Origin of the sequence: Clostridium sp. D33t1_170424_F3, assembly GCF_015667585.1 — a bacterium.
GTDB lineage: Bacteria > Bacillota > Clostridia > Oscillospirales > Acutalibacteraceae > Anaeromassilibacillus.
On the sequence record NZ_JADPEG010000008.1, the window covers coordinates 114,159 to 155,533 of the forward strand.

Annotated in this window: 41 protein-coding genes and 1 rRNA gene (1 of these 42 only partly in view); 7 read left to right on the forward strand and 35 right to left on the reverse strand. The window is 51.7% G+C overall.

Going from position 1 to position 41,375, the window contains the following annotated elements; translation table 11 throughout:
- Both I4V53_RS07145 and I4V53_RS07150 read right to left on the reverse strand, forming a co-directional pair.
- Positions 1-1,948, reverse strand: partial view of a leucine-rich repeat domain-containing protein gene (locus I4V53_RS07145; protein WP_195984940.1) — the 5' portion only. It extends 2,483 nt beyond the left edge of the window; the window shows 1,948 of its 4,431 coding nt (coding positions 1-1,948); its start codon is at positions 1,946-1,948; its stop codon lies beyond the left edge, outside the window.
- Positions 1,949-2,241: 293 nt separating this feature from the next.
- Entirely contained in the window at positions 2,242-2,781 is a 540-nt protein-coding gene (locus I4V53_RS07150; protein ID WP_207747857.1) for a stage V sporulation T C-terminal domain-containing protein, read from the reverse strand.
- A gap of 407 nt (positions 2,782-3,188) precedes the next feature.
- Here I4V53_RS07150 and I4V53_RS07155 point away from each other — a divergent pair, with 407 nt between their 5' ends.
- Entirely contained in the window at positions 3,189-3,644 is a 456-nt protein-coding gene (locus I4V53_RS07155) for a hypothetical protein (RefSeq protein WP_195984942.1), read from the forward strand.
- A gap of 148 nt (positions 3,645-3,792) precedes the next feature.
- Here I4V53_RS07155 and I4V53_RS07160 read toward each other — a convergent pair whose 3' ends face one another.
- The 9 genes from I4V53_RS07160 to I4V53_RS07200 form a co-directional block, all read right to left on the reverse strand.
- Positions 3,793-6,165, reverse strand: a complete 2,373-nt coding sequence (locus I4V53_RS07160; protein WP_195984944.1) for a TasA family protein — start codon at positions 6,163-6,165, stop codon at positions 3,793-3,795.
- Positions 6,166-6,434: 269 nt separating this feature from the next.
- Entirely contained in the window at positions 6,435-7,025 is a 591-nt protein-coding gene (locus tag I4V53_RS07165) for an Rnf-Nqr domain containing protein (protein ID WP_195984946.1), read from the reverse strand.
- Positions 7,022-7,684, reverse strand: a complete 663-nt coding sequence (locus I4V53_RS07170; protein ID WP_195984948.1) for an Rnf-Nqr domain containing protein — start codon at positions 7,682-7,684, stop codon at positions 7,022-7,024. The genes I4V53_RS07165 and I4V53_RS07170 overlap by 4 nt, the downstream gene beginning before the upstream one ends.
- Positions 7,674-8,636, reverse strand: coding sequence for an RnfABCDGE type electron transport complex subunit D (locus I4V53_RS07175; protein ID WP_195984950.1), 963 nt, complete (start codon positions 8,634-8,636; stop codon positions 7,674-7,676). The genes I4V53_RS07170 and I4V53_RS07175 overlap by 11 nt, the downstream gene beginning before the upstream one ends.
- Before the next feature lies 1 nt (position 8,637).
- Positions 8,638-9,864, reverse strand: a complete 1,227-nt coding sequence (locus tag I4V53_RS07180) for a 4Fe-4S dicluster domain-containing protein (RefSeq protein ID WP_195984952.1) — start codon at positions 9,862-9,864, stop codon at positions 8,638-8,640.
- Positions 9,861-10,502 carry a ribulose-phosphate 3-epimerase gene (gene rpe, locus I4V53_RS07185; RefSeq protein WP_195984954.1) on the reverse strand — a complete coding sequence of 214 codons (642 nt, stop codon included), beginning with the start codon at positions 10,500-10,502 and terminating at the stop codon, positions 9,861-9,863. Before rpe ends, I4V53_RS07180 begins: the two co-directional genes overlap by 4 nt.
- Before the next feature lie 1,351 nt (positions 10,503-11,853).
- A complete protein-coding gene (locus tag I4V53_RS07190) occupies positions 11,854-12,138 on the reverse strand; it encodes a hypothetical protein (RefSeq protein WP_195984956.1) in 285 nt (94 codons plus the stop codon).
- A 28-nt stretch (positions 12,139-12,166) separates the two neighbouring features.
- On the reverse strand, positions 12,167-12,535 hold the full coding sequence (locus tag I4V53_RS07195) for a hypothetical protein (RefSeq protein WP_195984958.1): 369 nt from the start codon (positions 12,533-12,535) through the stop codon (positions 12,167-12,169).
- Positions 12,536-12,783: 248 nt separating this feature from the next.
- Positions 12,784-14,034, reverse strand: coding sequence for a resuscitation-promoting factor (locus I4V53_RS07200; protein ID WP_195984960.1), 1,251 nt, complete (start codon positions 14,032-14,034; stop codon positions 12,784-12,786).
- Positions 14,035-15,224: 1,190 nt separating this feature from the next.
- On the opposite strand from I4V53_RS07200, the gene I4V53_RS07205 reads away from it, so the two are divergent.
- The 3 genes from I4V53_RS07205 (at position 15,225) to I4V53_RS07215 (ending at position 16,786) form a co-directional block, all read left to right on the forward strand.
- Positions 15,225-15,980 carry a class I SAM-dependent methyltransferase gene (locus I4V53_RS07205; RefSeq protein ID WP_195984962.1) on the forward strand — a complete coding sequence of 252 codons (756 nt, stop codon included), beginning with the start codon at positions 15,225-15,227 and terminating at the stop codon, positions 15,978-15,980.
- A 206-nt stretch (positions 15,981-16,186) separates the two neighbouring features.
- A complete protein-coding gene (locus I4V53_RS07210; RefSeq protein ID WP_271732918.1) occupies positions 16,187-16,363 on the forward strand; it encodes a hypothetical protein in 177 nt (58 codons plus the stop codon).
- A gap of 147 nt (positions 16,364-16,510) precedes the next feature.
- A complete protein-coding gene (locus I4V53_RS07215; protein ID WP_195984967.1) occupies positions 16,511-16,786 on the forward strand; it encodes a hypothetical protein in 276 nt (91 codons plus the stop codon).
- Between the two features lie 141 nt (positions 16,787-16,927).
- Here I4V53_RS07215 and rpsI read toward each other — a convergent pair whose 3' ends face one another.
- Both rpsI and rplM read right to left on the reverse strand, forming a co-directional pair.
- Positions 16,928-17,329 carry a 30S ribosomal protein S9 gene (gene rpsI, locus I4V53_RS07220; RefSeq protein WP_050699410.1) on the reverse strand — a complete coding sequence of 134 codons (402 nt, stop codon included), beginning with the start codon at positions 17,327-17,329 and terminating at the stop codon, positions 16,928-16,930.
- 17 nt (positions 17,330-17,346) lie between these two features.
- Positions 17,347-17,775, reverse strand: coding sequence for a 50S ribosomal protein L13 (rplM, locus tag I4V53_RS07225; protein ID WP_050699411.1), 429 nt, complete (start codon positions 17,773-17,775; stop codon positions 17,347-17,349).
- 389 nt (positions 17,776-18,164) lie between these two features.
- Here rplM and I4V53_RS07230 point away from each other — a divergent pair, with 389 nt between their 5' ends.
- Positions 18,165-18,875 (forward strand): tRNA 2-thiocytidine biosynthesis TtcA family protein, encoded by a 711-nt coding sequence (locus I4V53_RS07230; protein ID WP_195984969.1) that lies wholly within the window; start codon positions 18,165-18,167, stop codon positions 18,873-18,875.
- Positions 18,876-19,520: 645 nt separating this feature from the next.
- On the opposite strand, the gene I4V53_RS07235 is transcribed toward I4V53_RS07230, so the two are convergent.
- From I4V53_RS07235 to I4V53_RS07250, 4 genes are all read right to left on the reverse strand, one after another.
- Positions 19,521-19,751 carry a hypothetical protein gene (locus I4V53_RS07235; protein ID WP_195984971.1) on the reverse strand — a complete coding sequence of 77 codons (231 nt, stop codon included), beginning with the start codon at positions 19,749-19,751 and terminating at the stop codon, positions 19,521-19,523.
- Between the two features lie 2 nt (positions 19,752-19,753).
- Positions 19,754-21,607, reverse strand: coding sequence for a zinc metalloprotease (locus I4V53_RS07240; RefSeq protein WP_195984973.1), 1,854 nt, complete (start codon positions 21,605-21,607; stop codon positions 19,754-19,756).
- Positions 21,608-21,978: 371 nt separating this feature from the next.
- The gene (locus I4V53_RS07245) at positions 21,979-24,180 is read right to left on the reverse strand and encodes a M56 family metallopeptidase (protein WP_195984975.1); all 2,202 of its coding nucleotides are present in this window, start codon (positions 24,178-24,180) and stop codon (positions 21,979-21,981) included.
- A 2-nt stretch (positions 24,181-24,182) separates the two neighbouring features.
- Positions 24,183-24,545, reverse strand: coding sequence for a BlaI/MecI/CopY family transcriptional regulator (locus I4V53_RS07250; RefSeq protein ID WP_195984977.1), 363 nt, complete (start codon positions 24,543-24,545; stop codon positions 24,183-24,185).
- Positions 24,546-25,020: 475 nt separating this feature from the next.
- Between I4V53_RS07250 and I4V53_RS07255 the strand changes: the two genes are divergently transcribed.
- Entirely contained in the window at positions 25,021-25,458 is a 438-nt protein-coding gene (locus tag I4V53_RS07255; protein ID WP_195984979.1) for a helix-turn-helix domain-containing protein, read from the forward strand.
- A 93-nt stretch (positions 25,459-25,551) separates the two neighbouring features.
- On the opposite strand, the gene I4V53_RS07260 is transcribed toward I4V53_RS07255, so the two are convergent.
- From I4V53_RS07260 to I4V53_RS07290, 7 genes are all read right to left on the reverse strand, one after another.
- On the reverse strand, positions 25,552-25,965 hold the full coding sequence (locus I4V53_RS07260; RefSeq protein ID WP_195984981.1) for a DUF1284 domain-containing protein: 414 nt from the start codon (positions 25,963-25,965) through the stop codon (positions 25,552-25,554).
- 1 nt (position 25,966) lies between these two features.
- Positions 25,967-26,518 (reverse strand): biotin transporter BioY, encoded by a 552-nt coding sequence (locus I4V53_RS07265; protein ID WP_195984983.1) that lies wholly within the window; start codon positions 26,516-26,518, stop codon positions 25,967-25,969.
- A gap of 210 nt (positions 26,519-26,728) precedes the next feature.
- On the reverse strand, positions 26,729-27,043 hold the full coding sequence (locus I4V53_RS07270) for a helix-turn-helix domain-containing protein (RefSeq protein WP_195984985.1): 315 nt from the start codon (positions 27,041-27,043) through the stop codon (positions 26,729-26,731).
- Between the two features lie 387 nt (positions 27,044-27,430).
- Positions 27,431-28,342, reverse strand: coding sequence for an AraC family transcriptional regulator (locus I4V53_RS07275; protein WP_195984987.1), 912 nt, complete (start codon positions 28,340-28,342; stop codon positions 27,431-27,433).
- A 69-nt stretch (positions 28,343-28,411) separates the two neighbouring features.
- Positions 28,412-29,425 (reverse strand): 3-deoxy-7-phosphoheptulonate synthase, encoded by a 1,014-nt coding sequence (aroF, locus tag I4V53_RS07280; RefSeq protein ID WP_195984989.1) that lies wholly within the window; start codon positions 29,423-29,425, stop codon positions 28,412-28,414.
- Positions 29,426-29,570: 145 nt separating this feature from the next.
- Positions 29,571-29,687: ribosomal RNA gene (rrf, locus tag I4V53_RS07285) — 5S ribosomal RNA — on the reverse strand.
- 178 nt (positions 29,688-29,865) lie between these two features.
- On the reverse strand, positions 29,866-30,174 hold the full coding sequence (locus tag I4V53_RS07290; protein WP_195984991.1) for a helix-turn-helix domain-containing protein: 309 nt from the start codon (positions 30,172-30,174) through the stop codon (positions 29,866-29,868).
- Positions 30,175-30,382: 208 nt separating this feature from the next.
- Here I4V53_RS07290 and I4V53_RS07295 point away from each other — a divergent pair, with 208 nt between their 5' ends.
- Positions 30,383-30,670: a helix-turn-helix domain-containing protein gene (locus I4V53_RS07295; protein ID WP_195984993.1), complete on the forward strand. Its 288-nt coding sequence runs from the start codon at positions 30,383-30,385 to the stop codon at positions 30,668-30,670.
- Between the two features lie 148 nt (positions 30,671-30,818).
- Here the strand turns inward: I4V53_RS07295 and I4V53_RS07300 are convergent, their stop codons facing one another.
- The 11 genes from I4V53_RS07300 to I4V53_RS07350 form a co-directional block, all read right to left on the reverse strand.
- Positions 30,819-31,172 carry a helix-turn-helix domain-containing protein gene (locus tag I4V53_RS07300; protein WP_286167064.1) on the reverse strand — a complete coding sequence of 118 codons (354 nt, stop codon included), beginning with the start codon at positions 31,170-31,172 and terminating at the stop codon, positions 30,819-30,821.
- A 288-nt stretch (positions 31,173-31,460) separates the two neighbouring features.
- On the reverse strand, positions 31,461-32,111 hold the full coding sequence (locus I4V53_RS07305) for an RloB family protein (protein WP_195984995.1): 651 nt from the start codon (positions 32,109-32,111) through the stop codon (positions 31,461-31,463).
- Complete coding sequence (locus I4V53_RS07310; RefSeq protein WP_195984997.1) at positions 32,111-33,376, reverse strand: AAA family ATPase; 1,266 nt, start codon at positions 33,374-33,376, stop codon at positions 32,111-32,113. The genes I4V53_RS07305 and I4V53_RS07310 overlap by 1 nt, the downstream gene beginning before the upstream one ends.
- A gap of 352 nt (positions 33,377-33,728) precedes the next feature.
- The gene (locus I4V53_RS07315) at positions 33,729-35,360 is read right to left on the reverse strand and encodes a putative ABC exporter domain-containing protein (protein ID WP_195984999.1); all 1,632 of its coding nucleotides are present in this window, start codon (positions 35,358-35,360) and stop codon (positions 33,729-33,731) included.
- On the reverse strand, positions 35,357-36,073 hold the full coding sequence (locus I4V53_RS07320; protein ID WP_195985001.1) for an ABC transporter ATP-binding protein: 717 nt from the start codon (positions 36,071-36,073) through the stop codon (positions 35,357-35,359). The genes I4V53_RS07315 and I4V53_RS07320 overlap by 4 nt, the downstream gene beginning before the upstream one ends.
- An 83-nt stretch (positions 36,074-36,156) precedes the next feature.
- A complete protein-coding gene (locus tag I4V53_RS07325) occupies positions 36,157-36,633 on the reverse strand; it encodes a hypothetical protein (protein WP_195985003.1) in 477 nt (158 codons plus the stop codon).
- A 177-nt stretch (positions 36,634-36,810) separates the two neighbouring features.
- Positions 36,811-38,631: a M56 family metallopeptidase gene (locus I4V53_RS07330; protein WP_195985005.1), complete on the reverse strand. Its 1,821-nt coding sequence runs from the start codon at positions 38,629-38,631 to the stop codon at positions 36,811-36,813.
- Positions 38,631-39,002, reverse strand: coding sequence for a BlaI/MecI/CopY family transcriptional regulator (locus I4V53_RS07335; RefSeq protein ID WP_195985007.1), 372 nt, complete (start codon positions 39,000-39,002; stop codon positions 38,631-38,633). Before I4V53_RS07335 ends, I4V53_RS07330 begins: the two co-directional genes overlap by 1 nt.
- 138 nt (positions 39,003-39,140) lie before the next feature.
- Complete coding sequence (locus tag I4V53_RS07340) at positions 39,141-40,172, reverse strand: heavy metal-binding domain-containing protein (protein WP_195985009.1); 1,032 nt, start codon at positions 40,170-40,172, stop codon at positions 39,141-39,143.
- Positions 40,173-40,234: 62 nt separating this feature from the next.
- A complete protein-coding gene (locus tag I4V53_RS07345) occupies positions 40,235-40,447 on the reverse strand; it encodes a hypothetical protein (RefSeq protein ID WP_195985011.1) in 213 nt (70 codons plus the stop codon).
- A gap of 178 nt (positions 40,448-40,625) precedes the next feature.
- Positions 40,626-41,030 (reverse strand): hypothetical protein, encoded by a 405-nt coding sequence (locus tag I4V53_RS07350; RefSeq protein ID WP_195985012.1) that lies wholly within the window; start codon positions 41,028-41,030, stop codon positions 40,626-40,628.
- Positions 41,031-41,375: the final 345 nt, after the last annotated feature.

Sequence of the window (41,375 nt, forward strand, 5' to 3'; positions counted from 1 at the left end):
CGTAGACCGCCATCTGCTGGATGGTCCCGTTGTCCGTTTCGTCCTGACGCGGGACGTACTGCACCTCGTTGATGGTATGCGTTTCGTTGAAATGAATTTCCACAATATAGGGATAGCTGTTCGGCTCGCTGATTTTAGTGTGCCAGCGGGTGTCGTTATTCCCGTCAAAGGCGTTTTCAATCGCCACCTGATCGCGGTCGACCGAATTGGCGGAGACGGTAAAGGCGGAGCTGGGAATCGGGTCCGTGCGCGGCGGGCGCGCGACGATCACATTGATATGTACCGGCTGACTGTATCCGGGCGCCTTGCCGGTAATCGGATAGACGCCGTAGGTGTTGATGTCCACGGGACTGCTGTCCCAGAAGACGGTGACCGGATACGTACCGCCGTCCTCCATCGTCGCGGTCAGCTGATTCGGCAGATGCAGGAAGAAGAGCACGTCGCCCTTTTCCACGCTGACGTCGCCCGGCTGTTCCACCGAGACAACGGTATATTGCTGGCCGTCCGCCTGGTTCAGCAGCCAATCCGCGTCCTCCGTGAGCTGTGCGGGCAGCTTGTCCGCCAGCTCCGTGCTGAGCAGGTAATTTCCCCGGAAATTTGTGATCCAGTTATTTTCGCCCTCCTCCGTGTCGAGCGCGGTCAGGCCGGTCAGGTCCGGCAGTGCGGCAAGTTTGTTGTTGCTCAAATTCAGCCGCTGTACCCCGGTCAATCCGGCAAACGCCGTTTCTCCAATGGTTTCGATACGGTTGTTCCAGAGTGAAAGGGTGGTCAGGGCTTCACCCAATCCTTCAAACGCGCCATCCGGAATACCGGTGACACGGTTCCCGCTGAGGTCGAGCGTCTCCAGCTGAGAAAGGCTGCGGAACGTCCCGGGTACAATGGACTCCAGATAGGTGGTGGAAACGATCAGGGTTTTAAGCTTCGGCATGGCTGCAAACGCGTCCGCCGGAAGCGCCTTGATCCAGGTGTCGTTCAGGTCGAGCGTCTCCAGATTGTCCAGGCCGGTAAGATCGACGTAGGGCGTGTCCTCGTCCACATAGGTCCAGTTTTCCAGCACATTGCTGGTGAAATCGATGGAACGGATGCTGTCCGCGCCCGCAAAGGTTCCGGTGGGCACGTTGTCGATGGCGTTGCGCCGGAAATCGACGTGCTTCAGATTGCGCAAGCCTTCGCGGTCAAAGTTGCCGGGCTCCAGCGCCTCCAGATTGTTCCAGCTGAAGAGCAGGTTTTCCAGACTGTCCAGACCGTCAAAGTGCATTTCGCTGAAAACTTCAACCTCGTTGTACTCCAAATCGAGCGTTGTGAGCTGGGACAACCCCTCAAACGCCCCCACAGGCGTCTGGGAAAGACCGTTGTACGACAGGTCGAGCCATTCCAGACTTGGCGGCGCGCCCTCAAACGCGCCGGGCGCGATGTCCGCGATGTCGTTTTCATAGAAGTACAGCTCCCGCAGGGCGGGCAGATCCAACGTTTGAAGCGCCCCCTCCGGCAGCTCCGTAAACGCTTCGTTGGAAAGGTCCAGAACTTCCAGTGTGTCCGAAGCAATTTCAATTGCGGAAAGGTCCGTGAAACCGTTGTTTTCCAAATTGAGATGCATCAGAACCGGAAGCGCGGACAGCGATTCCGCCGCAATGGCAGTCAGGCTGTTGCGGCTCAGGTCGAGCGTTTGCAGGTTTTCCAGATTTAACAGCTGGAAGCCCGCAAGGGAGGCGATCTCATTCCTGCGCAGGTCCAGTTCCGTTACCTGCGCAAGGTCGTTTTCATGCAGCGTTTCGGTCCCCGCCGCGTTACAGAGCGCCGCATAAAGGTTTGCATCCGGAATGCCTTCCTCAGAGCAGGCAATTTCCGGTCCGGGGTCGTCCTGCCCGCGCGCCGCCTGCGCGGAAAAGCTCACACAGGAAAATACCATGGCCAGACAGAGCAGCAAAGACAGATACTTTTTGAACATGAAATCACTCCTTTTCATAAATTTTCTTCTACTTCGATCATAATATATTACCTATAATTTGTAAACACATCAGCGTATTTATTATTCAATATAATTAAATTCCCGCAAAAAAGAATCCCCCGAAAAATTCAGGGGATTTCGGATCATGTTATTTTGTTTCTAAACCGGCGCAGAACCGCACAAAAGCCGGGAATGCTATAACCATGTTAAATGGTCTGCCGGAAAAAGTTTTTCATCGTCTCCGCACATTTTCAAGTGTGGAAGATCGGCTGGCATCTGCTCTTTCCGGAATCTTATTCCTCCATCTGCTTTGCAAGGAAGCAGGCGGCGGTCTGCACAATCTTTTCCTCTGTCTCTCCGGCAGGCTCTTTCGTCTCGCCGCTGAGCAGGATCACCGCGCCGGTCACGTCGCTGGCGGCAATGATCGGATAGATCACGCAGGCGCTTTTATCGACGCCCTCAACCGGACGAACCTCGCCGTTGTCTTTTCCGCTGACATACGAATGCCGGTTCTGCATGTATTCCTCCAGTTCCGGAGAAACCCGGCGTTCCAAATACTCCTTTTTGGACACGCCCGCCGCGGCAATCACATGGTCGCGGTCACAGACAACAGCGGGCAGGTTGGTTACCTTTGCCAACACCTCCGCGTACTGGCCCGCAAACACGGACATTTCGCCAACCGGCGAATACTTCTTAAAAATAACACCGCCCTGCGCGTCTGTAAAAATCTCCAGCGCATCCCCTTCACGGATACGCAGCGTGCGGCGGATTTCCTTTGGGATTACGACTCTTCCGAGATCGTCGATACGTCTGACAATTCCTGTGGCCTTCAAGATAATTCCCTCCTGATCTATTTAATGAGATACATTCACCTGTCAATCCGGACCCACCACAGGGCGGGGACGTTCCTCACGCCCTGTTTACCATTTCAAAACGGCGTTTGATCCGGCATGGTCTTATTATCCACAGGAAACTCCTGTCTATACAGGTTTTGACAAGGCAAATTTTGTCCTCCGGTCAGAACGGCGCGTGCGAAAGTTTATTTCAGCACAATACCCGGAGCTGCGGTCGGCACGGCCCGTCCCATATCTCAATAAAATCGCAGCCATACAGCGGAGGGACGGAAGGAACCTGCTCCAAGAAAACGCCGGCAACCGCGCCCCCCTTGCACATTGAGGGTGTACAAACAGAAAAAAAGTCGTATAATAGAAGCATCCTATTACAGGTTGGAGGGTTTCTTTTGAAAAATTGGATTCGACTGGGCGCTGTTGCACTGTCGCTGGCCGCCGCACTCGCGTGCACCGGCTGCGCGGCCCGCATGCCCGTTTCCTCAGAGGAGTTTCAAACGCACGCGGAGAGCGCCGGATTTATTGTACAGGCGCCTGAGATGAACTCAGAAGACGTTGTGGATTTCCGCATTGCACTGGACCAGGAAGCCGGCATGGAGATCGACTTCGCCGTCTGCAAAGACCAGCAGACCGCCGTCGACACTTATAACAGCATTAAAAACAACATTAAAATGACTGATCTGGCAAAAACCAACAACGTGGATTCCTCCGCCTACAGCCGTTATACTGTGGAGAACGGTGAAATTTATTACGTGGTGGTCCGCTTGGAGGATACCGTGGCGCTCGGCAAGGGCAAGATTATTCATCAGAACAAGATGAACACCTTGTTTGACAGTATCAAGTATTGACGCAGGGCCATGCAAAGATGACAAAACGCCCGTAGGGACAAGAATGAAACTTGTCTCTACGGGCGTTTCGCATGTACTGTGACGGAAGATAGACGCGTAAAGCAAATAGAAAACCCCCGGCGGCTGCCGGGGGTTTCGTGTGTAAAAATTACGCTCTGGGGTTGCTGATCAGATCCGGATAGCTGCCACTGCTGAAATTCCAAACGGAAGTATCAAAACCATTCAGGGCGTTACCGGATTGCAGATTCGCTTTGCTGGTTCTGGTAAAGCCATTCGCAGAACCAGAAGTATCGGATTCCGCGTAAGAAGAAGATGTGCTGCCTAAGTTATAGCCGACACTGATCGAACCATCCGCAACAGAATTCACATTTCCATTATGAACAACGTAACAGGATATAATACTTCCTGTGTTTGCCTGATATCCTGTAAAGCCGCCAACATATTGACGTCCAACGATATAACCCGTAGGTGCGCACCAACTATTCCGAATAACCGCACTGCTGGTATTTGCACCGACCAAACCGCCTATTTGAATCATATTTTGCTGAACATTGCCTTTATACCCCTTATTAATGGAGCCTTTTGCCCAACACTGATCCACGATGCCGCCGTTGGTATTATAGCCCACAATACCACCTACTGCAGAATATCCTACCAAACTGACGTCCGAGCTGCAGTTGCGGATTACGCCGCTGCTTGCTCCGGTGATTCCACCCGCAAAGGTGCCGGTTCCCATTGTTGTTGTACCATAAAGCGCGCCTGTTACCAAACCATTCACATGACAATTTTCGATGGTTCCGGTGTTCTGGCCAGCTACGACACCGATAATGCCAGCCCCTTTAATATTCGCGTCTTTTAAGGTCAAATCTTTAATGGTTCCTCCATTATTGGAAAACAAACCAATACCAAATACGTCGCCTACATTGCTAGGCAGGCAAGTCATATCAGAAATAACTTTGTTGTTGCCATCAAATACACCGGTAAATTTTATATCAGCGTCACTGTCTGTAAAGCCCAACGGTCTCCAAAGAGTATTCTTATTAATGGAGAAATCATTTGCTACCACAAAATTATGGCTCATATGATTGGCTACTTGTTTTAACTCGTTCTCATTATGAATGATATGAGGATACGGACAATTATCCGGATTCTCCGGCTCCTGCAACTCCAGTCTGACATAGAACTTCATCTCCGCAAAACGATAATTCGCAACATTCGGCTCTGCAGAGAAATCATCCGGATAAGTCACAGTCTGGGTTTGAGGTGTTTCATCAAACACATAGGTATAACCAGCCGGTGCTGTCGGCAGATTGTTCTTTACGACATCATTCGTATCCGTCAGCGTGTAAGAACCGCCCTCCGCTATACTGATCGTCTCGGTATGTGTTTTTAAAGTCTTGCTCGGGTCCACTTCTCTATCAATGTAGTTGATCTTAACCTGCACGTCCACTTCAACCGGCGGGTCCGCTTCCACAATGAACGTTACATCGGAAGCCGTATCTTCGCCCGTCAGCTCAGACTGATAGCTCTGCTCCGGGTCTGCAAAATGGTAACCCTGCGGCAAACCAGGCGCTGCCAATGTTTCTGTCACCGTATAGGGGAACGCGTTGGATTTTGCAGTGATCGAATAATCCTCGCCGATCTTTGTACCGTCCGCCAGGGTATAGTGGATGACGATCTGAACGTCTTTCGCTTCTGGCTTCGTGCTTCCGCCCTCATCCGGGGTTCCGCCGCCCGCGCCTTCGTCCATCTGATATGCGTTGAACATCAGGTCCGCATGATAGTGCTTGCCCTGGTACTCGTTGCCCACCGTCTCCGGCAGATAGCCCGCGATGACATAGGTTGCGTCTTTGCCTGCCGGGATCATCGCCGTGGTGTACATGTTTTCGGTTTCCAGCTTGGTGTTGTCTGCCGCCGCTTTGTCCGGATCGGCAACAGATTCGTCATAGAGCTTATTCAGATTGACGCCGTCAATTCTTTCCCAGACGCCGTCGACATTCTTGTAAACAAAAATCTTCAGGACCTTCTGCAGGCCGTTGGTGCAGTTGCCATTTTTTGCGCCGTCCCAATCAACGGTGTTGTCATTGTTGGTCAGCTCAATGTTCTCTTCGCCCTCTGCGCATTTTTCACCCAGATTGACAGAGATGTCCACTTTTGTGGGCAGTGTGCCGCGGTTTTCGATCTGCACCGGCTTGAAATAGACCGGAACCGGCTTATAGTCGCTGTCCTGCATCCCGTTGGCCGCAACGTTGTTGTCCAGCTCGTTGCCAAACGCAATCTCCGGCTCCAGTTCCTTATAGAAATTTTGATACTGCATCGGGCGCAGATTCTCAAACTCCAACGGCTTTTTGGTCGTGTAGTCCGGATCGGGATTAACCTCAATATCCAGAATACCTGCCGTAAAGTTTGCGTCCACTTTTTCCGTGTCGGTAAACCATGCCATTGTTCCGCCGACCAGAAGGCTGAACACCAGCAGGACGGATACCGCAGACAAAAGGATCCTGCTTTTTTTCGTCTTCATGTTGCTTCCTCCACATCTTTTTTATTAATATGTATTTTAGCCGCTCCAGCGGCATAGGCGCCATTAAAAATGGGTATACTATTCCCATAATTTACATGTTATTCATATTATATCATTCCAATTCTATAATTGAATGCTTATCGGAAAAATATTGGCTATATTCAGGTATTATTTACCACTTATCATGGTAAATTGTCCTACAACTTTTGAGACAAAGAAAAACTCCTCCGGCATATGATCCGGAGGAGTTTTCTATATTTAATATCCTGTCAAAACAGTTTACCGCCTGCGAATGCGGCGAATACCATACCCAGAATTCCAACATATAAAAGAGTGGCAGGCAGGTTGCGGAATGCACGCGGTACACAGCCCTTTTTGCAGCGCGCCTGCGCTTCAGCGAGCACCAGGGACGCAAGATAAAACGCGATTCCCGTTCCCAGCGCGAAGCCAACCGCCTCCCAGCCCGTATAACTGAACCGGCGCTGCACATACGGCATGGCAAGCACGATACAGTTGATTGCCGCGGGCGCGAGCACCGGGGCAATCTTCTGGTACAGCTTTGGCAGCAGGAACCGGCATAAAAACGCGGCGGCCAGATAAATCAGGGCGGCGCAAGCCGCATAGACCGAAGGCCGCAGGAACAAAATCGTGCTGTCCGCTGCCAGGAGGGGGCCGACCGCCCCCGCCAGCAACAGGGTAAACAGCGAGAACAATCCTACAAAGAAGCTGTACAGCCCCATCAGGCCGGGCCTGCGCGCGGCGCGCAGTACGCGGCTGAATCCTACGCCGCCGGCAAACAGAACATTTTCCGCCGCTGCAGCCGCCAGCGCGGCCAGACACAGCTTGGCAAACTCACTCATGCGCGCGGCGCCTCCTTTCCGGATTTCTTCTCACGCCGCAGGTTGACCCCCTGCACCAGCGCGGCCAGAAAGCCCAACACGATAAATCCGAAGAAGGGCAGCGCCGTTCCCCTGTCGGCGGGGATATAGAGTCCGGTGCTGCTGTTCCATACACTGCCGCGCTGCAGGTATTCGCGCAGGCAGGCCACGGCGCACAGCACCAGCGAGTATCCCAGCGCACAGCCGAGGATGTCTGCCAGCACCGCGCGCAGCAGGTGCGCGGGAGCATATTCATTGCAGCGAGAGAGCACCATGGAATTGCAGATCATCAGTCCCGCGAAAATCCCCATCGTGTTCAGCGATCCGGGGAACATCTGGTTGACCAGCCACGCGGCGGGCAGATAGCATACCGCGCTCACTGCCAAAACCGCGCCGGGACGCAGCCAACCGGGCAGAAATTCCCCAATCAGGCAGAATATGACGCCCGTCGGCAGGGAGATAAAAAGCATCAGCAGGGAAAGCTGCACCGCCATCCGCAGGTTATATCCCGCCGCGACCACCGGATAGAGGCCCAGCGCGCCGATCAGCACAGGATTTTTGAGGAACAGCCCGTTAAAAAAGATCGTGCGGGTTTCCCGCAGGGAACCGGAACGTTTTTTTTCTGCAGTTTTACGTTTCAATGCGTTTCCCTCCCCAGGCGCGCGCCCTCAGGACCGCGCGGTCCAGCAGCGGCGCAATGGCGTTGCACGCCAGCACCGCGAAGCACGCGCCCTGTTCATAGGTGCTGAAATGGCGGAACGCCATGATGACCGCGCCGCCGAGCGCCCCATACAGGCAGCGCCCCACTGACGTGCGCGGCGCTGTCACCGGGTCCGTCATCATAAAGACGGCGCAGAAAAGCAGCGAGCCGGACATCAGTTCATATTTGACCGAGGTCAGCGGGCTGCACGCGATGCGCGGCGCGGCGGCGGCGATCCCCGCCGCGGCCAGCAGGAAGAACAGCGGCGCTTCCCAGTTCGCCGCGCGCCGCAGAATCAGGTACAGTCCGCACGCGCCGATGACCAGCACGGCAGTCGCGCCGACCGGTCCGGGGAACTTGCCCCAGAGCATCTCAAGCGGAACAATGTCCGGCTTTAAATGATCCTTGAGCACCGCGGCAGGCGAACTGGCGGGAATCAGCGCGCTGTGGCCCAGCCACTGCGGCAGCCAGCCGACCGGCGCGGCATATGCGAAGATCCGCTGCGGCCAGCAGATCGTGACAAACGCCACGCCCGCCGCCGCGGGGTTAAACGGGTTGTGGCCCGTGCCACCGAAGGGGCCGCGCGCCACCCAGACCGCAAACAGCGCGGCGATAGAGGGTACCCAGTACGGCACGCCGACCGGCATCAACAACGCGATTACAAAGCCTGTCACCAGAATGGATGGATCAGAGAGACTGGCAGGCTTCCTGCTGACCAGACAGAATGCCAGCTCCGCCAGACAGCACAGACCGACGGTCAGGGCCGTGGTCAGCAGCGGACCCCAGCCGAAATAGACGGTGGGCAGGATCAGCAGTGTGCAGAGCGCCAGGACCATACTGCCCAGCATAGTCCTGGACGTCCGCTCTTTTTTCAAACAGACCGGTTCTTTCATGCTACGCACCGCCTCCCTTGTATTCCGCCGCGCGCAGCACGGCAGCCGTCAGGTTGATCTCCGAGGGACAGGCCAGTCCGCACGCGCCGCATGCAATACAGTGCTGGACATTCGTCAGCCGGAGCGGGTCCGGCTTTTCCCGGGACATCTCCTCATAGACGGCCCAGGGGACTATGCTCTTGGGACAGGCACGGGCGCATTGACCGCATCCGATACACGGGAAGCCTCTGGGGACCGGCGCCTTTTTCAGCGCGATCAGACAGCGGGTGTCTATCGTGACGGGCAGATCCAGATCCGTGACGCGCCGGCCCGTCACGGAGGAGCCGATAAAACAGGTCCCCGGCGCCTGCTCCGTCCCGCAGAAATCCAGCAGGCTGCGCAGCGGCGTACCGAGCGGCACGCGCAGGTTAAAGGGGTTGAGGACCGCGTCCCCGGTGACGGTCACAAGGGTTTCCGTCTGGGGCAGTCCGGTGCGCAGCGTCCGTTCCAGCGCGGCGCAGGCCTGCACGCTGATAAAGCCGGTTTTCTTCCCCTCCCGGTAGAGCTTTCGTTTGAGCATCGCGCGGGCGGGGTAGCGCGGCTCCGCCGTCACACAGGCGGCGGTTGCATGGGTCCTTTGCAAAAGGCGAACCTCCGCGCGGGAGCTCGCCGCAATTTGACAGTCCGCCGCACCGCAGGCCTTTGCCGCTGCTTCCAGGCCAAGAAGCACCTGGTCCGGGCAGGCGCGCAGCGTCGCGATGGCGGAAGACACGTAGGGGTCGTCGTCGATGGCGTTCGCCAGCAGCAGGTCCACCCCGCGCCGGCGGAACTGCTTCAGCTTTTTATACAGCGGCTGCCCGTCAAACTCATCGACGATACCCGCCGACGCCGCGGCCGCGACGATCTGCTCCCGGTGCCCGTGCTCCGGCGGCTGCCTTTCCTCTCCGGGGTCGTCCCAGTCCGGGATCAACACCGCACAAGGCGTCTCACCCAGCAGCGGATGATTGATGATCCGGAGTTCCTCCACTTTTCCCGCGGCGGGCGCAAAAGCGGGCGCGGCAAACTGCGGCGCGGAAAGCGGCGCGTATTTCGGAACCCAGACGCCCGGGACAACGGTCCGATCCGCCGCGCGGGCACACCCGGGCAGCGGTACCAGCAGCTTTTGCGGCGCGGGCGGGGATTGGATTCCCTGCCGGAGCGGCGCGTCTCTGTGCGGCTCCAGGCGAACGCCGCGCGGAAACAGGGTCAAAGGATCACCCCGTTCCCCTCTCGCAGCGCGCGGATCGCTACCGCCGCGTCCGGTGCGCCGAACACACTGGTGCCTGCGACGCAGACGTCCACGCCCGCGGCCTTCGCAATCGGCGCGGTCTCCAGATTGATGCCGCCGTCCACCTCGACGCAGACGCCGCGGCTTTTGAGCGCGCGAACCTTCTCCATCATTGGTTCCATAAAGGACTGCCCGCCAAAACCCGGCTCGACGGTCATCACCAGCACCATGTCCACCTGGTCGAGGTAGGGGTAAACTGCTTCCACCGGGGTCTTCGGTTTAATGGCCAGCGCGGGCTTCGCGCCGCCGTCACGGATTGCGCGAATGGTATCCGGAATGCTGCTGTCGGCCTCCAGGTGGAACGAAATCACATCCGCCCCCGCCTTTAAAAAGTCCCCGACATAGCGGAGCGGGTCACTGATCATCAGGTGTACGTCAAACGGCAGCTTGGTATAGCTGCGGATCGCCCCGATGACCGGCGCGCCGAACGTCAGGTTCGGCACAAAATGCGCGTCCATTACATCCAGATGAATCCAGTCCGCCCCGGACCGGTCCATCCGCGCGGTTTCCTCTCCCAATTTCGCAAAGTCCGAAGACAGCATCGACGGCGCTATCAACATGGCTGCGGCCTCCTTTTATGTTTCGCCTCGCGGCGGTTTTCTTTCCTGCTTATTGTACCTGAATTCTCTCTTTTTTTCAACCTGACCCGCGGTCAGAACGGGATGGATGTGTAATGTCATTCGCGCCTACGGTGGTTATCCCAGTGAACTAAAATATAAAGGAAGCCATTTATAACCCATCCTACAGCGTAATTTTTACTAAAGATAACATAAAGTAGCAGGACAGAAAGAACCAGCTCCTGTAGTGCATCCCAGCCGACAATAATATGTAAACCCAAAAGAAAAAAGCAAACTAGCCCAAGCTTTACCGGCAATGAAGCGCACACCGGTATCCCTGAGCAACTCAGGTATACGGGGGATACCGGGGGTGAAGGGGGGCGCGAGTCGTACCCACCCGGAGCCCAGCTCTCACGCCCCCCTTCGCGTGCCTTTGCCTACTTTTGTGGCAAGACGGACACGCAGTGTCTGACGCGCCTCCGGCGATGGTCGTTTGAAGTATCGAGCGAGGCTTTAGCCTCAAGCGAGCGTCCCCACCGGAGGTGCCGCCCGGCATGAGGGCAAACCAGCGGTTTTCTCCCGCTTTGTGCAAAAGCATAATAGGTTGTATGATTGCACGTGCAATTAATTGCTTTAAATATTTGATAAGAAATATAAGTTGCTTACGCAACGATATATAAGACTATGTAATGCAGTAAAATAAAAGTTTTAAAGGAAATGTTGTTTATACAATAAAAAGAACCCCATTGCTTCCGCAATATAAAAATTTGTTTTACTTTCTTAAAGTAAAAAGTCTTTGCTGTCGCTTTTCAAAGCGACGAATACCCCCGGCGAAAGCCGGGGAACCAAAGAGAAGCCCCAGAGGCAGCTCCCTGCCTCAAAAACAGCAATATCACTCGTTCCCACTCGCTCTTCTCAGGAAGAGAGTTTCGTTCTCTGCGGAGAACGACCAAGGGCCCTGCCTTTGGAAACCGCCGCTTTTCAGAAAAGCGGAAAAACACATTTCAACCATTTACCTGTTCGGTAAAAACAATTCCCGCCGTAGGCGCGAAAGACGTTACACGTCCGGGCCGTACTGACCGGAGGTCCCGGGAGCTTGTCCCGGCCGTCCGGTGAACGCCCGGGCCGTTCACCGCACCCCGCTTCGCGCCGGCCGTCCCGGCTGGAAGCCCGGCAGCGGGGCGAGCCACTACCGGACAATCTATGATGAAGCGGTTTAAATATATTCGCCCCGCACTTTTATTGTATGCGGTTTGCAGGAAAATGGTCTGCATAAATCCAACGTTTATAAAATAAAAATCGCGGGATAGAAGGCTTTGTCCCTTTTTCCCGCGATTTTATCATATAAAAGAACCTATGAATGCTTGTCCTGGTCCTGTCCTTCCGCAAGCTGCCGCTTCCGGTCTTTATAGTATGCCGCGCACAGCAGGATCAGCGCCGCCGCCGCAATCGCGCGGAACACCCATCCCCATACGCCGGCAAACAAATCCATCGGCGTCATTGTATTGGCAACCCACCAGCCGCCCATAATTAGAAAAAAACCGCCCGCCGCATACATGATCCGGTTTTCCCGGCCAAACCGGAAAATCAGGATCAGCCCTACCAGAAACCACATGCCCGCGTAAATATATTCCATCATCGTTTTAACCCTCTCTGAACCCGCTGCGTCAGGCTGTCCGCCGGCCCTCCGCGTTTGCATTCAGTATACCCCGCGCATCCGGTTCTGTCAACCACGGCGCGGACCGCACCGGTAAACGGCTGTATCTGCCACGCCGCAGGGCACGCAGACGCTGCTGCCGCCGTCTCCGGTTCAGGAACTCCCGACGCACCTGCATCAGGCAGCAGATGCCGGTAATCAGCATCAGCACGGTCTGTACCGCCGTAAAAAAGGCGTTGCCCTCCCCCGCCGTCAGAGCCGCAAACCCCATCACAGCGGTCAAAATGCACAGCACCCGGCTTTCCTCCGTCCGCGGCCGGTATTTGACAAAAAGCGCGCACGCGCCGCAAATCCATACAATCCCCATCACTTCGTTCATTGTTCTGCCCTCCTGCCGCTCCGGCGTCGGCGCCGTGAGCGCTCATATGTTCTGTCTGTGTTTATAATAACACATACGTTCTGTTTGCGCAAGCATTTTTTCGAACAAAAATCGAACAAGGCCGGGGCGTCTGCCCCGGCCTTGTCTGTTGGATATAACGGTGTTTGTGGTATAGCCGAGCAAAGGGCGGTTCCGGGAGCAGCGCTCCACGGAACGGTCCTCTGCCAAATTACAAAATCAAAGGCTCGTCAGTCCAAAATATACAGACTCATATTGCGCACGCCGAAGTTCATGCACTCCTGGTACGTATCGTAATAGAGATCCGCCACAATGCGTCCGCTTTTGACGCCGCCGCCGGTATCCGCCGCAATGGCATAGCCGTAGACGGTCTTGCCGTCCGGCGAACAAATATACATCTTTGTGCCGTACGGGATGATCTTCGGGTTGACCGCCACCAGACCCACCGCCGCCGGTTTGCCCGTAGAGGTGCGGCCGCCGCCGGTATAGGCGGAGCTGCGTCCCGTAATCACCTTGCTGTAATTGACGGTATTGCCCTTGTGGTCGACAAGCGTACCGTCGCCGTTGACGATCGCCGTTGTGGAGCTTCTCGGCTTGGAGCCGACGCGCACCACCTGCGTCACAGGTTCCACGTCCACAGTCGTACTGAGAACGGTTTCCTCCGCGAGCTGTCCGTCCACATATTTCTGACGTTTTACAACGGTCTGGCTGCCGGGCACGCCCTGCACATCCACGACCTTTTTGCCCTTGTCCATACTCGCGTCCGTCTTGGTGGTCGTCTCAAACGGAATTTCCTCCGTGACGGTTGCCTCCTGATACCGGACGCGCGCGACGACGATCTGCATGCCATCGCAGACACGTTCGTCCAAATTCACGCTGACTTCGTCGTCCGGGCCCAGCGTGATTCCCTGGTCCTCCAGGGTCTGCGCCACCGTATTGGACGGCGCAAGCAGTTCTTCCGTTTTTCCGTCCGCCGTGATGGAAACTTCATATCTCCGCGTCACGACGATCTCCGTATCTTCGGTGACCGTTTCGTTCTTCTCAGGCTCTACCACATCGTTCACGCCCAGCGTAACGCCCGCTTTATCCAACACATCCGCAACATCTTCCCCGTAATACGCCAAAACGTGATGGGTGACGCCGTCCGCCAGAATGGCCGCGTCGTATGCGCTGACCACCGTCAGATTGATCGCCTCGTCGTTTTCCGTCCGGGTAATATTGTCGTCCTTGCCGACCTCGATCTCAGGATACTGTGCCCTGGCCAGCTTGAGGATGTCCTGCGTCCCGCCGCTTGTGGTCTGGAACGCATAAAATTCCCCGTTGTACGTGAGATTGACGTCGCGCGTCGCTGCCATAACGGTAATGACGGAGCTGACCGTGATCAGCGTCATGACCAGCAGAGCGGTCAGTCTCTTAAACGGGGTTCTACATAGGAAGCGCTTTCCTGTCTCCAGAATCTGCTTCGTTTTCTGATTGAACATTGTTTCACCTTTTTCCTTTGCTGCGGCAAGTTCGGTTTGGCCATCACTTTTTGCCGCCCTCCTGTTGAGCGATAAAAAGACATTGACAAAGTAATACAACTACTACATTTAGGGGGGAGCCCCCTGATCGCCGCGTCATCGTTATTAGGATTTGTGTCAATGTCCGTATTATATTCATCCAATCGCACATTGTCAAATTTCCAGCGAATCGGATTTTGGGCATTATGAACAAGTTGAAAAATAGTATTTTACCATGTTCTCATGATTCGCCGCCTTTTTGCGGTTTTTTTCGGTTTTGCTGGACACACGCCGGATGGGTTTTCTGTGCACAATGCAAGAATTTAATGGTTACAAACTTGTTACAAAGATTTCACTTCTGTATTTTATGCCTTTTTTCACCTGCAAAAGAAAATAAAATTGCGCCGCATCCTCTTCTAAAAGCAAGAAAAAACGGCTTGTACACTGGGTTTCCAGGCATTAGCCCCTCTGGCGTCTCCCGGTTCTTTCTTCCTGTCCGGCTGACGGATTTTCCCACTCACGCCTGTCCACGCCGGCTTTGAGGGCCGGACGCAACCAAACGGCTGACTGCGCAAGGATTGCCGCCTTTTTCTTCCTAATATATAGTATGGGCCTCTTTCCAGGGAGACAATCCACCCGCCGGTGCTTTTTTCCACACGCGTGTGGAAAATTTTCCGGTTCGTCTGCAGTACTTTCCCCGGCGGCACAAAGGGTTTTCCACGGTTTTCAACGAGTTATCCACCATATTCCCCGATTTCAGTCCTCTGGAAAACAACCGCCGCTTGTCTAATGCGTACAGAATTCCCTTTTTCAGACCGGTTGAATCAGTCTATCCGCATGATTCTGCACCTGATGCGGACAGACTTTCCACAGTTAAAAGGAACCGTCGGAAAATGTCGATATGATTCACCATGCAAAGTCACAAAAAAGGCCATTTTTTGTGCTTTTTATCGGCGGCATCATAGATATTGGGGTTTCCAGAGGATTTCCGGCCTGCTTTCCACAATCTCCACCGAGTTTTCCACAGTGGAAAAGGAAAACGCTGTGGAAAGTGGGGAAAACAGAATAACAGAAAGTTCTTTGCGGGATAATTCCTGTTTAGCCATAACAAATTCTGTATTCAGAGATACTATATAAAAAGCACTCGGTTTCTATAGTTGGAGGAAGAATGTATGATAGATTTAAAAAGATTGATCCGGGGCGCGGCCATCCGGACACCAGGGTTCCGAAACCGGAGGTACTGCAATTTATGCCGGCGGCACGCCGCGTTCTTTTACAGATTCGGCCACAAAAGCGCGGTCTTCAACGAGCTGCATATCATCGGAGGCGGCGAGCGCAAAGACTGCGAATGCCCCTACTGCCGGTCGCACGACCGGTTCCGATGGTCCTTTTACCTGATTGAACGGTATACCAACATTCTGGAAGGAAGCTGCACGGTGCTGCAAATCGCGCCGGAACACCAGATCGCCAGGCGGATTGAGCAGAACAAGCTGTGCCACTATTATACCGGAGATATTATGCCGGGACGGGCGAAATATGTTGTGGATGTCACAAAGATGCAGTTTGGGGACGGCATGTTTGATTATATTATCATGAACCATGTGCTGGAACACATCCCCGACGAAGCCCTTGCCATTTCCGAGCTGAAGCGTTGCCTCAAGCCCGGCGGCACGCTGATCCTGTCGTTTCCGGTCTGTTCCGACCGGAAAACCTTCGAGGATACAGGCATTGTTTCCGATGAGGATCGTCTGCGGTATTACGGGCAGACGGATCATTGCCGCCTGTACGGAACGGATTGCCGCGATCACCTGGAACAATACGGGCTGGAAGTGACGCCTTATATTGTAAAGGAAACGCTGGATTCCAAAACGATCCGGAAGATGGCGTTGATTCCGGACGATATCGCATTCTTCTGTACCAAAAAGTGAGCCGTTTTGCGGGGGTCTGTTTCCGCAAAAACAAAGCTCCTATATATAAGGAAAGGGAGGTCCGGCATTAAAACGCCGGGCCTCCCTCTTTATCAGCCGTTTTTTCCAAATTCAGGTGAAATTTTTTCTCCTTGTGAATTTTCTGTTGACTTAAGGTCGGCGGTAACCTATACTTAAGGTGTCGGCAGCAAGGAGGAATGATAACTTTGTCAGACAAGAAAAAAATGGGCCGGCCGCCCTCGGAAAACCCCAAATGCGTCAAGCTGACCGTTCGTGTTCACGCCAACGAAGCGAGAATCCTGGACGAGTATTGCCTGCGAAAAGGGTTGACGCGTGCGGAAGGCGTCCGGGAAGCGATCACCGACCTGGAACAGAAAAAATGAAAGAAGCGGCGCCCCCTTCCCACAAAGAAGATGCGCCGCTTCCCCAACCCAACAACAGCCAAAGGCTATTATGGTCTAAATATTATAACATGGGCCGTAATTTCTTTCAAGTTGTTGTTGGGAACGATTATGAAAGGGATGTATCATATGACAAATGAAGCAGAGTTCCAGCAATTTGTAGAACAGCTTTTGGCAAGGGCCGTCGCGGAGTTCAAGGAGACGGAACAATACCAGCTGTTAAAAGAACAGCTTGCGCAGATGGACCGCAATTGCGAAACGATGTTTGCCAAAGAGGAAAAGGATTTTGCTGAAGAATGCTTTGCGTTGATTTTGAGCGTTGACGGGCAACAGGAACAGTATGTTTATCAACAGGGCTTAAAAGATTGTGTTTGGCTTCTCAAACGTTTGGGCGTATTGGAATGAGAAACCATTCAAAAGGGATTTAAACCGCCCAAAACCTGCCAACCTGTTCCTGAATAGTAAAAGAGGTTTCCCACAGGCAAACTGTGGGAAACCTCTTTTTTGTGCCATATAAACCGCTTTGATAAATCCCAGACGGGAAAATTATCTCTTGGAGAACTGCGGTGCGCGGCGTGCGGCTTTGAGGCCGTATTTTTTACGCTCTTTCATTCTCGGGTCACGGGTCAGGAACCCGGCCTTTTTGAGCGTGGAGCGCAGGTTCTCAGAATCGTACTGGAGCAGAGCGCGGGCGATGCCGTGACGGATCGCGCCGGCCTGACCGGTTACGCCGCCGCCTGCCACACGGCAGACAACGTCAAATTTCTCATTGGTCTCTGTGAGCACCAGCGGCTGACGCACGATCAGCTTGAGGGTGTCCAGACCGAAGTAATCGTCGATGTCACGATCGTTGATGGTGACCTTACCAGTGCCCTGGTATACGCGCACGCGCGCGACGGAGCTCTTTCTTCTGCCGGTTCCGTAAAAATAAGGCGCTTTCTCGTACATAATTCAGTCTCCCTCCCTTAAAGTTCCCAAACTGCGGGCTTCTGGGCGGCGTGCTTGTGCTCGGCGCCGTCAAACAAACGCAGTCTGGTCAGTGCAGCGCGGCCGATGGTGGTATCCGGAACCATGCCTTTGACGGCAAGCTCCATCGCCTTGGTCGGACGCTGTTCCATAAGGGTATCGTACCGGACAGCCTTCAGATGGCCGATGTAACCGGTATGACGATAGTAAAATTTCTTCTCCAGCTTTTTGCCGGTGAGAACTGCCTGCGCGCAGTTGATGATGATGACATGATCCCCGCAATCGACATGGGGAGCAAAGGTCGGCTTGTGTTTGCCGCGCAGCAGAACGGCAGCCTGTGCCGCAACACGGCCCAGCGGCTTACCCGCCGCGTCGATCACATACCACTTGCGGTCGACTTCGCCGGCCTTGGGCATATAAGTGGACATAGCGTTTACCTCCTGAATTTCGGTATTCTTTTTCCAGAGCCTATCCCTCAATAAACCCGCGGTTGCGGCAATTTATTCGGGGATAGACTCTCAGTGCAGTACTGATCTTACCACACCGGGAACAGGCGTGTCAACCCCCAAAAGCGGAATTTTTAATTTACTTTGGCAAATGCTTCTGTTTTCACGCCTTTTTGGCTTATTATCTCCCTCTGACTGGCTCGCCATTCTAATAATCTATTTTTTCACAAGCAGGGCTTCCTCTTTTATCCTTTAATAGAAGGACCCGCTTTCTATTGCAACAGGGTCTGCATCTTTGTCCTTTTCAATCCGCGCGCCGTCCTGTATAATGGACGGATAGAACGCTATATATAAAGGAAAGGAAACCGATCATGCAGAAGATACTGGGAGAGATGCGCGCCGCAATGGAGCGCTATGAGATGATCGCACCGGGGGACCGCGTGGCGGTAGGGGTTTCCGGCGGGAAGGACTCGCTTGTGCTTTTGACCGCACTGGCAAAGCTGCGGGCGTTTTACCCGCAGCCGTTTGAAGTTGTGGCGCTGACGGTAGACCCCTGCTTCGGTGGCGTCCAGACAGATTACACGCCGGTGGAATCGCTCTGCCGGGAACTGGATGTGGAATACCGCCTGCGCCGATCTCGTCTGGGAGAAATCATCTTTGAAGAACGCAAGGAATCCAATCCATGTAGTTTGTGCGCGCGCATGCGCCGGGGCATCCTGCACAACATGGCGAAGGAAGCGGGCTGCAACAAGCTGGCGCTGGGCCACCACTTTGACGACGCGGTCCAGACCTTTTATATGAACTTATTTTACGGCGGAAAACTGGGCTGCTTCTCGCCGAAGAGCTATCTTTCCCGCAAGGATTTATGGCTGATCCGCCCGCTGGTGTTTACGGAGGAAAGCGCGGTGCGTTCCGCCGCACGGAGACATGCGCTGCCCGTGGTCAAAAGCGCCTGCCCGGTCGACGGCGCGACCAGCCGGCAGGATACCGCCGGACTGATTGCAGAGCTGGAAAAACAGTTCCCCGACCTGCGGGCAAAGACAATGGGCGCGTTGCAGCGCGCCCATCTGGACAACTGGTAAGACCTCCGGTCGGGGCGGCCCGGACGTGTAACGTCTTTCGCGGACCTCCGGTCAGGACGCGCTTACGGCGAGGATTGTTTTTCCCTAACAGGTAATGATTAAAACGCGTTTTACCGCTTTTCTGAAAAGCGGCGGGTTCAAAGGGCAGGGCCCTTTGCCGTTCTCCGCAGAGAACGGACGTGCAACGTCTTTCGCGGACCTCCGGTCAGGATGCGCCTACGGCGAGGATCATTTTCACCTTGTGGTAATTGTTAACATATGTCTTTCTACGTTTCTGAAAAGCGGCGATGGTCGTTTAGAGCACCGAGCGAGGCTTTAGCCTCAAGCGAGCGTCCCGACCGGAGGTCCTCAGAAGAGCGAGTGGGAACGAGTGATAGAGTTGTTTATGAGGCAGGGAGCTGCCTCTGGGGCTTTTTTTGGTTTCCCGTCTTTCGCCGGGGGTTTTCGTCGCTTTGAAAAGCGACAGTAAAGACTTTTTTAAAGTTAAAACAAACTTCATACTCTGAAGTATCTGGTTTACTGTGTTTTCTATGTAGCTTAGCGTTTATTCTATTGCGTCAAATGTTGGTATTGTGGTTCCTTCTTGAAATAATAAAAAGAGCTGTCACCTAATTGAATAGATGACAGCTAAAGTTGCTAGATTATTTACTTATGTTTTTCTTGATAACCGCTTAGCTTAGATCCTGCATCATCTCCATCATCAAGTTTTAGACCGGGCATTTTTAAAACGTGATCATAGTCTTTTAACGATTCCGTATGTCCTTCGGTAACAGGAGGATTTTGTGTTTGGCTAAAATTCCTAATACAAAAAAGCGAAATTAATATTATTATCGTAAAAATTATTAATGCAAAAATAATACTCTTTTTGTTTCTCATGTCTAATTCCCATACTTATAAAGCAAACTATCCTCATCATGATCTGTTATTCTTACAGTCCGAAGTGCGTCTGTGTTATTATATTTATACATAATTGAATAGTCAAAACAATCATCATCTTGGGTTCGTCCTTCTCGCTTATCAAAATCTAAACGTTCCCAATCATCGAATCCGTGAGCCAATCCTAACAAATGCCCCATTTCATGCGTTAAAACTGATATTTTTCTATTTGTACTATATGAAGTCATTTGTTCACGCCCCTTTTCTGCTGTATTAATGCCTATATAAATATAACCGTCACTTTCAAAATACGTTGAATTATAATGTTTTGAGTCAGCGTAGGCGTTCGTTGCGGAATCAGGCTCTAATTCTACAAGTAATACTCTTACATCAGCAGATTCATCCTCCTCTACATTTGTCTCATAAGCAGTAATATTAACGTTTCTACTTATATTATTCCATTTAGAAAAAGCAGAGAGCACTTGACTTTCGGTTAGTCCTAACTCTTCTGTTAAATATCTCATAGGAGATGGCCCAATAGCTACAGTTAAATGTCTGGCATCTCTCCATTTTGCCTTAAACAAATGTAATCCATAATCAATTCGACAAGTGAAGTCAGAGTAATTATTGCTTGGTATAACATCATTGGCAGTTGTATATTCGAGTGTAAATTTAGCCTTATCTATTTTATAATGTGCGAGAGTGTTAAAAGTTATTCTACCTCCTTTCGTATAATCATATCCAGAATCTGTAGTATAATTAAGCACCAAATCATTTTCGTACTTAACTTTAACATTCACTCGGCCAGAACGCTTTTTGCCCATATTATGAAATAGGGTTTCAAATCTAGCCGTAGTATTAGCGCGGAAATAAATACTGTCATCTTCTAGTTTAATATGCTTAGCTACTACATCGATTCCATCTTTGAATATTAGTCCGAATTCAGCACTATTATCTGCCCAATTTCTATCATTTGCAGAAATAGAGAAATTAACTGATTGCTGGATAAAATGCGTACCTTCGCCAATTAATAAAGCACTTATAGGGATAATACCTTCCAAAGCATCACCAGGTTGCAAGTTATAATATTCGGCCACTTCTTGTTGATCTTTAGGAATTAAATCATGGCCGTCAACTTTCACTGGATCTAAATGGACAATTGGTGCAACAGCATCTCCTATATTTGTAATTCTAAGATAACAAGGGATTGTTATGTGTGATGGATGAGTTTTTGTTACCGGATCGTAATAATCATCTAGTTCAGCCGTAGGCCAGAAATAAACGTATAAATCTGGCATGTTTTCTGATACTGTAGAAATTTTATTTTCTATTTGATCTGCAATATCTGCAACTTGGAAATATTTTGATTTCTCAGGTGGCGTGGTAGGAGAACCTGCTTTAACTAATTTTAAGTTATGTATTCCAGTTTCAGATTCAGAAAGAGTAGATTTAGAAAGAGAAAAGGGATTAATGTTTGTTTCATTTTCATCTGTATTGTTCAAAGTAACTTTTGTTATTTTAACATCAGGGTTTGGATAAATTTTTAAATTTGAGTTCTCTGTTATTACTTCTCCAGATTCATTCATCTCGTATATAGTTGTAGAGCCATCATCGATTAAAGCATTGGCTTCCAAACTATTTTCTCCAAAACTACTTTCTGAAATTGACTGACCATTACAAACTACATCGTCTCCATCGTCTAATAACAAATCACGTTTATCTAGTACATAGTAGTCCTCACCAATCGAACTTTGCCACTCTTCATCTACATTTGAAGTTGCATAAGTTGGAACCGAGTTGCAAATTATTCCGCATAACAACAGTACAACTATGGCTAAACACTTTATCTTTTTCATTATAATTCTCCTTAATCCAAAAGCGGTTTTTTATTATTGTGATTTAGATTTTTTATCTCATAAACCATTGGAATCACCACTTCCATTCTTAAGAATCATTATTAAATAGTTCTCAAAAGGCATTCTCTATAAACAGTATATATTAATATATTTCACACGTCAACATAAATTTACAAAAATACAACATAAATTTTCTATAATATTGATATTTTTAGTACATATAAAACACATAGGATAATGCATCAAAATTAGCAAGCCTCCCATTTGGTTCAACTGTGATTACAAAATCAGTTTTAACCTGGATTGTTGTCGCATGGTTCCTGATGAAAAAGGGACAGGCGCGCTAAAGAAGACGCGTCTGTCCCTTTCACTTATTCTTTCTTTGAGAAATATGCTCCATCCCAACCATATCGGACGGTTTCTTCCTCCCCCGTCGCCTGGTTCCAGATTTTCGCCGCGATTTCCCCTTCCGCGGGCTGTTCCAGCAGCACCGAAGACTCTCGGGAATCGTGGCGTTCGATCTGTCCGATCTGGGAAAGAATTCCATCTTTATTGACACTATATATATTGTAGGAATTTCCGCCGCTCCACAGCCAACTGCCAAGCGTAAAGTCCGGATTTCCGTCGCCGTTGCAGTCGGCAACCTGCAACGCAACCGGCCCGTAAAAACAGATGTCCTCATCGGCGCTCAGGTCTACGGGGATTTGCGAAATAGGCGTTCCGTTACGTACGGACTGGAGGACAAACCGGCCAACGTAGTTGTCGCCGTCCTGAAAATAGCCTCCGTACATAAAATCCGGGTCGTTGGAATTCCATTTACGCCCTTCGGTCATGATCAAATGTACATCGATTGTATCCCCGCCCGGAAGTTCCACAGGTGTGTAGCCCAGTGAAGTCGGCAATATCTGCTCATCTGCTGCCGGGTTGGAGCTGGAGATTCCACCCGTCCCCGCACTGCCGTTTCCGCCGAACTGCAACGTATCTTTCGAGAGAACCTCGCCCGAATCTGATAGAATCGCTGCATCAAACACCAGGGTATCCAATGCGTTTCCGTCAATTGGCGTCTGATAGGTTTTTCCCGGCTCCCAGTTTCCCGACTCGCTTTCTTCTTCAAAAGCGTGCCAGCTCATTCCCTGTCCGTCCTCCGTAAGCAGACGGCCGCCGACATGTATGGACAGTTTTGTCCCTTCTTCCAAATTTTCCGGAACCGTGAAGCTGAACGTTTCATTATCCTGATCGTATTGCACAGAATCCATTAGCTTCTGCATGGGAGCGGAAGGCGCCATTTGGGCATATTCCTCTGGCAGCGCTCTGTTTCCCGTATATGTCCAGCCGCTCAGCCACTCATACGCGGCAAGATAATAGTCCCCGTCAATGTTTAAATAGATGTTTCCGATATTGGACACGGTATGGTGTTCTCCGTTTTTCATCCGGAGATAAAACGTCTTGGTTTCTCCTTCTATCTCTTCAACGACTCCCGTGTACCTGCCGCTGCTGCTGTTCAGCAGTTGAACAACCTCTGGAATTTCCTCCTCTGTAAACAACCGGTATTGCTGTTCTTCTATTCCGGGATAGACAAACAGTTCGATCTGCTCCACCTCGTCGGCGCGCAGGGTTTGCGCCCACTCCATCATCTCAGACCGATATATTGGATCTGCCGCCAATCCGAACCCTGCGAGCAACAGCGCGACAATCGCCAATCCTACCGCCCAAACGGCGGGCTTTCGGTATTTCAGCGCGTTTTTAATCCGCTGGGCCGCACCTCCCTCTCCAAACGCAAGCGGGCTTCCGTTGAGAATGCGGCGGCCCGTAGCAAACGCCAGCAAACAGGAAGCGTATGCCTTCCGGCCCTCCCCGTCCAATTTCTCCAGCACGCACTCGTCGCAGGAAAGCTCCATGTCGTTCCCCATCAGGAAAAAGGCGGCCCAACAGCAGGGGTTGAACCAGTGGACGCACAGCACCAGAAACGCCAGCATCTTTATCAGATGATCCCCGCGCCGGAGGTGCGCCCCCTCGTGCAGCAAAACATACCGCTGTTCTTCCTCCGTCAATCCGGCGGGCAGATAAATCTTCGGGCGGAAAAGCCCAAAGACAAACGGCGTTTCCAGTCCTTCCAGCTCATATAGATTGTCCCGCAGGGGTGACGCGCCGAGTATGCGGCATTTTAACATCCAGATGGAAATGACGCCGTACAGGAGCATGCCCGCGACGCCAATCATCCAGACCACAGCGGCGCTTGCCAGCACCACCTGCATCGGATTCATGCTGACCGTCGGAGTCGCGGCGGGAAGCGACGCGTTGACGGCGCTGTCCAGTACGCGAATCCCCGTATGAATCTGCGGCTGCGCCTGATAGGCAATGTCCGCCGGAACAACCGGGCGGGCGGAGGGCAACAGGCTGAGAACGCTTCCAAAACTGAACGGGCACACCAGGCGGAACAGCATCACGCCCCACAGATAATAGGAAAAACGACGGGGCGCGCGCTTTAACAGCAGACGGACCAACAGCACCACCAGAAAAATATAGCTGGCGGTCAGGCTCATATTGAAGACGGTGAGAAATACATTCTCCATGCCTACTCCTCCTTATACGCGTCGATCAGCGCCTGCAGCTCTTCTGCCTGCGCTTTGCTCAGCTTCTTGCCTCCCATAAAGGCTGTCAGGAATTTCGGGAGCGATCCCCCGAATGTTTCCGCGACAAACTGCTTGCTTTTTTCCTGCGCAAACGCCTCTCTGGAAACCAGCGACGTGACGACCGCGTCCCGATTCTGGAACAGGCCCCGGCCGCAGAGCTTTTTCAGCACGGTATAGGTGGTGGACTTTTTCCAGTGCAAAGACTCCTCCGCCAAGCGGACCAGCTCGCCGGAGCCGACCGGCTCATGCTGCCAGATCAGCTCCGCAAATTTGCGCTCGCCCTCCGCCAATTGATACAGTTTCATAGTTATTCCTCCTCTGGTCTATTCTTTATCGACCAATTTAAGTCTATCATGAATAGACCTCAAAGGCAAGAGAGGTTTCAATACTGTAAAGAATTCGGATGCGCAACCGCAGGGTTGCAGGACGAACCGGCGGGTTGGTTCCGTTCCTCTCTTTACTCTGTTATAATAACCGCACGGCGTTACCAAAATCGGAGATTTTGACGCCTGGGCGAACATTGTTCCGTTGTGACGGAGGCTGCGCCTCTTCATGGAATAATAACCGCACGGCGTTACCAAAATCGGAGATTTTGACGCCTGAGCGAACATTGAATCATGCCAGCAAAAACGGTCCGTTAAGCTACTGCACGATACGAACTACTCTGCATCGAGGGCATGATTGAATAACCGCACTCTGTAACCGAAAGCAGCATTTCCAACTTTCCGCACGACGCGAATGCTCAAGCTATAATACAAATTGTATAAAGGAGATGGAACTATGCAAATTGGAGAGAGAATTGCCCGTGCAAGGAAGGCTGTCAACCTCACACAGGACCAACTGGCGGCGCTTTTGGACGTGACGCGGCAGACCGTTTCCAAATGGGAATCCGACCTCGCCCTGCCGGAAACCGCCAAGCTTCCCAAATTGGCAGAAGCCCTGCAAACGGACCTGAACAGCCTGCTGACGGAAGGCAAAACGCCGGCCATCGTCATGCAGCCGACCCCGAACGGCGGCTATGACATCGATTGGACGCAGGTCTGCCCAATCCTTGCCACTTATCAGCAGGAGGTAGACTGCGCGGCCTATGAGGAAACATTCCGCAATATAATGCTGGAGATCAAAGCGCGCTATCACTACTCCATGGAGGACGCCATGCTGGTCGCCAAAGACTTGCTGTACCAATCCTATCTGAAATTGCAAAAAGAACCAGAATGACAAAAGCGGACGTAAAGCATACGTCCGCTTCTCTATATGTATAATCAGTCATCTAATATACATTTTGTAAATCAGCTGTATTTACAAAATGTATTAAATATCAGCTACATTACGATTCGGATTATGAATTGACTGGCACAGCGCCAACCATTGGCATCCCCGGCAGACCGTTTTCAGCAAACCGGCGGAGAGAACCCGTTCCTCGACCAATCGCTGAAAGTCCCTCCATGTCAGGATTGCGCCATCTTCCAGCCCGCAAAACGCCAGCACCGCTGCGTCGTACCGGCACACCTTCTGCCCTGAGGTACACCCGTCGGGTTCATTGTGCGGACAGCTCGCGCAGAGTATGTCCTCCCGCACCCGCAAACAGATTTCCTGTTCCGGCGCATCGTGCAGCGCTTCGACTACGCGGGTCATATTTGCAACAAAGGAGGGGCTGTAGCCCTTGCCGGTAAAGTGACGGATGCACAACCCGTGGTGCGGGCGGAGGGTCATTCGCTCTTTCATCTTACGCCGCCCCCGCTTTTTTGCGCAGGCCCAGCGCCCGGTTCAGCGCGGGCACCAGAAGGGACGCCACGACGATTTTTGCCGCGTCGCCCAGCAGGAACGGTACCACGCAGAGCAGCAGGGATTCCAGCAAACCTGTCCCAGTGAAGATCATGAACCACGCGGTTCCCAGCAGATAACACAGCAGCTCACCCGCCGTCATGACCAGCGCCAGCTGCCAGACCTTACCGCCGCATCGGCCTGCCAGCAGGCCGATCAGCCAAGCCGCCGCGATATAGCCGATGATATAGCCACCGGTCGGCCCCGCCACAATCCCGATCCCGCCGCTGAAGGAGGAAAACACGGGCAGGCCGATCGCCCCCATCAGCACATAGACCGCCTGACTGACCGCGCCGTTTTTCGCGCCAAGCACACCGCCCGCCAGCATGACGGAAAGCGTCGCCAGATTGATCGGCACCGGCTGCACCGGGATCGCGATCTGAGAAAGCACGGCGGTCAGCGCGACAAACAACGCGCAGAGCACCAGATTTCTGGTTGTGTTTTGTTTCGACATCTTGTTTTCCTCCCGATTGTCAACCTATTTGTTTTAGTATGGTTTACAATAGGTTTATTATAGGGACTTTTTCAGAGGATGTCAAGAGCGCACCTCAAAACATTTCACATTAAATTGCCTGTATTTTCTCACTTTATAATCTGTCATAGACAAGAACGGAACTATAAGCGCATCTAATCCTTCCAACGGAAAAGCAAATGGAATTTTTCATCATCTGGGATTTTTTCGTCTAAAACTTTCTATGGTTTCTTCTATCAAAAAAATCTGGCGAGATGTTAGCCCATCCGTATTAATCTGATAGCGGGATTCCATACCCAAAAGAAAATCCGCACTGACGTTAAATAAGTATGCGAGCTTTTTCAGTGTGAACAGGGAAGGCGTTTTATCATTTCTTTCATAACTGCTGACAGTGCTGGGGCGAAGATACAAACGGTCTGCCACCTGCTTTTGCGTCATTCGTTTGCTTTTTCTCAATCTCCGCAGTTTTTGGCCCAAATCGGATGTGGCACCGCTTGTATCGTCCATCTTAACCATCAGCCCTTCATAATTAACTGGCAGCAAGTATATCAAATATACAGATTGACTGTGTCTGGAAAATGAGCATCCGTTTACCCGTTTGATACGGCACTCACGCTCCTCTGTTTAGATATAAATTCTTTCATAACATCTTGCAGTTCTGCCATGAAACTCATTTTCTCATCTTTCCTGCCGCGCAATGATTCTATGATAACGCATTTTTTATGAAGTGCGCTCAATCATCTAAGTATTCGGAGATTAACCGGCATAATTGAGATATAAATTGGAGTGAACTAAAATTGAATACATCGATTCTCATATTATCACTGGAAAAAATCCAAAACGCCCCGATCAAACTGAAATCAGATTGATCGGGGCGCTTGATTGATTCACCTTTTATTCCCGTCCGTTCTCCAGCGGCATGACCCAGATTTCCATTTGGGTGGCGTCTTTGCCGTGCGATTCGTAGCGTTCCACCGAAAACGGCGCGGTGGTCAAACCGTGCCGCGGCAGCCACACGCCGAACAGGTATTGCTGCGCTTTGTAGAGCGCGTCCATGACCAGCGCTTCAAAATGTTCAGCCTCAAAGGTGCAGACAATATAATTTCCCGCGGGAAGCTCCCAGCAATCGAACCCATCCGGTGCATCGCCCCGGGCCTGCCCGCCCGCAAAATAGCGGAAATAGCCGCTTTCCGCGTCCGGATAGGATACCCCCAGCTCATCGCCGCCGGGCAGCAGGGCGGAAAGCCCCTCCTTTTCCTCATGGAAGGTCGTCCAAAGCGTTTCCAGCGGGTCCACGCCGGAAGCCACGCCCAGCCCGTCGACAAATCCGACCGGCATCTTTTGAGTCCGGCCGATAAAACGTTCCGGCTCCGCCAGCGTCTTCCGGCCGATCTCCAGCACGATACCATCCGTCACCAGCGGTACGCCTTCGTCGATCATGGTATAGTGCAGGGCAAGCTGCGGCTTTGTCATGCGGTTCAGCGCAATCGGATTTTTGCGGTATTCCTCCGGGGTCATGCCGAACGTATCCTTGAAGGTGCGGGTAAAGTGCTCATGTGACGAAAGTCCCACGTCAAGCGCGACGTCCAGAATCCGCCGGTCTTCCCGCAGAAGCTCCGCCGCGCGCGCCATCCGGCGCAGGCGCACATACTCCATCACCGGTTTTTTCACCAGACGGCTGAACAGCCGCTGGAAATAAAACGGCGACAGCGCGGCCTGCCCGGCAAGCTCCTCTATGGTCATTTCTTCGGAAATATGTTCTTCGATATAGTCCACGGTTTTTTGAATCTGTTCCCATGCGTACATTTTTAACGCCTCCTTTGTCCATAGGATACCACAGGAGGCCGCCCGCATGCTTGACCGGAAATGCCCTCTTTACAGTTCTCTTCCCACCGCCTGCGCCACCGTGCGGACCTTGTTGAACAGGTCGGCGTAGACCGGAATCGGCAGCTGCTGCGCCGCGTCGCTCATCGCGGCCTTCGGGTTCGGATGCACTTCGATGATCAGGCCGTCCGCGCCCGCGGCAATTCCCGCGAGGGACAGCGCCTCGATATAGCGCGCCTTGCCCGCGGCGTGCGACGGGTCGATGATGATCGGCAGGCTGCTGCGCTCCTTGACCACCGCCACCGCGCCGACGTCCAGCGTGTTACGGGTCGCCGTCTCAAAGGTGCGGATTCCGCGCTCGCAGAGGACAACATTGTAGTTGCCCTCGCTCATGATGTACTCCGCCGCGTCGAGCCACTCCTCAATGGTGGAGGACAGGCCGCGCTTGAGCAGCACCGGCACGCCGGAGCGCCCGACCTCGCGCAGAAGACGGAAGTTCTGCATATTGCGCGCGCCGATCTGGAACATATCGCAGTATTTGGCAGCCGTCTCGATCTGGTCGTGCGCGACAACCTCGCTGACCACCTTCAGGCCGGTTGCGTCCGCCGCCATGCGCAGGAGCTTGAAGCCCTCGTCCTCCATGCCCTGGAACGCATAAGGGGACGTGCGCGGCTTGTACGCGCCGCCGCGCAGGAAGGTTGCACCGGCGGCTTTGACGCCCCGCGCTGCTTCCAGAATCTGCTCCTCGCTCTCCACCGCGCAGGGGCCGGCCATCATCACCAGCTTTTTGCCGCCGATGGCTTCCTCCCCCACCCTGGCGATCCGCCCGTCCGGGCACATCTCACGGCTGGCAAGCTTATACGTGTGCATGATGGGCACGCACTTTTCCACGCCGTCCATCAGCTCCAGGTTGACGTTGGCAAGCCGGGTCTTGTCTCCCAACACGCCGATGATGGTCGCCTGCGCGCCCTTGGACAGGTTTGCCCCCAGTCCGTGCTCTTTTAAAATGTCTATGATTTTCTCTACGTCCTGCTGGGTAGAGTTTTGCTTCATCAATATAATCATGGCGGTTCCTCCTATACTTTTGTTACTTTATGCTTTAAAGCGCTAAATACTATTATACGGATGATTCACAAAAAAGCAAGAGGTTTTGCCGGAAAATCTTTTGGAAAAAATAAAAACAGCCACCCTATTGGGTGACTGCTTTTGGTGTTGGCGTCTTCCTATTGTCCCGGGCCGTCGCCAGCCAAGTATCGTCGGCACTAATGAGCTTAACTTCCGTGTTCGGGATGGGAACGGGTGGACCCTCATCGTCATCGACACCAACTATTCAGTTTGCCGGGTGAATTGCTCACCGGCGACTTCTATATATTATCACAGCCTCTGACAAAATGCAAGTATTATTTTCCGTTTTTTTGAAATTTTTTTGAAGGCGGCTTTTATACGAGAATCCCAGCGACTTTTTGCCCTTTTCTATGATAGAGTATACCACATTTTCGCCCGTTTTACACCGGATTCTTTCGTATAAAATGTTCGATGGTGCCCTCAATCAGCGAAACCTCGCGGGCGGTCAATCCCTCCACGCAGACCACGGCGCGGTTATCCACACCCAAAAGATAATCGGTGGAAACATTGTACAACCGGGCAAGCTCCACCAGCATATCCACGGAGGGCGTTTTTACATTTCCCTCGTATCCGCTGACCGCACTGGCGCTGATATGCAACCGCTCCGCCACCTGTTTTTGCGTCAGCCGCTTGCTTTTTCGCAGTTCTCTGAGCCGTTGCCCCAAATCATACAGTTTGTTTTCGTCCATTCTCATCACCAATTTCGGCCGATCTGGTAAGCCGCTTCACGATTTGCTGTTTTTTTCCTGTTTCATTCCACCGGAAGCGTATCTATATCGGTTATTATGTGGTTGGGTTCGCTTTTCATTTGTATTGTAAACCACTTTGATTCACCGCCGGGCGAAAATATCAACAAAAAATACACCACTGGTGCTTTTTGAGGAAGAAGGCCGCCGAATGGAAAACAATAACATTCACCTGTGCCGAAACCTCCGGACCCTGCGCCGGTACCACCGCCTTTCCCAAAGGGCCGTGGCCGCATTCCTGGAGGTCGACCGCTCTACCTATTCCTATTACGAACGGGGCTCTTCGGAACCTCCTTTGAAAAAGCTGGCCCAGCTGGCCGAACTCTTCGGCGTATCGTTGGACACGCTGGTCTTTGGCGGTCTTTCCGATCTTTTTTCCACGCCTGCACCAACCCCTAATATAGATTGCATAACAGCAGACAAGCCCCCGGCGGAATAATCCGCCGGGGGCTTGTCTGTGCCGTTCCCGAAACGTTTGGCCCAAATCGTATGCGTTGTCTCTTGCCCATCCATATATAAAAGGCGGCGGCTCATCAACAGGCGACATTCCTATCTATCTGCGCGCTGCTTGCCGGTACTGACGCAGGTTATTCATCCTTCATTCCCAAAGCTTTTTTCACATGGTCCAGAGAGTTTGCAAAAGCCAGCAGTGCGGCAACCTCATCATCCGGCATCTTTTTTAACTTTTTCATAAATTGAATTTTAGCTGTTGACAACGGAGGAGTCAAATTTTTTTCCCCTTCCCCGGTCATAACCCACTGTGCGGAAAAACCATAGGTTTCTTCAATGAGCTTGGCTAACGTATCTGAAATGCTTGTCTTTTTCCCATTTACCAATTGATTAATGTAGTTGGCGCTAACACCCAATGCGGTTGCAAACTCTACTTGTTTTATATTGCGTTCAGACAGGATTGTTTTAATCCGTTCTCCTAAAGTCATCATCCATCACCTCAATTTTATAAAAACAGTGTACCACACAAATAAAACTTAATCAAATAAACATGTGCTTTATATTTTACTAAGTTATACATCCGGGTCACACTGGCAAAACTCATTGAAAAGCTGGTTTTTCTGGCCGAGCTTTTCGGGGTAACGCTGGATGCGCTGATTCTGGGCGCCCCTATGAGCTGCTGTTTTCCCTGCCTAAGCCAACCCCTAATATATAGATGCTGCACCAAAAGAACGCCCGGCGGAATGATCCGCCGGGCGTTCTTTTGGTGCAGTTATTGCCTATGTACACTGCGCAATTTTTTGCCTGATTTCCAAAATCAATTTTTGCACGGTTGTACAGGGACACATTTCAGACGGTTTTTCCACACCGTCCCGCTTGTATCCCTGTAGCTTCTCTTCCGCGATTCGGATTGCTGTATCCTCGTCTCCATAACGTTTCAGCTTATTGTAAATCTGTCTATCCGATTTTTTGTATTTCTGCCCTGTTTTTGTTTCAAACGTATTAGCAAATCCTTTGCAGCAGGCAACAGAATCCTGATATGCAGGCATCTTTCCAAAGTAAGCGTCAAACCAAATTTCAATACAGGGATTTGACCAGGCTACGCTTATACCATTTCGTTCCGCTTCCGCAATAATATCATCAAAACCCACTACCCGGTCGCGATCAAATACAATCCAAACTCGACTATATGGAATTTCAAGCAATGCCTGATCCAAGGATTGCTTTATAAGTTCATTGGTTTTTGTCTCCAATACTTTTATAACCAAACGCTTCTGTACAGCTTCCGGAAACGAATCCCTGAATCCATAAATATAGTTTTTCTCGGTTTCTTCCGTATCCGTAATGATGCTGTAGTATCCCATATCCGGTTTGCGTTTTGTAAAGCTTTCCCTTCTTTTACGGTTTCCCGTTCTGTCCGTCTTTGCCATTACGCTTCCTCCTTAAACATGTCAAAACACTTCAAGGTGGGAATCGCCCCATATTTTCCCAGCAGATAATTTTTTTCGTAGCTTTCGTCCTTTCGAATCTTTGTTCCATCTTCGTCCATAAAATCGGCCAGAGAATACAGAGAAGAAACTCCATTGGCCGCTTTTTCTGTAAACCAAATTTCATCCCTGCGAAGCAAATGATTTGAAAGCTGCCATGCGTCATGCGTTGTAAAAATCAGTTGTGCATGTTTCGTATTGATTTTCGTATTCAAAAACATAAGGAGAATATTCCTGACCAGCAGTGGATGCAACCGTGCATTCAATTCATCCACCCATAATGTGCTTCCCAATTCTAAAGCATCCAGTAACATTGGATAAAGCGTAAACATTTTTAAAGTTCCATCCGACTCTTCCTCTAACGGAAGTCTTACGACTTCATCGGAATCAATCATCCGATGCAATGTACTAACATCAACCTGTTCCATATCTGTATTTTCATCTTGCACTTCTACATGAAACCCAAGGATAGAAGAATCAAACATCGAGAGATAATCAGCCACATTCTCCTGAACATTTTTATCATGGATAAAGCCCCCTGGAACAAATCTTGATAAAAATACATTTTCAATGGGATCACCAAAATTGGTGACGGTATTATCATAAAACCAATTTCTAACCATCTTCAATTTTGCGATCTTCAATTTCGCACCAAGCGACACAATCAATGCTTCTTTTTCCAGTGCAACACGGATATTGTCTTGACTTGCTGCTGGAAGGCCGCACAGATCTAATTCGTCACCGCTACGGTAAAAAAATTTTTTGAAATCACGCGCCGTTTTCGCTTTTGTATTGAGCCATTCTTCCACAACGCCGTTCTGATTCAGGGTAAATCCATAATTATACGATTTACCTCCGCGATCTTCCGGCTCAATAAAATACACTTCAAACGACGATTCTTTATTCCTGCTGTCCTTATCAAATAAAAACGGAGTTTTCTTTAGTTTTTTTTCTTTTGTCCTTTTGTTTTCTACTTCACCGCCGTAATTGAAAGAATCTAAAACATATGTCATCATAAATCGAAAGGCTTCAATCACATTTGACTTACCGCTTGCATTCGCACCATAAATCGCCGCGACCGGCAATAACTTTTCCTTTCCAACTTGTATCACACGACTGGCATGCTCTGTTATCTTAGTAGCAGACAGGTCTAATATCGCGTCATCTTTAAATGATTTAAAATTTTTAAACCGAAATTGTATTAACATCGTTCTTTCCCCCTTTCCTATATTATAAGCACTAATTTAAAGGCTATTGCCTATTTGAGAAAATTTCTCAAATAAAAGTGTATTTTTATTTAAATCTTTCGTTTTGCAAGCTTCTATTCCGAATTATACACTGAAATATCCTGTTTTACAGCGCTCATTTTTTACTTCTCATCAAGAACGCCCGGCGGGATAACCCGCCGGGCGTTCTGTATCTGTCCTCTAACAAGAGCTTATATTTATGATTCAGTATGCCGCTGTCTTTACATCCCCGGGAACGGGTCCTTTCTGTCGCGGCCTTCCGTGGTCTTGTGCTTCACTGGGCTTCCGCCCGCGCCGTCCCGACCGGAGGTCCTCAGAGTTCGTTGATGAATTCGGAGTTGTCAAGCATGTTGCGGCAGAAGTAGAACACGCCCGCGGACGCAATCAGGTTCCAGACCACCGCCGGCAGGACCAGCAGGATTGCGGGCGCCACGTCGAGGAACAGCACCAGCAGGACAATGGAAACCACCACGCCCGGCAGGATCAGCAGGATCAGGAACAGCATGTAGAGCATCATGATCAAGCCGCGGTTCGCGGACTTGCCAATCACCCTCTCCGCCAATACGTCGCCTGCAATGTATACCGCGCCCATACTGGCATAGAGAAGGAATCCCAGCAGCGCCGTCCATGGATTTGCTTTCAGGTATACACACATCACTGTAAATAAGATCGCGCCGTCCACCACCGGCTTGAGCAGCGTCGTCATCGCCGCCCAGATCAGCTTGGCAAACGGGCTTTCCGGTACCAGATACAGGTACGGCTTGAGCAGTTCGCGCGACCAGGCCCCCGCCATGTTGAAAAAGAACAGCAGGTAAGTGCTGAACAGTGTGACGATCAGCAGCATCATACCCGTGGGCAGGACTTCGCCGTCGGCCTGCCACGCGCGCCCCAAAAAGAAGGTCAGGCCAAGATTGATTGCCACCATGAGCGCCGTGGTGGAATCCACAAACACCAGCCTGCTTCTGCGGCGCGCCTCGCACAGATGGCGGTAAAAGAACGCGTTCGCGCCCCATCCCCGGTTCAGGCCCGTCACTGTCACCTTCAGCTTCTTGTTTTTTCCGGGCACGTTGACCATGCCGGCGTTGCCCTGCTTCTTGATGGCGTCCTTCTGCGCCTGCGTCTGTTCCGTCGATTGCAGCACGTCCTCATAGTAATCCACTTTGCCGCGCACAAACACAACGATGCACAGGATTGCCGCCAACAGTGTCAGGGCGGCATACAGCAGCATCTTGCCCGTGTCGCCGTCGATATAGCCGAAGCACGCCGCCTTGATCCAGCCCACCAGCGGCAGGTATTCCAGCTTGGGGGAGGAAACGCCCGCCAGCAGAGCTTCCAGCGTGGACCCGCCCGCCGTGAAATCCAACGCGACGATGCCCACCACGGCTGCAACATAGAGATACAAAATCCCCTTCGCGGTGCGGATCCGCCCGGGATGCCCGTTGGTCACGTTGTAGAGCAAGAGCGAGAGCATCTGCACCACAAACAGCGCCGCAGCCGACCCGATCACCAGCGCCAGCGTGTCCGTCCACACGATGCCGAAGGTCTGCGCCAGCATCGCGCCGTAGAACAGAAAGAAAAAGACCATCAGCAACGTGCGGCCCATCTGCTTGACCAGCCCGTACGCCAGAATTTTGCGCGGCGAAAGCGGAGCGACAAACAGCAGGTTGACGTCCGCCATGCCGAAAAAGGTGGTCCCCTTTTGCAGCGCGTTCAGAACCAATACGCCCATGAAAAACAGCAGGATGCCGAAATACGCTCCGTGCAGAATGCGGATGTCCGCAAAGGTTTCGCCCAGCTCCGGCGTGGGGGCAAACGCGACGTTAATCAGTGAGAAACCCAGCAGTGCAACCAGAAAGAGGTACATTATCAGCTTTGCCGGATGGCGGAACAGCGCCAGAATCCGGTTTTTGCAGTCCTTGCGGACCATATACAGGATCGCACTCATAGCGCGCCTCCGTCCTGCCCGCCTTCCGTAATGGAGAAGAAGAGCTGCTCCAGGTCCTCGTCGCTCGCCTCAATTTCCCTGCGGGTGCGCACAGCGGCGATGCGGCCCTTCATCATAATCAGCGCCTTGTCCCAGAATTCCTCCACGCTGTCCAGCATGTGCGTGCTGACCAGGATCGCGCAGCCCTCGGCCCGCAGATCCTGCAGCATCTGTTTCAGCTCCTTGATCGCGTGCGGGTCCAGGCCCACCAGCGGTTCGTCCAGCATGAGCACCTTTGGCCGGGGCAGCAGCGCGCAGCAGATGCTTACCTTCTGCTGCATGCCCTTGCTCAGCTCGCTGCCCAGCTTTTTTTGTTTATCATCCAGCTCCATCCGAACCAGCAGCTCGTCGGCGCGTTTTTCCCAATCTTCCACCTTGTACGCCCGCGCGATGAACTCCAGATGCTCGCGCACCGTCAGCGCCTCATACAGGGAGGGCATCTCCGGGATATAGCCGAAGCAACGCTTTGCCTCTTTACTTTTATTCGGGTGGCCGCAGATCTGAATATTTCCCTGGAAACGCAGCAGCCCCGCGATGCATTTGATGGCGGTCGACTTGCCCGCGCCGTTGGGACCGAGTAAAATGGCAATCTCGCCCGGTTCGACGGTAAAATTCAGGTGATCGTTCGCCACCAGATTGTGATACACTTTTGAAAGATCCGTTACTTGCAGCATGGTTTTCCCTCCCACTCACAGATGTCCATGGGCCGCCCGGTACGCGTTCCAGCGTCACGGGCGGCTTTCGTTTTCCTTTTCGATTAATACGCGCCCGCCATAATCATTCCGTTGACCAGCGCAACCACACCGATGACCATCAGCACAATTGCGGCGGCAAAGGCCACGATGCCCCAGATCAGCAGAAGCTTCGCATTGTGCGCCTGCCGCGGCGCAAGCGGGCTGTAGAACGGCGCGCTGTACGGGTTCTCCGACCGGCACTGCGGGCAGAACGGCTCCGCGATGCGGTGCGTGAACCCGCACTTCGCACAGGTCATCAGGCGGTTTGCCGCATTGTTGCGCAGGCAGAGATAGACGATGCCGGGAATCCACCCCAGAATCCCCACCAGCAGCGCCCACATTACAGGGTCGCTGTTGCCGCGCGCCTTCGCGTCGTTGTAGGTGGCAAACGCCAACAGGATCTGTGACGCCACGGACAGCAGGCAGGCGAAAATCATGGTCATGATAAACGTCATCGTCTGCGCAATGATCATTTCTTCCGCTGGACCGTAGTAATTCATAACTACCCCTCACTTTGTACTAGTATGTTAATACAATAATACGTGCTGCGCGCCGTTTTGTCAAGAAGAAAACAATGGATTTTGTGAAAAAAAGGACAAGCATGGAAAAGCCCGGCGGAAACGTGCGCTTCCGCCGGGCTTTTTCCTTTTTTATATCGCCGCATAAACTCCCATTTTTCAGGTAATACAGCGGTTTTCTATAATGGGATACAGGCTTTCTATGCTGCTGGTTCGGATTCTCATATCATAGGGCTTCAACAGAAAAAAGTGCGCATATATTCCATTGTCGTCCAGATTCAACAGGACGCCTCCTGTGTCGTCTTTCCGGAGATAAACCCGCGCGTGATTTACATGGAATTTCTCAAATTGATACCGCCCTGTCTTCACCAGCTGCTTTTGAATCGACGATTTAATGGAAAACGCCTGATTCCGAACCACAATGGGATAAACGTCAGAATCTGCTCTTTCATACTGCGACAGGTCAATCTGAAAGGCATCCGCAATTTGTTTTTGCTCTTTTTCGATCTCCAGTATGCCGTTCCATTTTTCATCCATACGATTCCCACCAGGATAAACACAACCAATATCTACAACTTGTAAATCATTTTCCGCTGAAAAGTCCAGCCAGATCAAGGACAGCGCACCATTTTGAATATTGTTATCGTTTTGGCAGCAAAATATCCCCGTCGTAATGGGCTCCTGAGTATCGCTGTCCACCGCGAGGAAAAAAGCGTTTTCCACATACTCCCGCGTCTGCCAGCTTTCACGATACTGTAACAGTAAATCTCTGTATGTTGTTTCCGCCTGCTCACACCGTTTATACGTTTCCGTGTTTAAGGGCAAGTCGCGGAACGGCCGATATGCATCAAAAACGGAGCCTTTTACACAAAGCGTCAGCATCTGCTTCAACTCCGCCAGCTTCTGCGGCGTCGTCTCCGCCGCCTGCGCCTGCGACAACAGATTGGCGCTCAACGTCCGCGCCGTCGCCGGATTCAAGCCGCTTGTGAGGGCCAGCATTCCTGCCAGTACACAGCAAAGCAAAACAATTCCTCTCCGTCTCGGTTCCACTCTTATAATATTTTGGAACCGACGGATGATTTCCTTTGTATTTCCGGAAAACCGGGTGGACAGCGCCGGGCCTTTTCGCTGCCCCGCAAGCACATGCAGCAGGACGTTCCCATACTGCCTGCGGTATGATTTGTCTTTCCCCCGCAGCACGGTGTCATCGCAGGCGCTTTCCAGATCAAAATCCGCCTTTTTCGCCAGGATGTGTGCCAGCGGGTTGAACCAATGGACGCTCCGCACCAACAAAAACAGCCACTTTACGAGGAGGTCGCGCCGCTTGCAGTGCGCCAGTTCATGCCGCATGATGATCGCAAGCTGTTCCAGGGTAAAATCCAACCGCGGCAAGACCAGGCAGCTGTGAAACAGGCCCAGCAACATGGGGCTGTCGGCTTTTTCACATACCAGCAATTGAATCGGACGGGTTACCCGCATTTCGGCCTTAACCTGCTCCAATTGGGAACGCATATCCCCATCCAATACCGCTTCCCCGTTCTTCCGGAGAAACCGCGCCTGCAGGAGATACAGCAGCAAATGCACCAGCAAGAAACCAAGAGCGACCGCCGCCCAGACAACGGCAAGAATCTCCAGCACGGTGATATGCTCATACAGGCGTTCCACCGGCGCCTGAAAGAAAGCGGCAGGTTCCATTGCGGCGGGCGCCGCGGAAACGGTTCCCACCGCGCTATCTGCCGGCGCTGCTGCGGAAATCGACGCGTTTACCGCCTGCTGCGCATGAATTGCACTGTATTCTGATATGGAGAAGGAAAATGTCGCCGGTATCAGCAGGCGGACGCCGCAGATGGTCCAGATCCAGCATTTTGCCTGTGCCGAAATCCGTTTAGAAAGAAATCTGTCCGCCGCAAATAACAGCAAAAGCAACAAAGACATTTGCAATGAGACGTCCAGCACGCCGATCAAAACATTTTCCAGCATTATTTTTCCTCCTCCCGATCCAAAAGCGCCCGAATTTCCCGCAACTCCTCTCCACTCAGGGGTTGGGACTGCACCAAAGCGGCAATCAAAGATTTCGATGAATTGCGGTACAGCTTCTCCACAAAGGAAGCTGTCTCCTGGGCGCGGTAGTCCGCCTCCGCGACGAGCGGCGCGTAGTAATTCATCCTGCCCAGCTTTTCGCAGCGGAGAAAGCCTTTTTTGACCAACCGGCTTAAAAACACCTGTACCGCCTGCAGCTTCCAGTCGTACTGCGGCGCGAGCCGGCGAACAATTTCTCCGGTGTCCAATGCCTCTTCGGCGTTCCAGATGACCAGCATGACGTCTAATTCAGATTCCGACAGTTTTTTCAATTGTTTCACCTCACACAACAAAACGTCTGTTATACATACATTTGTATGTATAACAGACTATACGGCACTTTCCGCAGTTTGTCAAGCAACAGTCTTTGAATAAGGAAAAAGCCCGCGCCGGATCGGCACAGGCTTCCTTTATTTGTTGACCAACTCCACCAGCTTCCGGATGCAGTCCTCCTTCTGGTTACCATACAGCCGTTCCAGGGCGGCGCTGTCGCGCACCAGAGTCATAACAGCATTTGGAATCGAATTCCCGTTTTCCTTTTGATATGCAAGCATATAGTTCCAGATTTCTTTGACAGAACCCAGCTGTTTCGCCTGTTCGAGTACGGTTTGCAGGCTGTCTTCCCTGGTTTTCTCCTGAAACAGGCCCTTTTCCCTGCCACAGCGCTCACATACCGCCGCGGAATAATCGTTCTCTTTGCCGCACAGGCAGGTCCAGGTGTTAACGCCCACGACATACCCACTGACGACGTCCTGCCCATACTGGATGCGGAGTTCCTGCAAACGGGCGCCGTCCAGCGAAATATCTTTGTCCTCTTTTTTGCAGGAATAAACCAGCCCATTCCGCACATATTTCCGCACGCTCACCACCGCGGATGCAAACTGCCCTAGCACGCCATAGGGAAAGTCCAGCTTACAGGCCTCCGTATAACAGACGCCCGCCGTATTCTTTATCTCAAGAAACGGCACCTGCTTGAATAGAATCGTTTCCCCAAAGATATTTACAAAATAAAGATGTACGCTCAGCGCCGTGATTTTACTGTTTTTAATCGGCGCAAATAAAAGCTGCACCGCACCGTCAGCACGAACCCGGACTTTGAGCATTTGAAACGGCAGCTCCGGGTTATAATTGGTAACCGGAAGTGTATAAAGAATCTCCGGAGGCGCCTCCGGGTCCTGCCGCAGTTGTTCTGCCTTGACCGCCGTGCCATTCGCAACCACAAAGGTCATGTCCTCGCGAAAATTGGAATATTGAACGTTCATGCCGATCACAGCGTTCGCGCCCATCTGCGCGGCCTCTTCCTCCATTCGTCCGATCGCGGCCTTTGTCGCGCCGGTCAGATCGCCTTCTGTCAACAGGATTTCTCCGGTGCAGCAGCCCAGGTATTCGACGATATTGTATCCTTTTAAGTCAAAACCCGGCGTCAGCATAATAGACCCCATATTTTCTTCCCCTTTTCCATGTGCGGCCGGCAACGGCCGTTTGCTTATTTTAACGTTGTATTTTATCTGTTTTTATTGGGATTTCCGCAGGTTTTTCTTTTATATATGTACCGCAGCAGATCAAGAAGCGCCGTTACGACCGCCAAAACGCCCAAGGCCATTTTCATAGTGCGGTTTGGGATATAAAGCGCAATCAGCAGGAGAATGGATGGAAGATACAAATAATAGAGGCAGGCACGGTTCCAGAACTTGCGGAGTTTTTCCTTCCCTTTCACTGCAAAACCTCCCTTTCATCACGGCTTCATCCTTCCAACTCTATTGTCTTTCTTTTGCACCAAATTGTCAACGCCTGTCCAATAATATTCACCCTGTAATGAACAAAAGCTCAAGACTAAGAGGAAAACCGTCGTTGTACGTTTTCCCATGGTCCTATGCTTTTGCCCATATGATCGTTTAAGGCTTTTTAAAGCCCCCCGGGTCGTCGTTGCCTTCCTCCTTCGTCATTTTTTTGTCCATTATATAGATCCTGGCAACATCGTACAGAAACACGAGACCCGCCGCAATCATGATAAAATAGTGTGCCGCTCCGGTAAGCAGGTAGGCAAGAATCAAAATCAGTGGAAGAAAGGAAACAAAGGAATAACCGGACTTTTGCATTTCTCTTCCGTATTTTCTGCGAATCCTGAAGCTCTGGCAGCAGGAAAGCCCAAATGCAAGCAGTATCAGAATGTACCAAATGACAGAACCGACCGGAAAACTGAAGGAAATCAGGATCAGAAAGGGACCGATGCTTACAGTAAACGGGTTCTCATAATAGGAATCACCTAACACTTGATAGAAAGTTCTTATACGGCTCATGAAGCAATCCTCCCAAATAAAGGGCATCCGGGATTTTATATATTTCTTTTCTATAAGTATCCTTAGCGAGATACATTGGAATCGACTTTTTCGAATCAAATTTACAGTATCATAAGATTTCACTTATGATCTATGTCTGTCAATATTATTCACGTTCAAGCTAAATCATAGAATTTTTGATCCCGCACCTTGCTAAAATTTTAGAGTCAGGACCCCCGGCAAAGCCGGGGGCTTGGGAAAGCCCTAGAAGGGCATGATACAGACAACGCCCCTGAAGGGGCCACGAATGGGTCGGCCAACTGCATTGCTGACTCATGGCGGGCCCCTAAAGGGGCATTACTTTTT

Excerpts from the sequence above, each read along its gene's own strand:
- I4V53_RS07160 (WP_195984944.1), bottom strand. The coding sequence starts at position 6,165 with ATGAAGACGAAAAAAAGCAGGATCCTTTTGTCTGCGGTATCCGTCCTG.
- I4V53_RS07165 (WP_195984946.1), bottom strand. The coding sequence starts at position 7,025 with ATGAGTGAGTTTGCCAAGCTGTGTCTGGCCGCGCTGGCGGCTGCAGCG.
- I4V53_RS07175 (WP_195984950.1), bottom strand. The coding sequence starts at position 8,636 with ATGAAAGAACCGGTCTGTTTGAAAAAAGAGCGGACGTCCAGGACTATG.
- rpe (WP_195984954.1), bottom strand. The coding sequence starts at position 10,502 with ATGTTGATAGCGCCGTCGATGCTGTCTTCGGACTTTGCGAAATTGGGA.
- I4V53_RS07190 (WP_195984956.1), bottom strand. The coding sequence starts at position 12,138 with ATGATGGAATATATTTACGCGGGCATGTGGTTTCTGGTAGGGCTGATC.
- I4V53_RS07195 (WP_195984958.1), bottom strand. The coding sequence starts at position 12,535 with ATGAACGAAGTGATGGGGATTGTATGGATTTGCGGCGCGTGCGCGCTT.
- I4V53_RS07200 (WP_195984960.1), bottom strand. The coding sequence starts at position 14,034 with ATGTTCAATCAGAAAACGAAGCAGATTCTGGAGACAGGAAAGCGCTTC.
- I4V53_RS07205 (WP_195984962.1), top strand. The coding sequence starts at position 15,225 with ATGATAGATTTAAAAAGATTGATCCGGGGCGCGGCCATCCGGACACCA.
- I4V53_RS07215 (WP_195984967.1), top strand. The coding sequence starts at position 16,511 with ATGACAAATGAAGCAGAGTTCCAGCAATTTGTAGAACAGCTTTTGGCA.
- rpsI (WP_050699410.1), bottom strand. The coding sequence starts at position 17,329 with ATGTACGAGAAAGCGCCTTATTTTTACGGAACCGGCAGAAGAAAGAGC.
- rplM (WP_050699411.1), bottom strand. The coding sequence starts at position 17,775 with ATGTCCACTTATATGCCCAAGGCCGGCGAAGTCGACCGCAAGTGGTAT.
- I4V53_RS07230 (WP_195984969.1), top strand. The coding sequence starts at position 18,165 with ATGCAGAAGATACTGGGAGAGATGCGCGCCGCAATGGAGCGCTATGAG.
- I4V53_RS07235 (WP_195984971.1), bottom strand. The coding sequence starts at position 19,751 with ATGAGAAACAAAAAGAGTATTATTTTTGCATTAATAATTTTTACGATA.
- I4V53_RS07240 (WP_195984973.1), bottom strand. The coding sequence starts at position 21,607 with ATGAAAAAGATAAAGTGTTTAGCCATAGTTGTACTGTTGTTATGCGGA.
- I4V53_RS07245 (WP_195984975.1), bottom strand. The coding sequence starts at position 24,180 with ATGGAGAATGTATTTCTCACCGTCTTCAATATGAGCCTGACCGCCAGC.
- I4V53_RS07250 (WP_195984977.1), bottom strand. The coding sequence starts at position 24,545 with ATGAAACTGTATCAATTGGCGGAGGGCGAGCGCAAATTTGCGGAGCTG.
- I4V53_RS07255 (WP_195984979.1), top strand. The coding sequence starts at position 25,021 with ATGCAAATTGGAGAGAGAATTGCCCGTGCAAGGAAGGCTGTCAACCTC.
- I4V53_RS07260 (WP_195984981.1), bottom strand. The coding sequence starts at position 25,965 with ATGAAAGAGCGAATGACCCTCCGCCCGCACCACGGGTTGTGCATCCGT.
- I4V53_RS07265 (WP_195984983.1), bottom strand. The coding sequence starts at position 26,518 with ATGTCGAAACAAAACACAACCAGAAATCTGGTGCTCTGCGCGTTGTTT.
- I4V53_RS07270 (WP_195984985.1), bottom strand. The coding sequence starts at position 27,043 with ATGGACGATACAAGCGGTGCCACATCCGATTTGGGCCAAAAACTGCGG.
- I4V53_RS07275 (WP_195984987.1), bottom strand. The coding sequence starts at position 28,342 with ATGTACGCATGGGAACAGATTCAAAAAACCGTGGACTATATCGAAGAA.
- aroF (WP_195984989.1), bottom strand. The coding sequence starts at position 29,425 with ATGATTATATTGATGAAGCAAAACTCTACCCAGCAGGACGTAGAGAAA.
- I4V53_RS07290 (WP_195984991.1), bottom strand. The coding sequence starts at position 30,174 with ATGGACGAAAACAAACTGTATGATTTGGGGCAACGGCTCAGAGAACTG.
- I4V53_RS07295 (WP_195984993.1), top strand. The coding sequence starts at position 30,383 with ATGGAAAACAATAACATTCACCTGTGCCGAAACCTCCGGACCCTGCGC.
- I4V53_RS07300 (WP_286167064.1), bottom strand. The coding sequence starts at position 31,172 with ATGATGACTTTAGGAGAACGGATTAAAACAATCCTGTCTGAACGCAAT.
- I4V53_RS07305 (WP_195984995.1), bottom strand. The coding sequence starts at position 32,111 with ATGGCAAAGACGGACAGAACGGGAAACCGTAAAAGAAGGGAAAGCTTT.
- I4V53_RS07310 (WP_195984997.1), bottom strand. The coding sequence starts at position 33,376 with ATGTTAATACAATTTCGGTTTAAAAATTTTAAATCATTTAAAGATGAC.
- I4V53_RS07315 (WP_195984999.1), bottom strand. The coding sequence starts at position 35,360 with ATGAGTGCGATCCTGTATATGGTCCGCAAGGACTGCAAAAACCGGATT.
- I4V53_RS07320 (WP_195985001.1), bottom strand. The coding sequence starts at position 36,073 with ATGCTGCAAGTAACGGATCTTTCAAAAGTGTATCACAATCTGGTGGCG.
- I4V53_RS07325 (WP_195985003.1), bottom strand. The coding sequence starts at position 36,633 with ATGAATTACTACGGTCCAGCGGAAGAAATGATCATTGCGCAGACGATG.
- I4V53_RS07330 (WP_195985005.1), bottom strand. The coding sequence starts at position 38,631 with ATGCTGGAAAATGTTTTGATCGGCGTGCTGGACGTCTCATTGCAAATG.
- I4V53_RS07340 (WP_195985009.1), bottom strand. The coding sequence starts at position 40,172 with ATGGGGTCTATTATGCTGACGCCGGGTTTTGACTTAAAAGGATACAAT.
- I4V53_RS07350 (WP_195985012.1), bottom strand. The coding sequence starts at position 41,030 with ATGAGCCGTATAAGAACTTTCTATCAAGTGTTAGGTGATTCCTATTAT.